Origin of the sequence: Paenibacillus sp. GYB003 (assembly GCF_036577625.1) — a bacterium.
Lineage (GTDB): Bacteria > Bacillota > Bacilli > Paenibacillales > NBRC-103111 > Paenibacillus_AB.
This window is the reverse complement of the sequence record NZ_JARBDC010000066.1, coordinates 115,344-171,835: the sequence shown is the minus strand read 5'-3', so window position 1 is coordinate 171,835 and position 56,492 is coordinate 115,344. Positions and strand designations below refer to the sequence as shown.

The 56,492-nt window shown below is 49.8% G+C and carries 61 protein-coding genes and 5 pseudogenes (2 of these 66 cut by a window edge); 53 read left to right on the top strand and 13 right to left on the bottom strand.

What is annotated here, in order from left to right; all coding sequences use genetic code 11:
* The 9 genes from opp1B to PV407_RS21460 form a co-directional block, all read left to right on the top strand.
* Nucleotides 1-539, top strand: partial view of a nickel/cobalt ABC transporter permease gene (opp1B, locus tag PV407_RS21500; RefSeq protein ID WP_332092041.1) — the 3' portion only. Its footprint begins 394 nt before the window's first position; the window shows 539 of its 933 coding nt (coding positions 395-933); its start codon lies off the left edge, out of view; the stop codon is at nucleotides 537-539.
* Nucleotides 540-1,433 carry a staphylopine uptake ABC transporter permease subunit CntC gene (gene cntC, locus PV407_RS21495; RefSeq protein WP_332092040.1) on the top strand — a complete coding sequence of 298 codons (894 nt, stop codon included), beginning with the start codon at nucleotides 540-542 and terminating at the stop codon, nucleotides 1,431-1,433.
* A 7-nt stretch (nucleotides 1,434-1,440) separates the two neighbouring features.
* Complete coding sequence (gene cntD / locus PV407_RS21490) at nucleotides 1,441-2,262, top strand: staphylopine uptake ABC transporter ATP-binding protein CntD (protein WP_332092039.1); 822 nt, start codon at nucleotides 1,441-1,443, stop codon at nucleotides 2,260-2,262.
* Nucleotides 2,249-2,992, top strand: coding sequence for an ABC transporter ATP-binding protein (locus PV407_RS21485; RefSeq protein ID WP_332092038.1), 744 nt, complete (start codon nucleotides 2,249-2,251; stop codon nucleotides 2,990-2,992). Before cntD ends, PV407_RS21485 begins: the two co-directional genes overlap by 14 nt.
* 32 nt (nucleotides 2,993-3,024) lie before the next feature.
* A complete protein-coding gene (gene cntE, locus PV407_RS21480) occupies nucleotides 3,025-4,209 on the top strand; it encodes a staphylopine family metallophore export MFS transporter CntE (RefSeq protein WP_332092037.1) in 1,185 nt (394 codons plus the stop codon).
* A 168-nt stretch (nucleotides 4,210-4,377) separates the two neighbouring features.
* Complete coding sequence (locus PV407_RS21475; RefSeq protein ID WP_332092036.1) at nucleotides 4,378-5,169, top strand: class I SAM-dependent methyltransferase; 792 nt, start codon at nucleotides 4,378-4,380, stop codon at nucleotides 5,167-5,169.
* Between the two features lie 305 nt (nucleotides 5,170-5,474).
* A complete protein-coding gene (locus tag PV407_RS21470; RefSeq protein ID WP_332092035.1) occupies nucleotides 5,475-6,008 on the top strand; it encodes a sigma-70 family RNA polymerase sigma factor in 534 nt (177 codons plus the stop codon).
* Nucleotides 5,998-7,500, top strand: coding sequence for a DUF4179 domain-containing protein (locus PV407_RS21465; protein ID WP_332092034.1), 1,503 nt, complete (start codon nucleotides 5,998-6,000; stop codon nucleotides 7,498-7,500). Before PV407_RS21470 ends, PV407_RS21465 begins: the two co-directional genes overlap by 11 nt.
* 182 nt (nucleotides 7,501-7,682) lie before the next feature.
* Nucleotides 7,683-8,102, top strand: coding sequence for a hypothetical protein (locus PV407_RS21460; protein ID WP_332092033.1), 420 nt, complete (start codon nucleotides 7,683-7,685; stop codon nucleotides 8,100-8,102).
* A 112-nt stretch (nucleotides 8,103-8,214) separates the two neighbouring features.
* Here the strand turns inward: PV407_RS21460 and PV407_RS21455 are convergent, their stop codons facing one another.
* Nucleotides 8,215-9,660, bottom strand: a complete 1,446-nt coding sequence (locus PV407_RS21455) for a DUF4179 domain-containing protein (protein WP_332092032.1) — start codon at nucleotides 9,658-9,660, stop codon at nucleotides 8,215-8,217.
* Nucleotides 9,660-10,172 carry a sigma-70 family RNA polymerase sigma factor gene (locus tag PV407_RS21450; RefSeq protein WP_332092031.1) on the bottom strand — a complete coding sequence of 171 codons (513 nt, stop codon included), beginning with the start codon at nucleotides 10,170-10,172 and terminating at the stop codon, nucleotides 9,660-9,662. The genes PV407_RS21455 and PV407_RS21450 overlap by 1 nt, the downstream gene beginning before the upstream one ends.
* Before the next feature lie 264 nt (nucleotides 10,173-10,436).
* Between PV407_RS21450 and PV407_RS21445 the strand changes: the two genes are divergently transcribed.
* Nucleotides 10,437-11,906 carry a hypothetical protein gene (locus PV407_RS21445; protein ID WP_332092030.1) on the top strand — a complete coding sequence of 490 codons (1,470 nt, stop codon included), beginning with the start codon at nucleotides 10,437-10,439 and terminating at the stop codon, nucleotides 11,904-11,906.
* Here the strand turns inward: PV407_RS21445 and PV407_RS21440 are convergent.
* Nucleotides 11,901-12,602, bottom strand: a complete 702-nt coding sequence (locus tag PV407_RS21440) for a sulfite exporter TauE/SafE family protein (RefSeq protein WP_332092029.1) — start codon at nucleotides 12,600-12,602, stop codon at nucleotides 11,901-11,903. The two genes, PV407_RS21445 and PV407_RS21440, sit on opposite strands and share 6 nt — an antisense overlap.
* Before the next feature lie 370 nt (nucleotides 12,603-12,972).
* On the opposite strand from PV407_RS21440, the gene PV407_RS21435 reads away from it, so the two are divergent.
* Nucleotides 12,973-13,317, top strand: coding sequence for a GNAT family N-acetyltransferase (locus PV407_RS21435; protein WP_442951695.1), 345 nt, complete (start codon nucleotides 12,973-12,975; stop codon nucleotides 13,315-13,317).
* A gap of 80 nt (nucleotides 13,318-13,397) precedes the next feature.
* Here PV407_RS21435 and PV407_RS21430 read toward each other — a convergent pair whose 3' ends face one another.
* A complete protein-coding gene (locus tag PV407_RS21430; RefSeq protein WP_332092027.1) occupies nucleotides 13,398-13,847 on the bottom strand; it encodes a hypothetical protein in 450 nt (149 codons plus the stop codon).
* Between the two features lie 130 nt (nucleotides 13,848-13,977).
* On the opposite strand from PV407_RS21430, the gene PV407_RS21425 reads away from it, so the two are divergent.
* The 4 genes and pseudogenes from PV407_RS21425 (at nucleotide 13,978) to PV407_RS21410 (ending at nucleotide 17,495) form a co-directional block, all read left to right on the top strand.
* Complete coding sequence (locus PV407_RS21425; protein ID WP_332092026.1) at nucleotides 13,978-15,174, top strand: sensor histidine kinase; 1,197 nt, start codon at nucleotides 13,978-13,980, stop codon at nucleotides 15,172-15,174.
* An 11-nt stretch (nucleotides 15,175-15,185) separates the two neighbouring features.
* Nucleotides 15,186-15,857 (top strand): response regulator transcription factor, encoded by a 672-nt coding sequence (locus PV407_RS21420; RefSeq protein WP_332092025.1) that lies wholly within the window; start codon nucleotides 15,186-15,188, stop codon nucleotides 15,855-15,857.
* Between the two features lie 408 nt (nucleotides 15,858-16,265).
* Nucleotides 16,266-16,590, top strand: a pseudogene (locus tag PV407_RS21415) (hypothetical protein).
* A 38-nt stretch (nucleotides 16,591-16,628) separates the two neighbouring features.
* The gene (locus PV407_RS21410; RefSeq protein ID WP_332092024.1) at nucleotides 16,629-17,495 is read left to right on the top strand and encodes a hypothetical protein; all 867 of its coding nucleotides are present in this window, start codon (nucleotides 16,629-16,631) and stop codon (nucleotides 17,493-17,495) included.
* Between the two features lie 641 nt (nucleotides 17,496-18,136).
* Here the strand turns inward: PV407_RS21410 and PV407_RS21405 are convergent.
* Nucleotides 18,137-18,806 (bottom strand): annotated as a pseudogene (locus PV407_RS21405) (helix-turn-helix transcriptional regulator); the annotation flags it as partial.
* A gap of 700 nt (nucleotides 18,807-19,506) precedes the next feature.
* Here PV407_RS21405 and PV407_RS21400 point away from each other — a divergent pair.
* Genes PV407_RS21400 through PV407_RS21380 form a run of 5 tightly spaced genes read left to right on the top strand, consistent with a single transcriptional unit; the run spans nucleotide 19,507 to nucleotide 22,056 of the window.
* Nucleotides 19,507-19,815 (top strand): PadR family transcriptional regulator, encoded by a 309-nt coding sequence (locus PV407_RS21400; RefSeq protein ID WP_332092062.1) that lies wholly within the window; start codon nucleotides 19,507-19,509, stop codon nucleotides 19,813-19,815.
* A complete protein-coding gene (locus tag PV407_RS21395; protein WP_332092023.1) occupies nucleotides 19,812-20,159 on the top strand; it encodes a DUF1048 domain-containing protein in 348 nt (115 codons plus the stop codon). Before PV407_RS21400 ends, PV407_RS21395 begins: the two co-directional genes overlap by 4 nt.
* 10 nt (nucleotides 20,160-20,169) lie before the next feature.
* Complete coding sequence (locus PV407_RS21390) at nucleotides 20,170-20,550, top strand: DUF1048 domain-containing protein (protein WP_332092022.1); 381 nt, start codon at nucleotides 20,170-20,172, stop codon at nucleotides 20,548-20,550.
* The gene (locus tag PV407_RS21385; protein WP_332092021.1) at nucleotides 20,534-21,295 is read left to right on the top strand and encodes an ABC transporter ATP-binding protein; all 762 of its coding nucleotides are present in this window, start codon (nucleotides 20,534-20,536) and stop codon (nucleotides 21,293-21,295) included. The genes PV407_RS21390 and PV407_RS21385 overlap by 17 nt, the downstream gene beginning before the upstream one ends.
* Nucleotides 21,295-22,056, top strand: coding sequence for an ABC transporter permease (locus PV407_RS21380; RefSeq protein WP_332092020.1), 762 nt, complete (start codon nucleotides 21,295-21,297; stop codon nucleotides 22,054-22,056). The genes PV407_RS21385 and PV407_RS21380 overlap by 1 nt, the downstream gene beginning before the upstream one ends.
* A gap of 170 nt (nucleotides 22,057-22,226) precedes the next feature.
* Here the strand turns inward: PV407_RS21380 and PV407_RS21375 are convergent, their stop codons facing one another.
* Nucleotides 22,227-23,645 carry a DUF5050 domain-containing protein gene (locus PV407_RS21375; protein ID WP_332092019.1) on the bottom strand — a complete coding sequence of 473 codons (1,419 nt, stop codon included), beginning with the start codon at nucleotides 23,643-23,645 and terminating at the stop codon, nucleotides 22,227-22,229.
* 57 nt (nucleotides 23,646-23,702) lie between these two features.
* Nucleotides 23,703-24,128, bottom strand: a complete 426-nt coding sequence (locus PV407_RS21370; RefSeq protein ID WP_332092018.1) for a hypothetical protein — start codon at nucleotides 24,126-24,128, stop codon at nucleotides 23,703-23,705.
* Nucleotides 24,129-24,680: 552 nt separating this feature from the next.
* On the opposite strand from PV407_RS21370, the gene PV407_RS21365 reads away from it, so the two are divergent.
* The 9 genes and pseudogenes from PV407_RS21365 to PV407_RS21325 all read left to right on the top strand — a co-directional run.
* Complete coding sequence (locus PV407_RS21365; RefSeq protein WP_332092017.1) at nucleotides 24,681-25,094, top strand: YciI family protein; 414 nt, start codon at nucleotides 24,681-24,683, stop codon at nucleotides 25,092-25,094.
* The gene (locus PV407_RS21360; protein ID WP_332092016.1) at nucleotides 25,091-26,350 is read left to right on the top strand and encodes an RNA polymerase sigma factor; all 1,260 of its coding nucleotides are present in this window, start codon (nucleotides 25,091-25,093) and stop codon (nucleotides 26,348-26,350) included. Before PV407_RS21365 ends, PV407_RS21360 begins: the two co-directional genes overlap by 4 nt.
* Nucleotides 26,351-26,456: 106 nt before the next feature.
* Nucleotides 26,457-26,873, top strand: coding sequence for a YciI family protein (locus PV407_RS21355; RefSeq protein ID WP_332092015.1), 417 nt, complete (start codon nucleotides 26,457-26,459; stop codon nucleotides 26,871-26,873).
* A gap of 91 nt (nucleotides 26,874-26,964) precedes the next feature.
* Nucleotides 26,965-27,414, top strand: coding sequence for a VOC family protein (locus tag PV407_RS21350; RefSeq protein WP_332092014.1), 450 nt, complete (start codon nucleotides 26,965-26,967; stop codon nucleotides 27,412-27,414).
* Between the two features lie 102 nt (nucleotides 27,415-27,516).
* Nucleotides 27,517-27,975: a GyrI-like domain-containing protein gene (locus PV407_RS29630; protein ID WP_442951692.1), complete on the top strand. Its 459-nt coding sequence runs from the start codon at nucleotides 27,517-27,519 to the stop codon at nucleotides 27,973-27,975.
* 517 nt (nucleotides 27,976-28,492) lie between these two features.
* Nucleotides 28,493-29,821, top strand: a complete 1,329-nt coding sequence (locus PV407_RS21340) for an Ig-like domain-containing protein (protein ID WP_332092013.1) — start codon at nucleotides 28,493-28,495, stop codon at nucleotides 29,819-29,821.
* A gap of 131 nt (nucleotides 29,822-29,952) precedes the next feature.
* Complete coding sequence (locus PV407_RS21335) at nucleotides 29,953-30,228, top strand: MerR family transcriptional regulator (protein WP_332092012.1); 276 nt, start codon at nucleotides 29,953-29,955, stop codon at nucleotides 30,226-30,228.
* 24 nt (nucleotides 30,229-30,252) lie between these two features.
* A complete protein-coding gene (locus PV407_RS21330) occupies nucleotides 30,253-30,777 on the top strand; it encodes a hypothetical protein (protein WP_332092011.1) in 525 nt (174 codons plus the stop codon).
* Between the two features lie 34 nt (nucleotides 30,778-30,811).
* Nucleotides 30,812-31,213 (top strand): annotated as a pseudogene (locus tag PV407_RS21325) (SDR family oxidoreductase); the annotation flags it as partial.
* A 177-nt stretch (nucleotides 31,214-31,390) separates the two neighbouring features.
* Here the strand turns inward: PV407_RS21325 and PV407_RS21320 are convergent.
* Nucleotides 31,391-31,768, bottom strand: coding sequence for an immunity 22 family protein (locus PV407_RS21320; RefSeq protein ID WP_332092010.1), 378 nt, complete (start codon nucleotides 31,766-31,768; stop codon nucleotides 31,391-31,393).
* A gap of 60 nt (nucleotides 31,769-31,828) precedes the next feature.
* Between PV407_RS21320 and PV407_RS21315 the strand changes: the two genes are divergently transcribed.
* The 7 genes from PV407_RS21315 (at nucleotide 31,829) to PV407_RS21285 (ending at nucleotide 36,576) form a co-directional block, all read left to right on the top strand.
* Nucleotides 31,829-32,254 carry an IS1634 family transposase gene (locus PV407_RS21315; RefSeq protein WP_442951691.1) on the top strand — a complete coding sequence of 142 codons (426 nt, stop codon included), beginning with the start codon at nucleotides 31,829-31,831 and terminating at the stop codon, nucleotides 32,252-32,254.
* Nucleotide 32,255: 1 nt separating this feature from the next.
* Nucleotides 32,256-32,948 (top strand): DUF2268 domain-containing putative Zn-dependent protease, encoded by a 693-nt coding sequence (locus PV407_RS21310; RefSeq protein WP_332092009.1) that lies wholly within the window; start codon nucleotides 32,256-32,258, stop codon nucleotides 32,946-32,948.
* A gap of 119 nt (nucleotides 32,949-33,067) precedes the next feature.
* Nucleotides 33,068-33,439, top strand: a complete 372-nt coding sequence (locus tag PV407_RS21305; protein ID WP_332092008.1) for an NUDIX domain-containing protein — start codon at nucleotides 33,068-33,070, stop codon at nucleotides 33,437-33,439.
* Between the two features lie 215 nt (nucleotides 33,440-33,654).
* A complete protein-coding gene (locus tag PV407_RS21300) occupies nucleotides 33,655-34,161 on the top strand; it encodes a GNAT family N-acetyltransferase (protein ID WP_332092007.1) in 507 nt (168 codons plus the stop codon).
* A gap of 31 nt (nucleotides 34,162-34,192) precedes the next feature.
* Nucleotides 34,193-35,128, top strand: coding sequence for a DUF4850 domain-containing protein (locus tag PV407_RS21295; RefSeq protein WP_332092006.1), 936 nt, complete (start codon nucleotides 34,193-34,195; stop codon nucleotides 35,126-35,128).
* Between the two features lie 365 nt (nucleotides 35,129-35,493).
* On the top strand, nucleotides 35,494-35,664 hold the full coding sequence (locus tag PV407_RS21290; RefSeq protein ID WP_332092005.1) for a hypothetical protein: 171 nt from the start codon (nucleotides 35,494-35,496) through the stop codon (nucleotides 35,662-35,664).
* A 78-nt stretch (nucleotides 35,665-35,742) separates the two neighbouring features.
* The gene (locus PV407_RS21285; RefSeq protein WP_332092004.1) at nucleotides 35,743-36,576 is read left to right on the top strand and encodes a Cof-type HAD-IIB family hydrolase; all 834 of its coding nucleotides are present in this window, start codon (nucleotides 35,743-35,745) and stop codon (nucleotides 36,574-36,576) included.
* A 122-nt stretch (nucleotides 36,577-36,698) separates the two neighbouring features.
* Here the strand turns inward: PV407_RS21285 and PV407_RS21280 are convergent, their stop codons facing one another.
* A complete protein-coding gene (locus tag PV407_RS21280) occupies nucleotides 36,699-37,931 on the bottom strand; it encodes an ABC transporter substrate-binding protein (protein ID WP_332092003.1) in 1,233 nt (410 codons plus the stop codon).
* Between the two features lie 467 nt (nucleotides 37,932-38,398).
* Between PV407_RS21280 and PV407_RS21275 the strand changes: the two genes are divergently transcribed.
* The 11 genes and pseudogenes from PV407_RS21275 to PV407_RS21225 form a co-directional block, all read left to right on the top strand.
* Nucleotides 38,399-39,322 (top strand): ABC transporter ATP-binding protein, encoded by a 924-nt coding sequence (locus PV407_RS21275; RefSeq protein ID WP_332092002.1) that lies wholly within the window; start codon nucleotides 38,399-38,401, stop codon nucleotides 39,320-39,322.
* The gene (locus PV407_RS21270) at nucleotides 39,319-40,092 is read left to right on the top strand and encodes an ABC transporter permease (RefSeq protein WP_332092001.1); all 774 of its coding nucleotides are present in this window, start codon (nucleotides 39,319-39,321) and stop codon (nucleotides 40,090-40,092) included. Before PV407_RS21275 ends, PV407_RS21270 begins: the two co-directional genes overlap by 4 nt.
* Before the next feature lie 13 nt (nucleotides 40,093-40,105).
* A complete protein-coding gene (locus tag PV407_RS21265; protein WP_332092000.1) occupies nucleotides 40,106-40,879 on the top strand; it encodes an ABC transporter permease in 774 nt (257 codons plus the stop codon).
* Between the two features lie 37 nt (nucleotides 40,880-40,916).
* Complete coding sequence (locus tag PV407_RS21260; protein ID WP_332091999.1) at nucleotides 40,917-41,594, top strand: response regulator transcription factor; 678 nt, start codon at nucleotides 40,917-40,919, stop codon at nucleotides 41,592-41,594.
* Nucleotides 41,591-42,661, top strand: coding sequence for a sensor histidine kinase (locus tag PV407_RS21255; RefSeq protein WP_332091998.1), 1,071 nt, complete (start codon nucleotides 41,591-41,593; stop codon nucleotides 42,659-42,661). The genes PV407_RS21260 and PV407_RS21255 overlap by 4 nt, the downstream gene beginning before the upstream one ends.
* 97 nt (nucleotides 42,662-42,758) lie before the next feature.
* Nucleotides 42,759-43,160 carry a signal peptidase II gene (gene lspA / locus PV407_RS21250; RefSeq protein WP_332091997.1) on the top strand — a complete coding sequence of 134 codons (402 nt, stop codon included), beginning with the start codon at nucleotides 42,759-42,761 and terminating at the stop codon, nucleotides 43,158-43,160.
* Nucleotides 43,161-43,479: 319 nt separating this feature from the next.
* Nucleotides 43,480-44,496, top strand: coding sequence for an aminoglycoside phosphotransferase family protein (locus PV407_RS21245; protein WP_332091996.1), 1,017 nt, complete (start codon nucleotides 43,480-43,482; stop codon nucleotides 44,494-44,496).
* 417 nt (nucleotides 44,497-44,913) lie between these two features.
* Complete coding sequence (locus PV407_RS21240) at nucleotides 44,914-46,302, top strand: hypothetical protein (protein WP_332091995.1); 1,389 nt, start codon at nucleotides 44,914-44,916, stop codon at nucleotides 46,300-46,302.
* Nucleotides 46,303-46,816: 514 nt separating this feature from the next.
* Nucleotides 46,817-47,791 (top strand): phosphotransferase, encoded by a 975-nt coding sequence (locus tag PV407_RS21235; RefSeq protein WP_332091994.1) that lies wholly within the window; start codon nucleotides 46,817-46,819, stop codon nucleotides 47,789-47,791.
* A 481-nt stretch (nucleotides 47,792-48,272) separates the two neighbouring features.
* Nucleotides 48,273-48,830 carry a class I SAM-dependent methyltransferase gene (locus tag PV407_RS21230; RefSeq protein WP_332091993.1) on the top strand — a complete coding sequence of 186 codons (558 nt, stop codon included), beginning with the start codon at nucleotides 48,273-48,275 and terminating at the stop codon, nucleotides 48,828-48,830.
* A 135-nt stretch (nucleotides 48,831-48,965) separates the two neighbouring features.
* A pseudogene (locus PV407_RS21225) lies at nucleotides 48,966-49,142 on the top strand (helix-turn-helix transcriptional regulator); the annotation flags it as partial.
* 165 nt (nucleotides 49,143-49,307) lie between these two features.
* Here the strand turns inward: PV407_RS21225 and PV407_RS21220 are convergent.
* Nucleotides 49,308-49,604: pseudogene (locus PV407_RS21220) on the bottom strand (GntR family transcriptional regulator); the annotation flags it as partial.
* Between the two features lie 107 nt (nucleotides 49,605-49,711).
* Between PV407_RS21220 and azlC the strand changes: the two are divergent.
* The 3 genes from azlC to PV407_RS21205 all read left to right on the top strand — a co-directional run bounded on the left by azlC (nucleotide 49,712) and on the right by PV407_RS21205 (nucleotide 51,326).
* A complete protein-coding gene (azlC, locus tag PV407_RS21215; RefSeq protein WP_332091992.1) occupies nucleotides 49,712-50,428 on the top strand; it encodes an azaleucine resistance protein AzlC in 717 nt (238 codons plus the stop codon).
* A complete protein-coding gene (locus tag PV407_RS21210) occupies nucleotides 50,419-50,751 on the top strand; it encodes a branched-chain amino acid transporter permease (protein ID WP_332091991.1) in 333 nt (110 codons plus the stop codon). The genes azlC and PV407_RS21210 overlap by 10 nt, the downstream gene beginning before the upstream one ends.
* Nucleotides 50,752-50,840: 89 nt before the next feature.
* Nucleotides 50,841-51,326: a DinB family protein gene (locus PV407_RS21205; protein ID WP_442951690.1), complete on the top strand. Its 486-nt coding sequence runs from the start codon at nucleotides 50,841-50,843 to the stop codon at nucleotides 51,324-51,326.
* A gap of 159 nt (nucleotides 51,327-51,485) precedes the next feature.
* Here PV407_RS21205 and PV407_RS21200 read toward each other — a convergent pair whose 3' ends face one another.
* On the bottom strand, nucleotides 51,486-51,995 hold the full coding sequence (locus tag PV407_RS21200) for a dihydrofolate reductase family protein (RefSeq protein ID WP_332091989.1): 510 nt from the start codon (nucleotides 51,993-51,995) through the stop codon (nucleotides 51,486-51,488).
* 223 nt (nucleotides 51,996-52,218) lie between these two features.
* On the opposite strand from PV407_RS21200, the gene PV407_RS21195 reads away from it, so the two are divergent.
* Nucleotides 52,219-52,566 (top strand): winged helix-turn-helix transcriptional regulator, encoded by a 348-nt coding sequence (locus tag PV407_RS21195; RefSeq protein WP_332091988.1) that lies wholly within the window; start codon nucleotides 52,219-52,221, stop codon nucleotides 52,564-52,566.
* A 509-nt stretch (nucleotides 52,567-53,075) separates the two neighbouring features.
* Nucleotides 53,076-53,663, top strand: a complete 588-nt coding sequence (locus PV407_RS21190) for a VOC family protein (RefSeq protein ID WP_332091987.1) — start codon at nucleotides 53,076-53,078, stop codon at nucleotides 53,661-53,663.
* Between the two features lie 193 nt (nucleotides 53,664-53,856).
* On the opposite strand, the gene PV407_RS21185 is transcribed toward PV407_RS21190, so the two are convergent.
* Complete coding sequence (locus PV407_RS21185) at nucleotides 53,857-54,408, bottom strand: dihydrofolate reductase family protein (RefSeq protein ID WP_332091986.1); 552 nt, start codon at nucleotides 54,406-54,408, stop codon at nucleotides 53,857-53,859.
* A gap of 502 nt (nucleotides 54,409-54,910) precedes the next feature.
* A complete protein-coding gene (locus PV407_RS21180) occupies nucleotides 54,911-55,789 on the bottom strand; it encodes an AraC family transcriptional regulator (protein ID WP_332091985.1) in 879 nt (292 codons plus the stop codon).
* Nucleotides 55,790-56,153: 364 nt separating this feature from the next.
* Between PV407_RS21180 and PV407_RS21175 the strand changes: the two genes are divergently transcribed.
* Nucleotides 56,154-56,492 carry the 5' portion of a hypothetical protein gene (locus PV407_RS21175; RefSeq protein ID WP_332091984.1) on the top strand. The gene runs 147 nt beyond the window's last position, so 339 of the gene's 486 nt are visible here — the first part of the coding sequence; its start codon is at nucleotides 56,154-56,156; its stop codon lies beyond the right edge, outside the window.

Here is a 56,492-nt window from a genome sequence, read left to right as displayed (position 1 = left end):
TGGATCTTACGGTCCGCGGCGTCTCTTTCTTGCTGACTTCCATGCCGCCTTACTGGCTCGCGGCGCTGATGGTCTGGTTTTTTGCCGTCAAGCTGGACTGGTTGCCTACCAGCGGAATGGACTCCACCGGCAGCTATGTGCTTCCGGTAACGGTCATTGTCATCGGCTACGCGGGCATCTACTTCCGGATCATCCGCAGCTCGATGCTGAGCAATCTTCATGAAGACTATGTGCTGTACGGCAGGGCGTGCGGCTTGCCGGAGAGAAGCATCACGCTGCATATTTTGCGCAATTCCTTGCAGGTCGCCGTGTCGGTGTTCGGCCTTGCGATTCCCATCCTATTGGGGAGCACGGTTGTGGTGGAAAACATATTCGCATGGCCGGGGCTGGGGACGTTGACGGTCAGATCCGTTTTGAGCAGGGATTTTCCGATCATCCAGGCGTATGTTCTGGTGCTTTCGGCAGCCTTCGTGCTGTTCAATACGGCTTCCGACATCATCAACGGGGCGCTCAATCCCAAGCTAAGGAAGGAGCTCTAGATGAAGCTGCTTATGCATGCGATCAACAATAAGCTGGGCGCCGCTTCGCTGGCCGTCGTCGCGTCCACTCTTTTTATCGGCATTTGCGCGCCGTTCTTTGCGCCGCACGACCCGAACGAGGTGCAGATGGAGCTTCGTTTTGCAGGGGCGTCCTGGGAATATTGGCTTGGCAACGACCATCTGGGCCGCTGCGTCCTGTCCCGGCTCATTTACGGTATTCGCCCCAGCGTGTTGTGGGTGCTCGTCGCGCTGACCGCGTCGGCATGGATCGGGGCCGTGCTCGGCTTTGCGGCGGGCTACTTCAAAGGCAAAACGGACGCGATGCTCATGAGGCTGTGCGATTGTATGCTGTCCTTCCCGGGATACGTGATGACGCTCGCCATCGTCGGCATGCTGGGTGCGGGTCTGGAACCTATTTTGATCGCCTTCGTGCTGATGAAATGGGCATGGTTTGCCCGCACCATTCGTACCGCCGTGATGCAATATGCGGACGCCGATTATGTGAAGTTCGCCAAAACGCTCGGCGCCGGCCATATCCGCATCATGGCAAAGCATATCGTACCGGTTGCGCTTCCGGACATTGCCGTTATTACCAGCAGCTCCTTCGGATCGATGATTCTGCAAATTTCCGGCTTGTCCTTTCTCGGCCTGGGTGTTCAGGCGCCGCATGCCGAGTGGGGGATGATGCTGAACGAAGCGAGATCGGTCATGTTTTCCCGGCCGGAACTGATGCTGGCTCCCGGCTTGGCGATCGTCGTTGTCGTATCGGCGGTCCATTTTTTGTCCGATTCTCTCCAAACGGCTCTGGATCCGAAGTTGACGACTGCTCGTCGGGGGGCGCAATCGCGCTCGGGCGCAGTTGTGCCGAAACGGCAGGGGAAGGAGGTCGCCTGATCCGCTTATGAATGCGCTCGAAGTCCATCATTTAAAAATATGGGACGGCCTGACCGGCCGCGTGCTTGTTCGGGACAGCTCCTTCAACGTAAAGTACGGAGAATGCCTGGCCATCGTCGGAGAAAGCGGCAGCGGGAAGTCGTTGACCTGCCGGGCGATAATGCGGCTGATTCGGGCGGGGCTTCGCCAGTCCGGCAGCATCCTTGTGAACGGGGTCAATCTGTCCGAGCTTCCCGAGAAGGAGATGCGCCGGATGAGGGGAAGGCGGCTCTGCATGATCATGCAGAACGGCATGCGCGCATTCGATCCGTCCCGTCCCGTCGGCGCCCATCTGCGTGAGACGTTGGCCGTGCATGGGAAGCGGAGCCGCGAAGAGATGGCCGTCACCTTAAAAAAAGCAATGGAGAGCGTCGGCCTCGAGGACCCGGCCGCGGTAATGAGCCGCTATCCGCACGAACTGTCCGGCGGCATGCTGCAGCGGATCATGATCGCGCTCGCCATTGTGCTGGAGCCCGACGTTATTATTGCCGACGAGCCGACGACAGCGCTGGATGCCGTTACGCAATATGAGGTGGTGGAACAGTTCGTGCGATTGCGGAGCCGCACGGGCAGCTCGATGATTTTTGTTTCGCACGATCTGGGCGTTGTCAAACGTATTGCCGATGAGGTACTGGTCATGAAGGACGGAGAAATTGTTGAACGCGGCGAGACCGGCGACATATTCTCGGGGGCCCGGCATCCGTATACCCGTTATCTGGTGTCGTCCAAGCTGACGCTGACTCGTCACTTCATGCAGGTAATGGGGGGCCATGGCGGTGTTGAAAGTTGAAGGTGTGTGCAAATCGTACAAACAAGGCGGCTGGTTCGGCAAAGCGCGGCGGCAAGTGCTGTACGATATCGACTTTGAATGGAAGCGGGGCGAATGCCTCGGCATTATAGGCGAAAGCGGGTGCGGCAAATCGACGTTGGGGCGCCTGCTGCTCGGAATTGAAAAGCCGGATCGGGGCGCGATCACGTTCGCAGGCAAGCCGGTTTTGGATCGCGGTTCAAGAAGGGGAGGCATCAGCGCCGTCTTCCAGGACTATACGTCATCCATCAATCCGTTCTATACCGTAGAGCAGGCACTACTCGAGCCCTTGAAGCTTGCGAAAGAGACGCGCCGGTCGCGCAGAAGCAAAATCGAGCGCCTGCTGCGGCAAGTCGGCCTGGATGAATCCTATCTCCCGAAGTATCCCCACGAGCTGTCCGGAGGAGAAGCGCAGCGGGTATGCATCGCCAGAGCGGTTTCGACCGAGCCGGCATGCATCGTGCTGGACGAAGCGATCAGCTCGCTCGACGGCTCGGTTCAAATGCAGGTGCTTGAATTGTTGAAACGCTTGAGAGAAACGTACGGCATGGGCTATATCTTCATCACCCACGATATTCAGGCGGCGGCCTATCTGTGCGACAGGGTTATGATCGTCAAAAGCGGCCGGATCGAGGAGCTTGTCGAGGTCAATCGCTTGAGCGAAGTCGAGTCCCCCTACGCAAGGGAACTGCTGCGGAAGATCATGGTATGACGTACCGAAACAATGGGGAAGGAGCGCAAGCGGTGAAAGGAGCGTTATCCTGGGCGTTTCTGCGGCTGTATCTATTGACGCTATTGTATTTTAGCGCCAATTCGATTTTGAATGTGATGATCCCCTTGAAGGGGGAAGCGCTGGGCGCCTCCAATTCGACGATCGGAGTCATTATGGGGGCGTATCTGTTGACGACCATGATTTTCCGGCCATGGGCCGGCCAACTGATTCAGCGTCACGGGCCGATCAAGGTGCTGCGCGTCATTTTGGCCGTCAACGGGGTTGCGCTTGCGATGTATGCTTTTACCGGTCTTGGCGGCTATATCGTCGCCCGCATCCTGCAGGGGGTGTGTACGGCCTTTTTCTCGATGGCGCTGCAGCTGGGCATCATTGACGCCCTCCCCGACAAAGACCGTTCGCAGGGCATATCGATGTACTCCTTGTGCTCCTACTTGCCGGGCGTGATCGGTCCCTTGATCGCCGTCGGCATGTGGCAGACGGGGGAGATGAACGTGTTTGCGGCAGCCATGATCGCCATCGCGGTACTGACAAACGCGGCGGGCTACACGGCGAAAATCGTTCATAAGCCGGTCGAGGCGGCAGCGGAACGGCGGAACCAGGGCGCGGAGATGGTGAAATCGTTCGGCCAGCTGGTGCAAAACCCTCATTTGTTCAAAAGCAGCGTGCTGATGCTGAGCGCGTCATTGGTCTTCGGGGCGGTGACCGCCTTTATTCCGCTGTACGCCGCGCAGATCGAAAGCGGGAGCGCGGCCGTCTATTTGATGCTGCAGGCGGCGATTGTCGTTGCGGCACGCTTTGCGCTGAGGAAAAGAATTCCGTCCGACGGCAAGTGGCATTCCTTTTTTATGATGGGCACCATGCTTCTGCTCGCGGCGGCATCGCTCAGTATCAGCTTGGCGGCTGTGGGCGGAGCGCTCCTGTTATATATCGGCGCGCTATTGATGGGTGTCGCCCAAGCGCTGATTTACCCGACTTTGACGACTTACTTAAGCTTTGTATTGCCTAAGGAAAACCGCAATGTGCTGATCGGCTTGTTTATCGCGATGGCCGATCTGGGGGTATCTCTCGGCAGTATCGCGATGGGGCCGGTGGCGGATCTGTCGTCCTATTCCATGATGTATCTGCTTTGTTTCGCGCTTGGCATGGCGATGATGCTGGTTGCCTTCAACCGGCGTACAATGGGGGAAGTCGGATAGGGGAAAAGGGAAGCCCCCGCGCTCCTCCCGACAAACGGCGATTCGTATAAATTATTTATAATGAATGAATAGGGTGAATACGGCTTTGGAAAAAGAGTACCATTAGCTTGAGTCGGAGGGATGCCCGATGCGCCTCCTTCTCAAATACATGAAAATCGGAGCTGTATCATGGATCAAAAGAATCGTGTACGAGATGCTTGGAACGAATGGTCCGATACGGATTTTGCAAAATATCGCACGGACGAGAGGATTTCAAAGCTAATAGCACGCCCGGAATCGGCGTTTCACCCTACCACGTATTCAATGATTAAAGAGGTCTTCCCCAGCTTGCGGGGCAAACGAATTTGCGTACCTTCCAGCGGCGACAACCATGCCGTTTTTGCTTTTCATTTGATGGGAGCGACCGTTACTTCGGTTGATATTTCCGAACGTCAGCTGGAAAACGGTGCTGCAATTGCGAACAAACACGGTTGGGATATCCGCTTCGTTTGCGATGATACGATGGAGCTAAGGCATATAAAAAGCGATGAGTACGACTTTGTTTACACCTCGAATGGCGTTCATGTGTGGATGAACGATTTAAACGCCATGTACCGGCATATTTGCAGAATCCTTAAAAGCAAGGGTGCCTATATCATGTACGAGGTTCACCCGTTTACCCGTCCATTCGAAAATAATACGACGAAATTAGCGATAAAAAAGCCTTATGATGCGATCGGTCCTTTTGGAGAAATACCGGCTTATACATGGCGAATGCAAGATATCGTCAATGCGATCGTATCGTCGGGTCTCGGCATCAAGCATATGGAAGAGATGTACGCGGAGTACAATACTTATTGGTTTGAAGTTAGCGGCGAAAGAGAAACCATGTCGAAGGAAGAAGTCGATCGACTGTATCAATGGGAACACAATCCTTTGGCTGCGATTCCCCAATGGTTATCCGTTTATGCTGTTAAATGATTTTGACTATGATTGCATTTGCAGCGAAGAGCGAGACTTTCCATAGATTTATTATCAAGCTGCCGCTGAAGATAAACGGCAGCTTCGCTTCTATTTTGAACAGGGAAGAGCCGTGTTTACAGCACGGCTCCTTTTTTCGAATCCGTTGACTCGAGCCACATTAAGATTGTGATGTCGAAGCTGTCGGACTGACGCCCGCCTAAAACCATTTATGAAAAAATCGGAAATAAAACGAACCGAACGGCTCGCTGCCCCATCTAATGACTAGTTGCAAGAAAAGGGCAGTGAAAAGGAGGCTTCGGAATGTGCGGCTGGAAGACGATGTAATCCTGGCCCGGAAAGGCGACAGGGAAGCTTTTATCCGCTTGATCAAACGGTTGGAAACGAATTTGTATCGCGTAGCCCGGGCGATTGTGAAGCGGGATGAGGATTGTGCCGATGCGATCCAGGAAACGATATTGAAGGCTTATCAGTCCGTTAGCGCCGTTCGGGAACCGGCTTATTTCAAATCGTGGCTGCTGCGAATATTAATCAACGAGTGCAATCAGATCCTTAGAAGGCAAAAAAGAATGGTGCTGGCCGAACCCGATTTAACTCAGCCTGCTAGCCCATGCGAATATGACAAAATCGATGTAAAAGAAGCGGTCGATCGTCTGGAGGACACGCTTCGGATGGTGGTCACCCTGTACTATTACGAGGATTTGCCCCTTAAGCAAATCGCCGAGTTGTTGGAGACGACGGAAGGTACCGTCAAATCCCGGCTGCATCGCGCCCGATTGACTTTGGCGGAATGGCTCCGCATTCCCGCCGTCGAAAGGAAGGTCGGCTATGAAGGATAAGATGGATCAGGAGCTGAAGTCACGGATGGAGGGGCACGTCGTTGAGCTTCCGGACATAGTCAGGCTGCGAATCGACCAGACGCTGTCGTCCCTGCCCGCTGCAGGCGCGCAGACGGCTCGGTCCGGAGCGGCTTTTTCCCGAACAAGCCGAAGGACGTGGCGCCTCGCAATTGGAGCGGCAGCGCTTCTGCTTCTTATCGGCATCGTGTCCGTATTCGCCGTTCCTTCGCTGGCCGATCGTATACGCTCTCTGTTTACCCGCGACAATGTCGATATCGGATTGCTGCGGGCTCAAGAGTTCGGACTGGTACATCGCCCGAACATCAAGGTAAAGGACAAGGGGTACACCGTCAAGGTGGATGAAGTCGTGGCCGATCCGACGCGTATCGTGATGGCGCTCCAGCTTTTCGGACCGGACGGCCGGCATGACCGCAGAAGCCTCTTTTTTTCACGGGAAAACCAGGTGACGATTAAGGATGCTGAGGGGCGAATCGTCGGGACTATGTACGATATGGGACTTACCAACGATTTCTACTATATGGTCGCCTTTTTCCCCGAACCTCTGCAGACGGATTCGATTACACTGGAGGGCCAGCTTACGCAGCTTGGGAACGAAAATCGGAACATACCGGTTACCCGCGGGGATTGGAGCTTCCAATTTTCGGTCGACATGAAGGAAGCGAGGAAGCAAACGAAGGAAACGCCGTTCGAAGGCGGCTACACGTCGCCGGACGGAATGACGATCCGCTTGAAACGATTGACCCAAATGGTTCAGGGCGTTCGTCTGGAGCTGGAGACGGAGTTGAGTGAAGAAGCAATGATTCGTTCTCCGGGCGACCTGTGGAAAAAACAGATGCTGAAATTTCATTTCGAGGATGCCGAGGGGAACGAAATCCATAGCGTCAATACGCGGAAATCGCCTCATATGGACAGCTTAATGAGTCATTCGAAAATGCCGGGGAATAAACCGGGTCTGATGTACTGGAGCTTCATATTTCAGTATTTGCCTCACGATCAACCGTACCGGTTCGTGTTTGACGGTTACTCGATCGCGGAAACGGACGGAACTTCGGTTGAATTCGAGCCGGCCAAGCTGATCGATCAACCGGTTACGTTCCAATCGCACGGGGACGAGATCATTTTGAGGAAATTTACGGTCGAGTCTCCCCCCGACACGAACGGAAACGTTCCCGAAGGCGCTTTGCATATAAGCGGCAACCTTCGCAACGAAGATAGTTATAACGAGTATATCGTGCTGAGTGTTGACGGCAAGGAGTACGCGATTACCAAACGCGGCGTTTCGGGCGGAAGCGGAGCGGGGTGGAAAGATCAAAAGATTACGTTGTCCGGCGGCAGACCGGAGCTGTTCTATCAACTCCGCATGGCGCAGCTGCAAACGATACCGGATAAGCTCATCTTCAAGCGTACCGTCGTGGACAGGCTTTATAGCAATGTGGATTGGACGTTGCCTGCCCCGGATCTACGGAAATAGCGATCCCGGTGAATGTAATTCTAATGGGTATATGGAGGGAGACCGCGTGTTGGGGCTGCCGGGAAGATCAACGGCAGCCTCGTTATGTTAGCTGAGCTCTAACGGACAGTATTATGCAACTTTCCAAGCTTCGGGAACGTAAAATAAATGGAATGAATAACATTTTCAGGTGGGTAAAACTGGTGAAGTATATAGTTGTATTAATGGTCTTATGTTTCGCGGCATCGGGTTGTTCAAAGGAAGCCGAAGATCGAAGCGTGGAAATATCCCGCAGTTCGGTTTCGGTCGGCGCTGTATTTACCGGAGAAGAAGGCATGGACAACCAGAAGTTGGCTTACAGTATCGTGATGAATAATCCAAATAACATTAGTATCGTTGGCTCCGCAGATGTCATTTTCACAAAAAATATTAAAGAAAGAATAACCCGAATCCAATACGAGAGCGTTCATTACGACGACCGGGGAACGATAACTATAGCCGGCGAAATTATTTATGATGCAAGGGGCTTAACCAAGGATGAAGTTTCACAGTATGACTTTCTGAAAGGCGTGCAGTTCATTGGCGATGATAATGTAGAATATTTCCTTCCTATCATTCACTAACGGAGTACGAGTTCAAATCGATTGATGAGACGATACAATCAATTTGAATTTTCCCCTATCGCATTGCTGTGAAAAAAACAGGCCGGAAGTTCCCGGCCTGCTATATACTCGTTTACTGCTCACCGTCTCCCTTGGTCGGGATGAGGACCTCGAAGGGAGCGACGATTTTGTCATAGCCGTAGTCCACGATCGTGAACGTCAGCGGACTGACCAGATTCGTATCCGCGGTTTTCATCACATACCGGCTGCCCCCGTCGCTCGTTCCGCTTTGTCCGGAGCTCCCCAGTATACGTCTGCCTGCCGCATCGGAATCCGGCCTCATGATGATCGGACGCACGTCGGTATTCGCGTGATCCGGTTTGTCCATCGTGAATACCAGTTCATAAGCATCCGGCCAAAAGCGGCTTGTTACCAGGTTGATATCCTCCAATTTTAGCCGGTCGGTCGGGCTTTGTAGCAGCGATTTGTTATGGAGGTCGACCGATACTTGAAGCCGGTCTTTCTCCAATGCGCGTATACGAGAGGCGGATAAGGTCAACGACTGCGGTGTTTGAAAATACATGCTTTCAAAGTAAACCGTCCGGACATCGGACACGTACTCGGGGGAGTATATGCCCATCTCGATCGGCGCCCATTCGCGGCCAGTATTATCCAAAAGCCGCAAATCGTCGATACCGAAAATTTGCTTCTCGTTCTGTGCATCGTATTCGAAATCCAGCTGAACGACGGTAGGGTACAAGGTAGCCTGCCGGAAATGAATCCGCTGCCCGCCGACTGTGACCGTCTGCTGAATCGGCAGCGTTTTCCGCTTGCCGTAAAATTTCTCATGATCCACCGGCAATTCGACGACCCATTCCTCCATCAAAGGAATGCTTCTGCCGAGCTGCACCGGCTCGGCGCTCATTCCGGCTTTGATCTTAATACGGGTCGGGAGCTGCTGCGGGGTATTAAAGCGGTACTCGCTCTTGCCCTGAATGGTGTTGCCTTCCCGCATCAGATCCGCTTCCGGCGGCCACACCGAACCCGAAGCGTATCGTCCGATAACAGGTAACCGGTTATCCAAACCCAATCGTTCTTCCAGCGCATCGTAGAAATCGATCCCCCCCAGCCTTACATCGACGTATTTCTTCTCGTCGAAGCGCAGCGTGTAGAACAACACGACCCTCCACTCGTCAGCGATAATGCTGTCAATCGTCAGTTCGATGCCATCGCGCTCCGTCGAGGCCTTCACATGCTGTACGTAGTCATGCTGGGCGGCCAGCTGGATGCTGCGGTCAGCCCGCACCTTTTCTACTAATTGTTGGAGCAGCGGAATGTGGCTTAAGCCGGAAGCTACGACCGGGGATAAGCGGATCATCCCGATTAGGCCGAACAGCAATACAAGAACCGCCGCAGCTCCGTAGCAAACCGAACGTCTGACCGCTCGGATAAATCTGTATCGCCTCCGATATTTTCGGCCTTCGCTTATGCCGGCACGGATATAGCTCAACGCCTGATCCGGCACGCGAACATCCCCGGGCGGGGAAAGCATCGCCTCTACCTTCCGCATATCGTCCATCAGAGCCCGCTCTCCTTTCCCACTGTCGTTCGCAGCGCCGACAGCGCCTTATGCAGCCACGATTTTACTGTCCCGACCGGGCAGTCCAAAATATCGGAAATTTCCGTCAGAGTGTGCCCCTCGTAATATTTTAAAATGATGACCTGCTTCCAACGCGGATCCAATCGCTCCAGCTCTTGCTCCAATATATATTTGATTTCGTGATTATCTTCCATATACGCAAGCTCGGGCACATCCTGCGGGGCGAACCTTTTTTTTCGTTTCAACTCGTCCATGCAGACATTCAGCATAATACGGACGATCCAAGTGGAGAAAAATTCCGGTTTCTTGAGCGTACCGAGTTTGGCAAAAGCTCTGCAGCTTGTTTCCTGCAGCGCCTCCAGCGCATCCGGCTCGTTTCGCAAATAAAACCAGGCAATGCGGTACAGCTTGTTGACATGATGCTGCAGCAAATGGAAGATCGCTTGCTCGTCGCCCTCCTGGGCAAGTTTTACCAACCGGGGCAAATCCAAAGCTTCCCCTCCTTCCGGCTCGGATCGCTTTTGTGTTTCTTATGTTAGACTGCGCAGCGGTGAAAACGGTTTTTGTAGGATGGAAAGGGTTTTAACTTCTCTTGCTGTGTTTGGCGATGTATGCTCAAGGAGCATCCAAAGTCGAGTAGCGATCACACTGCGGTATCGGGCAGGAGAACGCAACTAAGAGGTAATATTTTGCGTCTTACCAACTATACGGATCTCGGCCGGACAGCGCCTTGGCATGGAAAGGGGGATAACGCTTTGAAATGGAAGGTCTCGTTCGGTATCGTATTGGTCGTCATCCTGATCGTCGCAAACTGGCTCTACCAGAACCGCAGCGAAGCGGTATACGAACGAATCACTAACCAAGACGGGTATACGTTGTCGCTTGTGAAGGAAGGCGTCGCAGCAGAGTTCTTCTTAAAGCCGGAATGGATTCCGAATCGGGACGGCGAAGAGAAGCGGTTGAATCTTGTCATCGAAGAGAAGTTCGACACGAAAATTGTATTGGAAAAGGTCGCGAAGCGAGAAAAGGACTTTTACATTCAACTAAATACGATCCCGCACCCGAACCGAGCCTCCGGGCAACTGCTGTCTACATCTCTCATTGCGGGCGGTTCTTTTACGAGCACAGGAAGTTTTACGAAATGGCAGGTTACCGACGCTGCGGGACGCGACCTGCTCGGGGGCAGCTTCGGCACGGGGGATGGGCCGGGAAATGTATCTTCGCTTTTCATTAACGATGCGGACCGCGGGAAGTTTGAGCAGGGGGCCAACGTACGTTTCTCGGGTTATTATTTATACGGATACCGACAACTGCCGGGGGAGTATGCAGCGTACTGGTTGCCGATCCTGTTTACGGCGATGTTGGTTGTCGTGCCGGCGGTGTTATATCGCAAGCGCTCGGAACCGGAGAACGGATTGGCGTGGAAGCTTATCGGCTATTTGCTGCTTGGAGGGTTTACGCTTTCGCTGAACGATACCCGGCTGCCGCTGGGCTTTGCCGTATACTGGTTGTTGTTCCGAAAGGCGAAGCCGAATCGCGGCATTAAGCATAAGGCGGCGTTGTTGGGTTTGCTGTTGTACGTTTCGCAGCTGATGATGCCCGGGATCGCCGGCGTTCTGGAGTCGCGACCCAGGGATACGGTCATTCGCAACGTATCGATGGAGCAGCTCGGGCTCGATGGGGTATGGAAGATGGTTGCGGCCCGAGTGGCGGTAAGCAGTCAGGCTAGACTTCTGAGCTACGAGACGGTGGTTGCGAGCGACGTCGGAGTGAAGGAGCTTTCGTTTCATTTGGTGGATCGGGACGATCGCGGGCGCTACATCCACACGGAAGCCAGTTACGATGTGTCGGGACAGTCGGTTGCGTTGAAGCGCAGCTGGACGGACGAGTGGCTGCAGTTCCCGCGGCAAATCATGGCGAAACATTTCTTCGAGAGGGCGCAGAGCCTGCATTTGATGGACTTGAAGCCTTCCGGCGGCGATCATCGGCTTGTGAAGCTGGAGCTCTTGGAAGACGGAACGCAGGTGAATTATGGAATGAAGGATGCACATACCCTCGGCGTGGATGAGCAGGGCGTCTTCAAGATCCGTGAGGAGCAACTGCCGGTTCAAGCCTATGTAATGATTGCATGCGGGGTGCCGCAATCCGTCCATCCGGTCTACGGCTGCGAGGATCCGGCGTATTATTTGTTTGATATCGCGGGAACGACGCTGCGATTGTCATAGGCTGGTAACGACCAGATACGCCCCGGAAAACAACAATAAGACGTAGGACAATATCCGAAACCCCCTCGGGCTGAACCGCGTAAACATCAGCTGTCCGCAAACGATGCCGAGGAGCAAAGCCGGAACGGCTGCGGCAGACGATACCCAGACCTGTTTTTCCGTCCCGCCGAAGCCGATTTGCAAACCGAGACTTACCGAGTACACGAGCAAATAGTAAGCAAGCGTTGTGCTCCGAAGCGTCGTTTTTTCGGTACCCGCGCCAGAAAAATAGAGCAGCAACGGTGGACCGGGAACGCCGATGCTCGTCGTCAGCAAACCGGAAATACCGCCCGTCAAATAGTCTCTGCCCGCAGTTTGCCGAATCGTGAATCGCATAATCAGCAGCACGGTCAGCAGGAGGATCAAGCCTCCGACGATCAGTTTCATCGCGCGGATGTCCATAAACAAATAAAGCAGCAAACCCGGAACAAGCATGATCAGGCTTCCTTTGATCAGCCTTGCCATCAGCGGTTTGACCACTTCTTTACCGACTTTAACCAACATAAACACGGAAATGCAGAGCGACAAGATAATGTTGATCTGAATCGCCGTATGCGCCGGATAAATCATCAGCAAGAAGGGTGTGCCGATTATTGAAAAGCCGAAGCCGGTGCCGGCCTGCAGCAAAGAAGCGGCAAATACGACGATCGCAAGCATGATCCAATCTTCGATACCAAACACCGCCTTCTACGGTTAAATTGTCTTTGCATTATAGGCATAGGTAGCCGGAAAAGGCAACCTCCGAATTGAACCGATTTCAATCGTTATCCCGGTTTACCTATTCCGGCCGGTGTTATCGCTCCGCTGTCATCGAATCTATAGTGCCGATCCCTTATCCTATGCCATTAAGATAAGGGATTCGAGGATCGCAAACCGCGATATCTAAGGATGAAATAAAAATGCTGAGGTGACAAAATTGGAGATACGAACGAGACTGGCGGCCGCGGAGGACGCGGAGCAGCTCGCAGCTCTGAATCAACGGTTTAACGGAGGGGACCGAAGACCGGTTGCGGAAATCGTAAAGAGTATGCGTACGTGCAGCGAATTGATTGTCGTGGCAGAATTGGACGGCAAAGTCGTCGGTTTTGGCTGCGCCCAAAGCTTCATGTCATTCTGTTATCGGGAGCTTCTGGGAGAAATAACGGAGATGTATGTGGAAGACTCCGTTCGCAGAAAAGGAATCGCGACGTCATTGATCGCTTGCCTGGAAAATCATTTGAAAGCTCGCGGAGTAACAGAGATTAAGGTGTTAACAGGAAGACGGAACGATGCGGCAATACGAACGTATGAGAACTGCAGCTACGTTAGGGACGATGAAGTGCTGCTAAAGAAAACGTTGACAATCGATCCGACAAATCCAATAACATCATAAGCGTCGCAACAAGGCGGGCGAAAACCGATCGCTTCGGTTCAGATTCCAAAGAACAAGCGGAAAGGCGGCTTCCCCGCCCGTTACAGGATTACCGGAGCGAGCAGAACGGCTGCAATAAGCAAATCCAAAACCGCGCAAAATTCCGCATACCCCCGCCGGACGACCTTACCGGTCCGAAAATGGGCCGCGTCCCAAATCGTATGGCCGATATAACCTGCCGCTAGAAGGATCAGCCCCGCTTCTCTGTCGACATACACGGACACTAACGCGATCACGCCGAATAAAGCCAATGCGACCGCTTGTATCAAGATGGTGCGAACCCCGCGGAGATGACCGCGAATTGCGCCTGAAATCGGATAGACAAGCGCTGCGAGAAACAGGATCAACGACATGGGATCCGTTGAAGCGGGGAGTCCCGTTGCGGCTATGGCCAACGCCGCGAAAGAGGGCCATCGTTTCTTCAGCAACTCCATCCCAAAAAACTCCGTTCTTTTCTTCTCTTCGATTGTTTCCTTTCCGGCCCGTTCCATTGCAATCACTCCTCGTTTTTGTTCTGCACACCAAAAGTATCACAATGCGATTCCTTTGACGTCCATCCGAGGTTGATTTTTATTTGGCGACTACATCGATCGATTGATGAGCAAGACGAATTCATCTGTTATGATGAAGGAAATCGCTCAATCGAAGGAAAGAACAATGAACAAAAACCTATTTCGGCACTTTGACGCGCGCGCCGCGCATATTACGTTTATCGTCGCCTTTTTCGTATTGATCTGGCCCGAGAATCCGGTTCCGCCTATTGCTGTTCTTATCGTTTACGTTTCCTTCGCGGCTTGCTGCTTATGGATGGCGGCGGCGCCAAAAGGATGGTGGAACGCTAAAAGGTACGTCATTGCGGTTTGCGTTCTTATAGCGATAGCCGTCATCGTTCGCTCCGTTCATTCCGATTCCCCCGATCACCGCATTTTCTGGCCGCTGCTGTACTTGCTGGGCGCAGCGGATCCGAAATGGAACCGTTCAACCGTTACTCTCGCCGTCGTCACGGTTTGCCTCATTTTTGGAATCATGCTGGTCGACGGGGTTTCCTACGGCGCCTTAATAGCGGCTGTCCTGATGTATATGGCGGTCCGAAACCAAAGCCTGCTTCGCGAAGCGCATCGAACGAACCGAAAGCAGCTTGACCAATTGCAAGCGGCGTATGCCGAGCTGCAGCGAACATCTGTCCAGGCAATGGGCTATGCTGCGCTGACGGAGCGTGCGAAGTTGGCGCGGGACATACATGACGGACTCGGACATCAGATGACCTCGCTTATCGTTCAGCTTCAAGCGCTGAAGCTGATGCTTCCAAAAGATCCGGTCGCGGCGGCAAACAGCGTGGACGAAATGTTGAAGGTAGCCAGGAAAGGGATGGATGAGGTCAGGCTGGCGGTAAAGGAATGGTCCGACGATGAGAAGGGTCTGGGACCGATTGCGCTGAAAGGCCTCGTCTCCCAAGTCGAAGCCAATTCGATGGTGCGGATCCGATATAAAGAAAACGGGCCTATCGGCGAGTGGCCGGTTGAATGCAGTACGATTCTTTACAGGATCTTGCAAGAAGCGTTGACCAATATTCTCAAGCACGCTGATGCGAATCAGGTCGAGGTTGCGGTAGAAGAAGCGAATGGCTATGTAAAGCTTCTCATTACGGACGACGGTCATTTCAGCGGGGAAAAGCCTCTGCATTTCGGATTCGGCCTGAGCGGTATGATCGAACGATGCCAAGCAGCCGGAGGAAGCATCGTTTTTTCCGCCAATTCGCCGAATGGTTTAAAGATACAAGCGATGATTCCGCTCGATCTTTCATCGAGTACGGTATAAGGAGACATGTTATGCAAACCGGAAAAACGATACGAATCGTGCTTGCGGATGACCAGCCTTTCATCCGAAAAGGGTTGCGTTACATATTGGATATTCAAAAAGATATGCTGGTGGTCGGCGAGGCTTCGACCGGCGAAGAAGCGATTGACGTTGCTTTACGGAACGTTCCGGACATCGTCCTGATGGATATCCGGATGCCGAGCGGAACGGGGATTATGGCGACAAGGGCGATTGTCGAAGCTTTGCCCGATACAAAAGTCGTCCTCTTAACGACATTCGACGTGGAGCAATACGTGTTCGACGGAATTCGGGCCGGGGCCTCCGGGTATTTGTTGAAGGATACGGATACCGATGAATTGCTGAGCGGCATACGCGCCATGCACCAGGGGGCAACTCTTTTCAACAGCAGCACGGCCAAACGGGCTCTAGACAAAATAGTGACCTCAGGGATGGAAGAGCCGACTTCCTCCGCGAGAGACCGGCTGCTTGGCGTCTTGACGGAGCGTGAAACGGAGGTTTTGCAGCTGCTCGCTTACGGGAAGAGAAATCATGAAATATGTGCGATTTTATGCATATCGGAAGGCACGACAAAAACGCACATCCACCATATCATGCAAAAACTTGGGGCGCAGGACCGCACACAGGCAGTAGTCACCGCAATTCGAATGAAGCTTGTGAAATAAGAGCAAGGGATACATGTCGGAAAACCGGCTTCCGCCCGGGTACCGCATCTTCCGCTCGCTTACACCGCCGTTTGCCGCTTGGACTTGCAGATTTTCCCGCGCCGTTGACAAGGCTGCCGGGCATTGATCGTCGGCCTTAGCTACCGCACAGAGTTCCATTTATGGTAAAATGAGGTTTAATCATGGGCGTCAGAGGAGTGTTCGAACAATGGAATTTATCATCGTGATATTAATTATAGGTTTCGCTTACATAATAAGTTACCTTAGAGCGATACATATTTCGCTTCAAAAAATATTAGATAAAAAATCTGGTGGAAACGAGTAGGCGTTGCAATGATTGATTAGGCTGCCTCGCTGCGATAACGGGCGGTTCTGTATAGCAAATTGTGTAAAGCGAGGTAATTAACAGTGGGAAGCTATGTATTTCCAGAGTTTATTTTTTTAAGACCAGTCTTTCTTACATTTATATTAGCATTACTTCTTGTGATGGTGATTGTTGTTTTCCAAAGGAAGAAATTATTTAACTTATTTTCAGTGTCATTCATATCAATCCTCTGCAGTTGTGTATCTGCATTAGCCATTTATGCAAGCGGCTACATTGTAGATGAATACAAGCGGAGATGAAATCTCATTTTTTATGTTCTTGGCCACCGTAGCTTTGTCCATCCTCAACGTATTGATTTATTTGTATAAACATATTCGTAAGGATGAAAATGGAGCTAGAACCTACTAAATATTTTGCACGCGTTAAGAAAGGTGGTTTGAATGGTAATGAGTGATATTCTGGTAAAAGCACGGTCGTTTATGCTTACACATGCCCGTTTGTTGGAACGCAGATTGTTTGAGGTTCGCTTTGAAGGCCAATCTCCCGTTGTCGTAGGTAATGTTGTGCGTGCCTACCAAAATGATGATGGCGGGCTAGGGCATGCGTTAGAACCTGATATTCGTTGCCCAGAAAGCCAACCGCTTTTAACTTCTTTTGGTCTTGGGGCTTTGGAAGAAGCAGGGTATCGTGACGTAGGATTTGCGGCTTCTATTTGTAATTATCTTAAGTCAGTCTCTGGCGAGAATGGTCTTGTCTCATTTTTCACAGAATCTGCATATCAGTCGCCTGTGGCAAGTCATTGGATAAACTACACTATATCTCCCGGTCTTAATCCTACAGCAGATATTTGTGGACTTCTACACTATCAGGGAGTTGAAGACGAATGGTTGACGTTGGCAACAGGGACCTGCTCAAAAATACTTGTCGAGGATCCTCCGTTTGAGGCTCACGCTCTTTTATGTGCTGCCAGATTGGCAGAATATATACCCGATAAGGTAATGGCAGAAAATCTGCTGGATGCAATCGCGACAGCTCTCCCACGAGCTAGATTTTTTAAGATAGATGTTTCTTCAGAAGCTTACGGCCTGACGCCTCTTCATTTCGCACGTAAACCCGACTCAATATGTCGACCATTATTCACACAAAGCCAGATCGACAGTCACCTTGAAGTACTTACAAAACATCAATTGCCGGATGGCGGGTGGCCCATTAATTGGAAGGCTCCAGGTCCATCTTCCGAGATGGAGTGGCGTGGTCGGCTAACCCTAGAGGCCATATCCAGATTATCTGATTATGGCGTAATAAAAGTTTGAAACTCCATAAATGCTTCGACTAACAGGTACGCTAGTTGAATGTTTTTAAACAACTTTATGCGTTGGAGTAACTTATAGGTATTATCTATTGAGCAAATTATTTTAATATATTTCACAAATATCGATGTCAGAGTTATCCTATTTAATAAAGGGAAACATTCAACCGGAGGGGATACAATGGTTATCTCAACAAGCGGAAGCGAAGCTTATATTAACGAGCTTTTTAACGGTACTTCGAAAATTTATTCCGATGTTGCCGAGGATAAGGGGGGAAGCGGCAACTATTTTGACCGCATGATCTAATAGAATCCGGTTTTGCTTCTTGTTTAACTATTACAACGCGAATGGTGTTGGATTCTATGAATTTATCTTAAGACGGGATTACTGTTAAAGTTGAATTAGATAGAAGAAATGAAGAAAAGACTATATTTAAGTATCAAATCGATATTTCCGGATCAATCGCTAAAGAAACCAGGGAGGAAGTATTGAAAAGGGTTGCGAACCGCCCCGTAAAAAAAACATTATCGAAACAGCTGGAATTTATTAATGTATGCAATATGATTTGATTTCTCCGGTTGCTTTACGCTTTTTGATTTTATTCAAGGAATGTTGGGTCACGAGAAGGCATCAACAACGCAGATCTACGCTAAGTTACGCGGGGAGATATGGTTTATGCAGTGCTTTCGAATTTTTCGGAATTCCTTAGGCGTAATGTCGCGATGCTTTTTAAAGGTCTGGATAAAATGATTGACGTGATTGAAACCTACTCTTCCGGCTATTTCGGTTATTGTATACTCCGTCGATTCTAACAACTCGCAGCTCTTTTTAATCCGATATGTAACCAAGTAATCGTAAGGAGTCATTTGGATGCTTTTTTTGAAGCTGCGAGCACACGCCGAGACACTCAAATGGGCCGCATCAGCGATTTTATTCAAAGTAATAGGGTTCGTATAGTTTTGATGGATAAAGCTAAGCATCAATTGCAATCTCTCTTGTTGGAGTCTGTTGCTTTTAGAGGATTCCTCCGATGATAACGAAATATTGGAGATTAGAATTAGCCATAGCTGAACCGTATAAATGGAAATCTCATACTGCCATCCCCATGATTCTTTTCCTATCAAATTTCTTCTTCATCTCCCATAAAATTTGCAGGATTTGCTTTTGCCACTCCCCGTCTCCTTTGATTACCATTGATACTAAGTGTGAATTCGTGTAAGGAAGAACATGGTTCCTTTCCATCGCGCTATCCGAATAAAAGGCGAGCAGCTTCTCCGGAAAATTAAAGCTCACATATTCACCGTCATGACTAAGGAATCTATAATTTGTTGAACAATTACTCTTTAACGGAATACGACGCCTCCGATTGGACTTATTTTTTGTTCTCTTTGGGCAATCTATTTTTAATGTATTGATGAAGTCGATTGGGGCGACTACCGTCTCGGTTGGCATTATCGGAGAACCTGGAAACTATTTCGTTGTTTCAGTTCATCGGAGGCCTGGGGACGCTATTCGGCATGGGAATGTATTTTTGGTCAAAATCTTTGATTGGGAGGAAGAAAGTTGGCAACCATGGATCATTTTTTGAAACCCGATATTCGTGTCGGAACTAAGGGAAGCGAAGTTTTTCGCCGAAGCTAAAGTGCCTGCCATAAACTTCATGTTGATTTTGTACCCGATGATCTCGGCGTGAAAACATCACATCGGTCAATACGCGAACGTATTAGCCGCTTTAACCGGTGTGGGCGATGAAGAATTTACTACGATAGCTCAAGGTCAAATACTTCCAATTGATTAAAGCTGACGGGTACGATATTGATGACGGCAGCCGGCCGGAATGGTCGGCTGCCTTTGTTCACCTAACGGACAGGATAGTTGAAAAAGTAAATCCGTGTCAGGGCAAACGCCATTGACAAATCATCTACTACGTGTTACTTTATAGCTGTAGTCAGTATCACTTCATACCTGTGATACAGAATAGCAAGGGGTGATTGTGCTGGAAAACCTAACGGAAATGCTCAAAGGGGTGCTTGAGGGCTGTGTCCTTGAAATTATAAGCCGCAACGAAACCTACGGCTACGAAATCACGCGGCGGCTGAACGCCCTCGGCTTCACAGATGTTGTGGAGGGAACGGTATACACCATCCTGGTCCGGCTTGAAAAAAACAAGTTGGTGGAGATCACCAAGAAGCCCTCCGACATGGGACCGCCGCGCAAGTTTTTCGTGCTCAACGACGCGGGGCGCAAGGAACTACAGCTGTTCTGGGAAAAATGGGAATTCGTATCATCAAAAATTAACGAGTTAAAGGAGAAGATAGAATGAATTTTTGGGAAAAAATCACCGGAAGCGACATGACTAAGGAAATGAAAAATTTTGAATCGCGAGCCAAAAAGCTGCCGGCCGATTATCAAGCCGCATGGGAAAAAATGAATGCCAATCTTTGGCCGCACTCCGATTTCACCGGTCGCAACCTCATGCCAATTCTTGACGGTGTGCTTGGCCTGCTCGAAGAAACGGCGGCGGACGGTCGGAGTGTCCAGGAGGTTTTGGGTGACGATATCAAAGGCTTCTGTTCAGCGCTGGTCGGCGAAGAAGGGGCGAAGTCTTTTCGCGACAAGTGGCGCGAGCAGCTCAACAATAATATCGCTAAAAAATTAGGTAAATAGGAGGATAATAATGAGAATAAAAGATATCATCGAAGGCAAAAAAGAGTGGCGGGCGCACGTGGCGCGTGTCAAAGCGCTCCCGCAAGATTATCAGATTGTTTATAAAGAGATACAAAAATATCTCTTTAAGGTCGGCCCTGTTGAGCTAACCGAGGGGACGGGTTTGCTCTCGGGGATTATCGATCTTTTTGAAGAGGGCGCGGCCTTGGGGAAAGGCGTGCTCGAAGTGACGGGCAATGACGTAGCGGCTTTCTGCGACGATCTGATCAAAGATTCAAAAACTTACGCTGACCTCTATCAAGAATCCGTTGGCCAAGAAGGTAACAAGGCCATGAAAAAGGTTACGGATCAAACAAAGAAAGAGGGAGATCGGGATGGAAAAAGCCATTGAAGTGAAAGGTCTGCGAAAGTCTTTCAAGGACACAGAAGTCCTGAAAGGCGTCGATTTCGAAGTGAAGCGAGGCGAGATTTTCGCCCTGCTTGGCTCCAACGGCGCAGGCAAGACGACGATTGTCAAAATCCTCTCCACGCTGCTCAAACAGGACGGAGGTACCGCCACCGTAAACGGATTTGACGTCGCGTCAAAACCCGAGAATGTGCGGCATGCGATCAGTCTGACCGGGCAATTTGCCGCCGTGGACGAGATATTGACCGGTCGGGAAAATCTTATCCTGATCGCCAAACTGCGACACCTTGCGAATCCGCGTCAAGTGGCTGACGATCTGCTGAAACGCTTCCGCTTGACCGAGGCCGCCGACCGCAAGGTGTCCGCCTATTCGGGCGGTATGCGCCGCAGGCTCGACATTGCCATGAGCCTGATCGGAAAGCCGCAGCTCATTTTCCTCGACGAGCCGACCACAGGCCTTGACCCCGAGGCACGCATCGAGGCTTGGAAAATGGTCAAGGAGCTTGCCGACGACGGCACAACGGTTTTCCTGACCACTCAGTATTTGGAGGAGGCTGAACAACTTGCCGATAAAATTGCCATTTTGCATAAGGGGAGGATTATTGCCAATGGCACGCTTGAGGAACTGAAAAAGCTGTTCCCGCCCGTAAAGACGGAGTACGTGGAGAAACAACCCTCATTGGAGGAGATATTCCTCGCAATCATTGGTAAAAAGGAGGGGAATTACTGATGAATGAGCATTTGTTCAGCGACATGAGCGTGATGCTTGGACGTTCCATGCGCCATATTTTGCGAAGCATGGACACTATCTTCACCGTTTGCATCACTCCGATTGCAATGATGCTACTGTTCGTCTATGTGTTTGGCGGCGCAATCCAAAGCGGTATGGATAACTATGTGAACTACCTGTTGCCCGGTATCCTGCTGATTGCGATTGCAAGCGGCATATCCTATACGGCTTACCGCCTGTTTTTGGATAAGCAACGGGGTATCATCGAGCGGTTTCACTCCATGCCGATTGCGCGTTCCTCCGTGCTGTGGGGGCATGTGCTGACCTCGGTGGTATCCAACGCCATTTCTCTTGTCGTAATCATTCTCGTAGCGCTTCTTATGGGCTTTCGCTCGTCGGCGGGGGTACTGTCTTGGCTTGCCGTAGCCGGCATCCTCGTGCTGTTTACGCTGGCTTTGACTTGGGTCGCGGCGATTGCCGGACTGTCCGCGAAATCGGTGGAGGGTGCCAGCGTGTTTTCCTATCCGCTTATCTTCCTGCCGTTTATCAGTTCGGCCTTTGTGCCGACCGAAACGATGCCATCCGTCGTACGCGTCTTTGCGGAAAACCAGCCGGTGACCTCTATCATAGAAACGATCCGTGCTCTATTGTCAAGTCAACCGGTAGGCAATGATATCTGGGTCGCTCTTGCGTGGTGCTTAGGGATCCTGATCGTCGCATATCTATTTGCGGTGCGCGCATACAAACGGAAAGCAGCTTAATGTTTGCAGGCATTCGTGGCCGACAAAAACATCAGGCCCCTCCGCCGGCGACGCTCTTTTATTGAAGTAGGCGTCATATCGTTGATGCCGTTAAGCTAACAGGTACGATAGCTCAATACCCAATTAAGTTGAGGCTGCCGAAACGATTCGGCGGCCTCAGTCTTGCTGTATTATTTCGGATCCAAGCGGTCGAGCCGGCTGTTCCCTTCCCACGCGTGGTTGTAATACAGTGCATCGCCTGCGAAGTAAAGTGAGTTCGCACGAGCGGTCGTCAGGCCGGTTTTCCCCGTACCGTCCATGCGGAGCTTGTCGATATAGCCGGTCCCCAGAATGCCGAAGCGGCCGCCCGCCATGTAAATCCAGCCCTTGCGGTATTGAAGCGTCAAAATACCGCGCTCCGAGGTGTACAGCGGAATATCGACCAGTCCGTCCCCGCTCATTTTGTTCAATTGCGTACCGTTATCGCAAACATAATAGATCCATCCGTCGATGACGATCGCACGGGTCACATCTTCACGAAGCTTCCGATTGTCGGAGCCGTCCAGGTTCATTCGAAACAGACTGTTTTGTCTTACATAATAGATCGTATCCCCGTCGAGAAAAAATCCGGAAAAGGACGAATTTTGGTCTTTGGCCAGGAGTACTTGATCCTCCGTACCGTCGATCTTGATCCTACGAATGCTGTCGGTCCAGTAATAGCCGCCGCCGTTTGTATTATGCATGTAATAGATCCAGCCGTTCTTCACCCAAAGCTTCTCGGCATGGCCGGCGAAAATCTGCGTGCGCCCTGTTCCGTCGGTTTTGATCTTGTAGATGCCGCCGGGGTCGTTTTGGGAGGGAATCGTGTAATACAGCCAGTCCCCTTCGATGTTGAGATACGCTGCATTGTCGTTCGACAGCTTCACTTCCTCGCTCCCGTCCATTTTCCGTTTCACCAGATGACTCGGTTCGAAATACTTATTCTCCGGGTTCATATAGATCCAATCGCCTTGAACGGCAAGCTGCCCGTTATTCGCCACATTGAGCGCATCGGCCTGCTTCGCTTGCGCATGCGTCCCGCCTCCGCAGGACTCAATCCCGAGTCCCTGTTCCGCATCCCAGCTCGTCGTCCATCCGAAAACGTCATGCGCAAACCGCCACGTCATCGGAACATACGTGATATTGCGGTAAAGCAGCAGCGGATACGGCTCGGCCGCATTGTCGATCACTTGACCATTCGCTATAACCGGAAACGGCGCAAGCTCGGCCGTTTGCGAACCGTCGTTCGAGTTGATGGTGGAAGTCAAATCCTGTTGGAGCGGTATGCAGGCGTTCGTGTTATGCAGCGACATCCCCAGCCCCGGGTCCCACTGAGCCGTAAGCCCCAGTGCGGACGTATTGTTCCAGGTCATCGGGAAATACGTGATGTCCTTGTACACGAGCAACGGATATTCGCTGTGCCGCACATCCAGCGCGGTACCGTTCACAGTCACGGGAAATTCGGGGAAGCTTACCTCGACGCGATCGGCCGCCGCATTGGAAACGGACGGCAGCAGGGCAAGCGATCCGCTCAATAACAATGCGCAGAGGCAAAGGCGGGCTTTGTTCATATCCGGTTCATCTCCTTATCATTTATGGTTAGGCGCGGTACCCCAAACGACATGATCTCAGAACCGTTTCCGTCCCGATTGGGCCAGTCGTTTTTCGGCATACCAGGAGCCACAGGAAAATACGATTGCGGTCGCGGCGTAGCAGCAATAAAATAGAGATGCTTCCTTAGAGAGCGGATTCATCAGCAAAGCCAGACCAAACGGGAAGGCGGCGGCCCCCATCGCCACAAAGCCGGGAATTAGAAAAGCGATGGTTTGCACAATAAAAGACGAGCGGCGAATCGCCCGCAAAACGAACAGGATAGCGGCATACACGGGGACGAGAAAGAAAAAGAAAGGAATGCCGATCCAAATCCAAAGCAACTTCATATCGCTGCCCATTCCTTGATCATAAAACAGCCGGAGCGCTCCCAAATAGCAGCCGACCCCCGTAAAATAACTAATTACGCTGACCAAACCGTACATCAGCAGTCGTTTAGCCATACTGTTTCGCTCCCCGCACCTAATACTTTTTTTAACGAAGCTCCTGGATAGACGTTTTTTTCATGATATCCTGGCCGGAGAGCGCCTACCAGCACTAAATTTTATAGTACTCCGGTTAAACCGAAAAAAACAAGCGTTCATCCTTCCGGATTACGCCTTTTGTGTGTTCGGATTCGCAAGGAGCGGGGATCATCTCTCACCCTTTGACATTAGAACAGAAGCGTGTTTGCGCCCGATGCGGCCGCCAGAGCCTGCTCCCCTGAATGCTGCCCGACCCATATTCGAATTCACAGGCCCGTTAAGCGATTAATTACATTTCAAGCACATCCGGAATGCAGTAAAATAGTAGAAACAATCGTCAATGGGTGATTTTATGCTTGGAAATTTTGTTTTTGTTGCTGAAAGAACAGCGCGCGGGTTCCTGACTTTGAACGAATTTCCGTTAGATGTGTCGATTTGTCTCGTATTCATTCGTTGTTGAAATAGAGGCCTGCCAAAGCGGTTTGAATACAACGTAAATTAGGTCCGCTAAAAATAAGGAGGAGCTTAAACATGAGATTTATGATGATCGTGAAAGCGACAACGGATTCGGAAGCGGGCGTAAAGCCGAGTCAGGAACTGCTCGACGCCATGCTGCGGTATAACGAGGAGTTGGCGAGGGCGGGGGTGCTGCTTGCCGCGGACGGTCTGCAGCCAAGCTCCGGCGGCTTTCGGATTTCGTACCCGGAGCCGGGCGGAAAGCCGAAAGTGGTGGACGGCCCGTTTACGGAGGCCAAGGAAATCATTGCGGGATTTACGCTGATCGAAGTAAAGTCGCGAGAAGAAGCAATCGAGTGGGCGATGCGCATGCCCGATCCGCATGGGGGCGGGCAAGGCGAGATTGAACTGAGGCAAATTTTTGATCCGGAAGAATTGTCTTCGGACGAAGCCACACAAGAAAAAATAAAGGGGCAGTTTAGGTTGTGAGCATTTCCGACACAGGACGGACAATCGATGCCATTTGGCGGATCGAGTCCCCGAAAGTAATCGCCGGATTAACGCGAATGGTTCGAGACGTGGGGCTGGCGGAAGATCTGGCTCAAGACGCCTTGGTAATCGCGCTTGAGCGCTGGCCGGAGTCGGGAATCCCCGACAATCCGGGAGCATGGCTCATGACGACGGCGAAGCGCCGCGCCATCGATCTGCTGCGAAGAAACAAGCTTCGCGACCGAAAATACGAAGAACTGACCCGAAGCGCCGAATTGTATACGGAAGAAGATATGGATCGCCACATGGACGGGGAGATCGGTGACGATCTCCTGCGTCTCATCTTCATGACCTGTCATCCGGTATTGTCGCAGGAGGCAAGGGTGGCGCTCACACTAAGGTTGTTATGCGGGCTTACAACGGAAGAGATCGCCCGTGCGTTTCTGGCGGCCGAAGCGACGATTGCGCAGCGGATTGTTCGGGCAAAGCGTACCCTTAGCGGCAAGAAGGTCCCCTTCGAGGTTCCCGCAGGCGAGGAGCTGAAGGAGCGTTTGGCCGCGGTTCTGGAAGTCATCTATTTCATGTTCAATGAAGGGTATGCGGCAACCGCGGGCGAACATTGGGTCCGGCCGCTTCTTTGCCGGGAAGCGCTGAGGCTCGGCCGCATGCTGGCGGAGATTGCGCCTGCCGAGCCCGAAGTGCATGGGCTCGCGGCTTTGATGGAAATTCAATCTTCGCGGCTGAAGACACGGGTCGGGGCGGACGGAGAGCCGATCCTGCTCATGGACCAAAACCGGGCCAGGTGGGACCAACTGCTGATCCGACGCGGGTTGGCATCCCTTCATCGCTGCCGGCAGTTTGGGAAGCCGTACGGCCCTTATGCGCTTCAGGCAGCCATCGCCGCTTGCCACGCGGAAGCGGTGACGCCTGCGGATACAGATTGGGTCCGAATCGCCGCCCTGTACGAAGCTTTGTCGCGCGTCATGCCTTCGCCGGTCGTAGAATTGAACCGTGCGGTTGCGATATCCATGGCCTTCGGCCCGGTTTACGGTCTTCAAATCGTCGACGAATTGAATCGAGAAGCGTCGCTGTCCGCCTATCATCTGTTGCCCAGCATTCGCGGCGATCTTTTGTACAAATTGAATCGGTTCGAAGAAGCGCGCCTTGAGTTTGAACGGGCGGCTTCCTTGACGAGAAACAGCCGCGAGCGGGATCTTCTGCTCGCACGCGCATCCGAATGCATGAAAGCCAAGTAAATGTTTTCCGGTTGTCGATCCGGCGGTCTCGTATTCGTCGTTCGGGTAGAGGCAGGTTAAAGGCAGGATGCTGCCAATCCGATCCCTGCCCGAGGGAGCGTGCTATATGAGATTTTTGCTGATGTTCAAATCGACGGCGTTTTCGGAAGCGGGCGTGAACTATGATCAAGATTTCGCGGCCCGTCGGGCGGCGTATGCCAAGTCCCTTGCCAATGCAGGGATACTGCTCGCCGACGAGTCGCTGCTTCCAAGCTCGAGCGGGCTAAGGATCACATTTCCGCCGAACGGAGGCGGGGCCAACGTGGCAGCCGGACCGTTTGCCGCGGAGAGCGGCCTGATGGAAGGCTTTCTTATCCTGGATGCTCGTTCCATGGACGAAGCGACGGAGTGGGCGCTGAAGCTTCCCGTTCCCAAGGGGCGCGGCGAAGTCGCCATCGAGCTGCGCCAGCTGGCAGATCCGGCAGCAACTTATCATGATCCTATCCTTATGGCCATGGAGACGAATTTACGGGAACATTTTTAACTATCCGAAAAAAAATTCGAAAATTTTTTGGAAGGTTGTCGATTCTTTCGTTTGGTATTCGTCGTTAAGGTGAAAACGGATTTCAAGCATTATGAATTTGAACGAATGCCTGATCCCCAAAAAACTTGAAAGGTTGTTGATGAACATGGCGGCAAAATTGGTTCCTTATTTGATGTCGGAGGATGCAAGAACGCAAGCGGAGTTTTACAAGAATGCGCTGAACGGCGAAATTCATTTTGTCAAAACGCTGGGCGAAGTTCCGGGGACTCCCGAAGCGGCCAAAGATAAAGTCATGCATTTGGTCCTCACGGTGGCCGGAGAAAATACGTTATTTCTGTCCGACTCGTTCCAACCTGCGGAAGGCAGCCGGAATATGAGCCTTTCCCTAGCCTTCGACGACGAAGCGGAAGCTCGTAATGCCTATGCGAAGCTCGGCGAGGAAGGAACGATCCAGTTCCCGTTCGAACGGCAGCCATGGGGCGCCTACTACGGAGAAGTCGTGGACCGCTATGGCGTCACGTGGCAAATTGTAAAACAGTAAAGCTTTGCTGTCCCGAGAGAAACCATATGAACCGCCGGGTGAACGACCCCGCGATGCAGATAGAACCGGCCGCCTGGCCGGTTTTTTGCTGGGTTCGGTTTTTTGAAGCCTTTTATCAAGCCCGTCAAAGCGGCCTTCTCGTTGATGGAAACTCCGGACAGTTTTACAAAACTTTCCGTCCCGGCATTAACATGGGCTATTTTCCCGGATCCGCAATGTGATTTGCAAAAACTATGGGTACGAATTTATTCCGAGTGGTTTCCGACATCTGAGTACGAACAGGCCGAAGCCCCTAGCTTCGAAATGTATTACAGAATGGCAGGGCATCGGCAGGGGGAAATTTGGATTCCGGTTAAAAAAATAACCTTTCCGCTCCATGCGGCACGCATGTGTAACGCCGGTATCGAAGGAGAACGCCCGCAACGTTGCGGGCGTCCTTTTTCTTTTTTCATGCGCGTTTGCTCGAACGGACATGCAGGTGTTGCGCGACATAAACAAGGCAGCGGTCGAAGCGATTGCCTCGCTCAGAGAAATGTCACAACGGGTAACGTTTGGGTATAGAAAAAATCTCGCTGTTAAATGTGACCGGGAGCATCTAGTATTTGGTTGTTATTATCATTTGTTACAAAAGGAGGCGATGTCTATGTTAAAAATAACAGTACCGGGGCGCATCGTATTCGAGGGGATAGCGTTAATTGCCCTATAAACACGTGATTCCCCTTCAATCTGAGAGAGGTAATAAATTGAACGATGAATTAAAACCGGCAAATCCATTTTTAGAAATCGAAAATCCAAGACCTTTGGGACCAGGTTCGGGTAACTCGCCCCGGCTCATTATATTGGAATTGCGGAACCTATGTGCCTTACTGAAAATATGCCCTCTGATCTTGCATAATTGGAAAAAGGCAAGGAGTACCCAAAATATTTCCGTACCCTCAGCTGGAATGTAAACTTATTCGCATCTCTTGGTCTTGATGTTACTAAACGGTTGCTTACCATGTTCGTTTACGATTATTATTGAACAAAACAGTTGGATATGGATTCTAGATCGATTTCAGACTTTATTGGAGGATTGACAATGAAAACCACTCAACAAAGTAACTTGGATAAGCTTATTCCGACAGGAGATGCAATCTTGTCCAGAACGGACGATGGCTTCGTAACCCTAACATCTTCGGAACATCTTGAAGCAATCGCGACCTATCCGGAACAGATGCGAATTCCTCTGAAAATGGATTTGATTGCGAGAACAGACTCTACGAATATTCGCCTGAAGTGCGGAAAAGGCCAAATCATATTGAACTGGGAATGCAATCCGGAGGAGCTGCACGTACATGATCCTCTTACAGGCAACCCATACGGGGCAATCGAACAAGGTCTTATCCCGACCAATCAGTTCATCCATATTCGCTGGATCATGGCCGAAACGTATATGCTGCTTCAGGTCGATGGGGAGGTGAGGTTGTTTAGCGAAAACGAACCTTATATGAAGGAACTGAAGAAAAATGATCCCGGCAGCAGTCCAGCATGCACCGTCGGCGTAGCTTCCGCATTTGGATCTGTCGTGACGGTAAAAGAATTTCACGTTACAGAGTGGGGTCGCGATAATCAAAGCGACAAACCGCTTGCTTTACTAATCCATGATCCCGTCGTCAAAGAGGGCCGTGTGTCCGGCATTGGTCCAAGCGCACCGATCGTTAAATTGAATCCAGGCCAAACTTGTACGCTCCAATACTCCATATTCCCGAAGTCGGCGAAAGATTGCAAAATCACATGGACCGCAAATAATGACCTGGTAAAGATTACGGATTGTGCGGAGGGGAACTTGACTATAACAGCCATTGATCAAGGAAATACGACCATTCGAGGCGAGATTGAGAATGGTACTTATTCCGCCCTTTATCACGTCAAAAGCTTTATTCCCGAGTTCCGAACCAATCTCGAACAGCTTCAGGCCGTAAGCGGAAAATGGGAGGTAGAGAACGGGCTTGTTGGAGACGGCTGGGACAATTGTTATATGTTATCCTCCGCAGAGGCGGATCATGTTATTTATGAGTGTGACATGAGTATCGAATCTGCTGTCGCCGCAGGCCTTGTTTTCAGAGCCTCTTCCGATGCGGAGCACTTTTATTGCGTATCCATATCTCCCGGCGGCTCGATAAAGCTCTGGACTCCGCATCGCGTGATTACCGAAAAACCTATTGATATTCAAAAACGCACTGAGTATCGCTTAAAGGTTGTCGCTGACGGAGACCATATTAGCGTCTACCTTGACGGAATGGCATTCATCGATGTTATCGACAGTTCCTATTCAAGCGGATCTTTAGGGTTACATGTATGTTTTGGAACTTGTTTTTTTCAAGACGTAAAGTATTGGAAGACTCGCGACAATGAAAAAATTGTATAGGCTCTAAAACGGTTGGCTGAATTTCTTCTCCAATCGCGGTTTTTCTTTTCAACTATTGGCAAAGTCGCGGCTGATTGATAGGATACCGACTAAATAGGGGAACCGTGCAGATCGAAAAGGAGACGATCTCGATGTTCAAGATTGGGGCATTCGCTAAACTGAGCGGTGTCACGGTGAAGACGCTGCGCCATTATGATGAACTGGGCTTGTTAAAGCCTGCGCGAGTGGACGAAGAATCGGGATATCGTTTTTATACAGCGGAGCAGCTGCTAACCATCCGGCGCATCGCGGGGTTCAAGGAACAAGGCTTGACACTGGAGATGATGCGGCCGCTGCTGACCGGACCGGCCTCTTTGACGCTAGCGGAGCGTACGTTGCTTGAGAAGCGGGAGGAACTGGAGCGTTAAATCCAAGAGGCTCAGCGGCAACTTGTGGAGGTCGATAAGCGGCTCGCGCGGATCGAACGGCATGCGGCGGCTGCAGAGGAAGGGAAGATCTCGGTGCGATGCGTGGAGCCTGTTCTTGTCGCTTCCGTCCGCGAGATTTTGCCGACAGGCCAACTTTGTCTACTGCTCGACGAACTGAAGCAGTATGTCCGCTCGCAGGGCGAAGAGTCGGATCGCGAGCTGACAATCGTATGGCACAGCAGAGCAGATTGCGACGAAGAGCCTTCGGACATTGAGGTCGCTATACCTGTATCGAAAGCGATCCCTCACAGCCGCAGGGTGAAGATTCATCAATTGCCCGGCGTGAAGGAAGCTGCCTGTTATACTCATCGATGCGACCCGTATAAAAACAATTGCAAGGCGAGCGAAGCGCTGCGGGCATGGATGGCTGACGAGGGCTACCGGCCGCTCGAAACGATCCCGGTCCGGGAAGTGTACCTAACGTCGGACAATGATATGTACGGCCGGATGCGATTGGCGGAGGCGATCGTGCCGATCGAACGGGCTTGAAACAGGTTTCGAGATCCACTTGACCCTCCCCTATGTCAAGGCGCCGTTTTTTCTCGTTCAGCAATCGCTCGGACGCCTGCGGGACGGCGGTCGCATTATCAATATCTCGTCCGGAGTGACACGTATTGCCTATCCGCATATCATGACCTACAACCTGACAAAAGGCGCCCTCAATACATTCACCTTGCACCTGGCTCAGCTTCTGGGTCCGCGGGGTATCACCGTGAATGCAGTCATGCCTGGCATCGTCGATACTGACGTTAACGCGTCGTGGCTGCCCACGCCCGAAGGTCGTAAATTTGCCGAAGGGATGTCCGCGCTTGGACGTATCGGAGAACCTTCAGATATCGCGGACATCGTTGCCTTCGTCGCGTCACCGGACGGCCGTTGGGTAACGGGACAAATGTTGGATGCGACCGGCGGATCGCATCTGTAAGCTGGGTTCGGAACAGGTACCTGCACATAGTGGACGTAAAAACTTGCCGTTACAGATAGCTTCGATTTCTAATTATATTGCAACGATACGGCGGCCTCGCTCATTTAACGGGCAGGCTTGTATGATGAATGTAGATCGCCCAGACATATTAAGATAACCTAAAGTTTTAAAATCTGGCTATTTATACTTAACATTTCCTATGTATTTAACGTGGCTCAAATGATTATGTATCTTTTCACTGTATCGAAAATTGTAAAGTAAAATAATGCTATTAACGCTATAATTTAAAGTTTCTCCTTGTGTTTTCACAAAATTTGGAATAACGATATCATCGTATGAACAGCCTTCTAATAGCATTGGAAAATGGTTTAATTCTCCATCAAAATATTCAGCTTCCCTGAAATCCTCGTCATAATAATCGATGCTAAAGTCCTGTTCAAATCTTGATGGTATAGCATCTCCATCTTCAGTGTAAGCAATTGAAAGATAATCTTGAAGGTCTTTATTCGATTTAAATTTACCTACCCATAAAGATACATATCCTTCTTGTTCCATAAAGCGATACCTCCCAAAATCTAGCTATTTAAATTTTGTTCTTAGTAATACTTCTTTTATTTGTTCAACTATCCTCCCGTTAGTTTGGTAAGTAAAAACAGAGAGGACTATAACATAAGTTCCACAATAATCATATACAAGCAACTGCTAAAGGTGGAAGCCGCCTTCCGGACGCTTAAGCAATCGTTGGAGCTTCGTCCCGTCTACCATCGCAAGGAAGACCGCATCCGCGCTCATGTGATGTTATGCTGGCTGGCGCTCATGCTGATCCGTGTCGTCGAGAACCAAACCGGCCGCACATGGCGCGAGGTGCGAGAACAGCTCCAGCGACTCCATCTCGTGGAGTACAAGTCGGCGGATGGGAACGTGCAGCAATGCACGGAACTGACCGAAGAACAGTTGGCCATTGTTTCGGTTATTTTCCACAAAGAAGGTGGTGGTTTCAACGTCTATAAATATTCAAAACTACATTCCGAAATTCATTAATATGGATGAGGCGACTTTATCGAAATACTTGGATGAATTATCCGAGGAACTTTCCGCTAACGAACCATTCCGATGGATGATACAAGGCAGTATTAAAAACGCGATCAAGCCTTTTGTTAAAGATCCTAATCGCGATCAGTCGTTTCAAAAACTTATTGATATAGACATAACCCAAATGGCGTACGATACCGTTAATCACGTAATCCGACTATTGCCATCCCCCGTTGAAGACATTACTGTTCATATTTTCCCTGCGATCGAATCAAAAGGAGGAGGAGCTTGTTTCGCCCCTGGTAAAATCCTCCTTTGTATACGATGCGATGAACTGGCCCCTTGGCGGCTAAAACGAAACATTGCACATGAATACAGTCATACCGTGCGTATGGTTCAAAAACCTCAGGCAACAGCACACGGCTTTGGCGAGGCGATACCGTATAGCATGCGGGATTATTTAGTGTTTGAAGGATTGGCTATAGTATTGAGTGAGTCATTATATGCGCATCCGGCATTTCCTCCTCATGAAGTTTCCGAAGAAAGTGAAGCACAATTTTGGGCGACAACGGACTTTGATGCTGTAGGGATGGACGCCTACATGAAGTATATGACCAAGCAGGCATATGAAATTGCGGCAAAAATTGTAAGAAACTATGTTGCTGCGCACAATATTTCTATTATTGAGGCACTCGATGTCTAATGAAGAACTCTTTTGGAATAGCGGGTATCCATTTATACGATAAACGATGTTCAAGTTCAGGATGCCGCCAATACAAAAAAGAACGTAACTATTTTCTTGTCGAAACGGGGGGGATTACTTTGAATCGACCCTTACTAAGAGCCGAGGGAATTATCGTTCGTAAGGACGGTTCAGCTGTATTGGTCCAATGTGACAGCGAAGAGTCGTTTTATCGCTTTCCCGGCGGTGGCGTTGAATTTGGAGAAACTGCCGCTGAGGCCATTAAAAGAGAGTTGGTTGAAGAATTCAACTTGCAATCGGAAATTGGTACGCTTGCATGCCTGAACGAAAGCATTGTTGAATTTGACGGGAGAAAGAGGCATGATTGCACGATTTTGCACTGGGGTTCCATTGATGACACGCACGTCTCGGATTCAATAAGTCACAGCGAACATGAAGGCATTAAATTAACTTGGCGTACTGTGGGTCAATTGAAACAGAGACCTTTATAACCCGAGGGAATACTGGATTATATCAGTGAAAGAGTTGAGTCTGTGTCGCATATCGTAGTAAGAAAAAATTACGATGAAGAGTAAATTGCTTACTGCCCGCGGCTGCACTACGGGCACGGGGCAGCATGCGAATCGATCGGCTACCTCGCTCACCAAACGGGCAGGAATGTGTGGTAATATTAGGTAATGGTTGAGTGCTTGAAGGGAGTAAAACGATGGATGTCGTGAACGCAACAAAGGAAGACATACAGGGATGGTTAGAACTAGCCGCAGAAGTAGAGTACCTATTTGGTCCCATGTTGGATAACCCCCATTTTATTGACGCATTAGAGAAAAATATAAATAGAGGTTCTGCTTATTGTGTACGAGAGAATAACGGTTCACCAGGTTCAAACTTACTTGGCGGCGTGTTGTTTTCCTCTTCAAATGCACCGTTCTACAAAATAGGGTGGCTGTCGGTTTCATCCCAATCGAGGGGGAGGGGCGTGGCAACGGTATTGCTTAATCACGTACTAAGTCTAGTTCGGCCTTCTTCAGAAGTGTCAGTTATAACCTTTGGGGACGATATCCCTGACGGTAAAGCCGCAAGAAGCCTGTATCAAAAGTTCGGGTTTATCCCCTCGAACGAGTTAGTCCCAAATGGTCCCGAGGGAGGTTCTCGGCAAAAATTCATCTTAACGATTCCCGATAGGGGAACGAAAGCTATTCGGCGGCTTCGCTGACAGATTCTAATAAACAGGAGATTAACATGAAATGAAGTCTCAACTTAAAATCATCATAATGTTCTTCGGACTTCTGATCTTGGCCGTGATTACCGCGTGCAGCGATGAGACTGGCCCGGCAGCAACGACAACAGCACCCAGGACTTCGGATACGACGGAAAAAGGCGGGTCGCTTGCATCGCAGCTGACCCTACCAGTCGATGTGTCAATTACCGCACCTCAAACACCGCCGTCCGATGAGCCGGTGGCCGAACCTTCGCCGTCCGTGTCGGACCGTTCGACGTCTGATCTTGAACCGCAACCGAATCGATTGGAGCTCTGCGGAACTTCCGAATTTGGCAAGGGGGCTCAGACGGTCCGGCTACCTCTGCGCTGCATCCGGGCAAATTATGGACTCGATGGCCCCAATGGCCCGCCCACGCTTGCCCCGCAAAAGCCGATCAAGGTCGAATCCTACGTGATTCCTTCAGGGCTTCGCAAGTCGTTGGCCGCTTACTGGATGAATTTGGGGGATAACGAGCATGGCGTACTGCTATTGGCACCCAAGGATTGGAACTTGTTATCGGCTGATGTCGGTGCCAATGGGTCTCATGGCATTCGTCTGGTTCATCCGGACGACCCCGAGCAATTCATCGATTACTTTGATCAGGGAGGCTGCCAGGGCTGCCTTATTCCGAATATCGGCGCTTATTTTCCGAAACTGAAAGCATGGGCGGAGGAACAGGGATATGAAGTGAGCCCGCGGCCCGAGATCATCGAACGGACCATGCTCACACCGAATCTAGCGGCTTACCGCAAGCAGACGGAGAAGCGCAGATACGCTCTTCACGGTGTTGCTTATCAGGAGCATGGCGGCGGGAGCGGTGTATTCCGTTCCGAGGAAATTCAACTGCCGGCCTCGGCCAAGGCGACGGCAACCGCAATATTGAATCTGTTTGTGGCGCTGCACCCCGATTCCTTGAAATAAGCCGGGTTCCCCCTCTTCAAGCTGCTGATGAAAGATCATTAACGTAACGGTTACAAGAGCTCAATCATGAGGCTGCCGTCGGATCGATCGGCGGCCTGGAAGCAAGCGTTGAAATAAGGTCATGAGTTAAGGGGCAGGAAATGTCAATTGGTTCACAATACATTCTAGATGAAGAGTTTGAGATAGTAAAAGCTAACCATAGAGAATTCGCTATACACTACACAACATATCGAGAAAACATTTTTTTCAGACAAAGCTGGGAAAAAAAAGTTCCGATCGAAGCAAGCCAATTTACGTATATGGAATTTTACCATGCAGAAACAGGTAGATGATTCGACTACCGGTTAATACAAGGGGTGGATTATTTGGTAATTTTAATAGGCGGCAACAGTCAAACCGGTAAAACATTTATGGCTCAAAATTTACTTGAAAAATATAAAGTTCCCTATCTTTCCGTTGATCATCTGAAGATGGGGATATTTAATTTTGCCGTGCGGCAAGCTCCTTTTCGTTTATTGACGCAACAGACAGAATGATACGACTTTACTGTTGACGACACCTTCATGAAGCAGTATGATTTTGCCAATTTAGCTTTTTTTGTGGGGAGGATCTGGATGTCTGATATTCAGGCAATTGTACTGGACTTGGACGGAACCTTGCTCGGTAGCGATAAATCGATATCTCCCAGGAATTATCGGGCGGTTAAAAGATGTTTTGATTCTGGTATTCATATTATTATTGCCACGGCGCGGCCGCCTAGAGCGGCTAATCAATTTTTGAAGAAGTTCCCTTTTGTAGACTACATGGTTTATTACAACGGTGCTTTAATTGCATGCAAATCTAAGCAAAATGAGCGGCACATTAGTATCCCTATGGAAATTAGCCAACAGATTACCAAATTCATCGAGTTACGAGTACCTCAATCGATAATCTCATACGAGGTTAATGATTCATGGTATACGTCTAGACCGGTTCCTGACTCCCAATGTGCCCGATTAGGTATTCGCTCGAATGACCCGAAGCCCCAGGTTGTTGATAAAGATTTTATTAGTTCACTGTCCCCGACCAAAATATTGGTTCTAGGTTGCAGCACATGGAAGGATATATTCGAGCAATTCGGTGACCATGTGAACGTGCTCGCAACCGATGAAGGAGTATTGGTTCAAATCATGCATAAATCAGCCTCAAAGGAAAAAGCCGTGCAATGGTTGTTAAGCGATATCGGAGTGAAATCGGAAAATGTAATGGTATTCGGGGATGATTTTAACGATTTAGGCTTATTCCATATGTGCGGATTTCCGGTCGCAATGGGAAACGCGATAATTGAGCTGAAACATTGTGCAAAGCACGTAACCTTATCCAATGATAAGGATGGTGTTGCTGTTGCACTTGAGAAATTTACGGTGTCCTTACTTGCCGATAATGATTTACCTAAGATAGTTGAATAACGGGAGATGGTCCCGCTGGAGCGTTAGCGGCGCTACCTCACGGATCGGATCAGGAGGTCGCGCGATCTTTCGGAATCGACCTCCGCTTTTTATTTTGCCGGAAGTATGGGCTTTATTATCGATCATTTTCCCGCGAGCCCAGATTTCTTAAATTCGTCATCCATGAATTGCGCCAGATCGCTCAAGCTTTTCTGGTAATCGGAGCTGTTCATCACAATCCATTCCAGATTTTTTCGAAGCGCAGTCTGCACATTGAGGATGTCGGCGTTTGCTTGATGCGCGTCTTTACGGAGATAAGGAATGGAGGAAAGCAAAACGCTGTAGAAAGGGTCCCGCTCTATGGACGGCGTTACCTTTTTGGAGACGCCAAAACCAAATTTGTGCAAAAACTCCTCGCTAATTTCGTTGTCATCCATCATGACGTATTTCATAAAGTCCCAGGCCAGTTCAGGGTTCCTCGACTTCTGCAAAATTCCGATGCCCGCGAAATTGCCCAAAACGGCACGATCTTTTTTGGAAAAAGAAGAGGCAACTGCGACCCCTACCCGCTCCCTGTTCGCGGGCGACAGTAAAAAGGTTTGGCTGTAATGAGTCACAAAGAGCCCTACTTCCCCATTTTCCAGCTGCTTCAGCGTGTTCTTATCCTGGACCGTATCGAACAGCCCTTGCTTCACTTGTTTGGCGTACCATTCAATCGCTTCGACCGTCGGTTTGCCGTCCAAGTAACCAGTAAACACAGTTCCGTCAGGTGAAACCACGCTTCCGCCATTGCCCAGAAAGAGTGTCGACATGGTTCCTAATTGAACCGGGAAAACCGTTTTACTTTGCTGTCCTCCGTCCAAATGGCCGATCCGTTCGGCGGCTTCCGCCAGTTCTTCCCACGTCCAATCTAGTTTCGGTTCGGCAAGCCCGGCCTTCTGGAAAACAGACTTGTTATACATGACAATCATCGGGCTGACGGCAGTTGGCAGGGCAAGCAGCTTGCTTCCTTGGCTAAAACTGTTCAACAATGATCGATCGAAATAATCGGTTAAGGAAACGCCGCTCCCCTTGGCAATGAAACCAAGATCTGAAAAGAAGCCCTGCCGTTGACTTTCGGTACCGGTAAAAAAAGCAGGATTCCCGGCAACCAGATCGGGCGGCTCCCCTTTTTGGATCAAATCTTCGATTCCTTTCCGATAAGCGGCACTCGAGAATGCATTGCCGCCGGAGTTAAAATAAGTATAAGCTATCGTAACGCCCGGTTGTTTGGCCTCGAACAGCCGTTTGGCTTTGTCCCATAATAATTTCTGCTCATCGCTGGCTCCATCGGAGAACAGCGTTACGGTTTTAACAGCAGGCTCCAGCTTTTTCATTGCAAGGTCGCATCCCGCTATGGGCAAAAGAAGAGCGGCGGACCCGATCCAAGCAAGAATCGACTTCAACGCATGTCCCCTCATTCCGCACCTGTATAATAGTTAAGAATATTTGATTGTAACAAATATATCACTTATACCCATATAGTGGAACCGACTGTTAAAAGTAAATAAACCATTAGACTGAAAAATAAACCAACGAAAGCAACCAGTTTCTTTAGGCGAGCAGAGTGAAGATCCCCGAAGACACCTTGTATTCAGGAAAAACCTGATCCAAAACGGCTTGGCGGATTAACCACAACTTACGATAAGACCAAGTTTGAACTTAAATTAAAAATCTGAAATACACTTTATCGAATTTTAATCATTTCAGTATCAAACTTTTATTTTTATAGAGGTAGCTTTTCATTTTCAGTGGTTAAGATGAAAGGCAAGGTTATCATCGAAGATATTCGGGGGGAAAGCTTATGGGAAACCAGCTGCTTCTGGACGTACGGGGATTGACGAAAACTTTCGGTTCTAGGACCGTCGTGGATCGTCTGAATCTTCGAATTGAGGAAGGGGATATATACGGGTTCCTCGGCACGAACGGTTCAGGAAAAACAACGACGATCCGCATGATAATGGGCCTCGTCCATCCCGATGCCGGCGAGGTTAGGATTGGCGGGTTTCATCTGAAATCGCAGTTTAAGGCTGCTATCTCTCTTGTAGGCGCCATTGTTGAGAATCCGGCTTTTTACACGTATCTTTCCGCCTATGATAATCTCAAGTTGACGGCGAACCTTTTGCCGGGGGTAACGCGGAAGCGGATCGATGAAGTACTTGAAATCGCCGGACTGTCCGATCGGGCTAAAGAAAAAGTCGGTACTTACTCGCTTGGCATGAAGCAGCGGCTTGGCATTGCGGGCGCGCTTCTGAATCGGCCGAAGCTGATTATTCTGGACGAACCTACGAACGGACTGGATCCGCAAGGAATGAAGGGAATCAGAGAGTTGATCGCGCAGCTCGCGGCGGAGCAAGGCATCTCTTTTCTGATTTCAAGCCATCTACTTCATGAAGTCGAACAAATATGCACCAAGGCAGGCATTATCCGGAAAGGGAAGCTGATTGCGGAGGGTGAGGTCAGGCAGCTGCTTGCTTCGGGAGAGGAAACCGTAGAGATCGTCACTTCGGAACCGGACAGGGCGGTGCAGCTTCTAAGATCAGCATCCGAGGTCATTTCCGTTTCGCGCTCCAAAGACCAACTCATCGTCCGAACGAACGGCGATTGCTCATTCAAGCTGAATCAATTGCTCATGGCGAGCGGCGTTCACATTCGAACCATTAGCCGAAGGCCTCGGACGCTTGAGCAATTCTTTTTCGACATAACGGAAGGAGATGGCGGGCCGTGATCAGGCTGCTCCAAAACGAGTTTTACAAAACTTTCAGATTAAAGAAGCTTTATATTTTCATGGCTATCCTGGCCGTTCATGCCTGGTTAACCGTTCATTTCTATAACGCAGGCGGGGAATGGAAGTCGGTGATTCTGATGCCTAACGGTCAGTCTCTCCCGCTGACGCTCCTGAACAGCATGGCTCAATTTATGACCGTATTTATTCCCATCTATGTTGCCGACCTGATAACAGGTGAAGTGAAAACCGGCACGTTAAAAATGTCGTTACTGCGACCAGTCCGGCGAATCGAATGGCTCAACGCCAAAATCGTCTCCTTATTCGTATTCATGACGGTACTGCTTGTTTTCTCCATCGCAGCGGAATACGCGATCGGAACGCTTGCATTCGGTTGGGGCGAACAAACACTCTATGCCGGATCGCTGTATACGCAAACAGAAGGCGTGTGGCTGACGCTTCGCCTGACCTTCTCCATGCTATTGCCGTATATGGCTTGCGGAATGATTGTGATGTTCATTGCCGTATCCACGACGAACATAAGCACAACGATCGGGTTATCCATCGGCGTGTTGACCGCCGCGCAATACTTGAATGCTTTCGAGCAGCTCAAACCTTATTCCATTGTGAACCAAATGTATTTTTTTCATGAATATGTTTATCGGATAAACGGGGATGCCGCGGCTCAAAACATCGCGCTGATTGCCGGATATATCGCCGTCTTCTATCTCGTTAACGCAATTATCATAAAGAGAAAAGATTTCATCCTGTAAGGGGGTACGCTCCTTGAGCAAGCTCATCCAATGCGAACTCTTCAAAGTGTTCAGGCAGAAAAAGCTGTATTTGTTCATGCTTATTCTGACCGCTGTGGAAATATCGGCCGTTTTTCAAATATATCGGAAAGCAGCCGGTTTCACTGGCTTCGGGCCCAATGGTCAGTCGTTTCCATTGACCGTACTCCAAAACAGCACATTTTTTATTCCTATTTTGATCGCGATCCTGGCGGCCGATTCCATTGCGGAGGAATATCGGAGCGGCAACCTGAAAAAGGCGCTTCTTTGCCCGGTAAGCAGGATGGATCTGCTTCATGCCAAAATCGTGTCTATGTTCACCGTTGTGGCGGTTCTGCTTGTTTTTCTGGTTCTTTCCTCTTATGTTATCGGAACTCTGTCTTTTGGGTGGGGGGAACGAACAGTGGTCGACGAAATTGTTTATACGTTTAGCGAAGGGGGCCGGCTTGTGGCCCAAATCGTCCTGCTATCTGTGCCGCCTAATCTGGCGTTCGGCATGATCGTTATTATTGCAGCCTTGCTGACGACAAATCCAGGCGGTTCCATCGGAGCAGCTCTCGTGCTTTTAGCTGTTTCTCCGCTTGTCGAGGGAATCCCGCAGGTTAGAGATTTTTTTATCGGTTATCAAATGCGGGTCATTCCCTTTCTTCCTCTACACGATATGGCTGCGATGGACTTGTGGGGCGGTTTGGCCGTCATCATCGTCTATTTTGGTGTTCTATACGCGGGCAGTGTTATGATGATAAGGAAAAAAGATATTTTGATTTAAATGGGGTGAACCTGTGCCGTTTGACAGAATCTTGATCGTGGAAGATGAGAAGGAAATCGCCGAATTGTTAAAAGACTACCTGGTGGAAGAACATTTTGAGGTCATCATCGCCAGCGACGGACGAGAGGCGATACACCTATACAGAGAATACCTGCCGCAATTGATGATTTTGGATATCATGCTGCCCAAGCTTGACGGAATGGAAGTATGTCGCACGATCCGATCGGAATCGTCGATACCGATCATCATGCTTAGCGCCAAGAAAAGCGATGTGGATAAAATTATCGGACTAGGGATCGGTGCAGACGATTATATCGTTAAGCCTTTTAGTCCAGGCGAGATTATCGCAAGGGTCAAGGCGCAGCTCCGAAGGGCCAATCAGCTTTCGTCTCCTGCAGGAACGTCGGAAATCATCCGATATCAAAATCTGGAGCTCGATGTCAAGGCATATGAAGTGAGGGTTCAAAATCAACCTGTTCCCTTCTCGGCTAAGGAGTTCGAGGTGCTTCGTTTTTTTGCCCTTCATCCGAATCAGGTATTGACTCGCGAACAAATTTTCCGGCATGTATGGGGCTTCGACGAACGTGGGGATCTGAACACCGTAACTGTTCATATTAAGAAAATCCGGGAGAAAATCGAAGTCGACCCCGCCAATCCGACGATGCTCAAAACGGTGTGGGGAGTCGGCTACAAGCTCGACGGTGGTCCGCGATGAAGCTCGGAATTCGCTTCAAGCTGATCGCAACGCTGACCGTGATCGTCATCGTTCCTGCTGTTTTGACGAGCATTTCCGGAGTCCGAGAAAAGCATACGGATCCAATCGAAGGCACTCTTGGAATAAACTTCATGTTCCTGATCGGTATTCTGACGATGGCGTTTGTTATTTGCGCTTATCTATTAGCGCGGGTCATCACAAGACGTATTCTTCTGCCGCTTAAGGAATTGAATGCTGCCGCGGAACAGATTATGAACGGCAATTTGGATGTTGAAATTCGGAATCGATACCATGACGAGATGGGCCGTTTCTGTTCCGCTTTCGATATCATGCGAGCCAGGTTAAAGGAATCCCTGGATCGGCAGGCTGCTTACGAACGGTCCCGCAATGAGCTGATCGCGAATATCTCCCACGATTTACGGACACCGATTACATCCATTCGCGGATACGTCGAAGGTTTGCAGGACGGCATAGCCCGGGATGAGCAGAAGGTCGCCCGGTATCTTGCGGTTATCAAAAACAAAACCGACCTGCTTGACCGCTTGATTGAAGATCTGTTTCAATTCTCGCAATTAGAGTCAGGACAACTGGTGATGGACCTTCGGGAACTAGACAGCCGAGAGTTCCTCGAAGCGATGATGGCACCATTCGAAATGGAGTTTCATGATACCGCGGTTGTATTGACTGTCGAACGGCCCTTCCCCTCCAGACCTATTCAAGTCGATCGAGATCGCATGGCGCAGGTGTTTGAAAATATCATCGAAAATGCAAAAAAATATGCCGGCAATCCCGCTGAAGTGACAGTTTCGACTCGGGACGAAGCGGACCGGATTCGGATTGTAATCAGAGACAATGGGGTTGGAATCTCCGAAGAGGATATTCCATACTTGTTCGAACGCTTTTATCGAGGAGAAAAATCGCGCTCCCGTGCGTTCGGGGGAACCGGATTGGGTCTTGCTATATGCAAACGAATCGTAGAAGGTCATGGCGGTCATATTGGGGTGCAGAGCAAACCGGGGGCAGGCGCCGAGTTTTACTTGACATTGCCGGTTGTCAAAGAGGATTGAAGAACGGGAGAGGAGTTCACATCGTGTTTCGTTACTATTTTATGGCCTTGTGCGTGATTATTGCGGACCATGCGGCAAATGGCTTGTGTCGACTTATATGAAAATCGGACAAGAAATCCCCTTGATACCTGGAGTTCTTGGGCTTGCATCGATCCGAAACAAAGGGGCTGCTTTTGGCATTTTGCAAGGACAAATCACATTTTTGATTATCGCGACGACCGTTGTCCTTATCGGAATTATGCTCTATTTACCCAAAGCGCACCGTGAAAAGACGATCTTGCCTTATGGCTTAGCCCTTATATTAGGCGGAGCGCTGGGCAATTTTATTGACCGTGTTTTTAAAGGGGAGGTTGTGGACATGATTCAAGTTCGTTTTTTCCACTTCCCCGTTTTTAATGTAGCTGATTCCTTCTTATGCATCGGTGTCCTTATTGTATTGATTCATTCTTTGACAGAGTCACGTCATAAGGATGAAGAGTTGAAGGAAGTGGTTAAATAAAAGAAAACGCGGGCAGGTCCATCTTCGTGTTTTTCGGCTTGAACCATGACGCTAACGGGTACGATAGTTGAATAAATGCAACAACGACGGCAGCCGGCCAGAAGGGTCGGCTGCCTTTGTTCACCTAACTGGCAGTAGAGATCAACTAAAACCAATAAATCCCTGAATGCTGCCCCAATGCGATATATGATTAAGGAAACGAATTCTTGGCGCCAGAGTATGGGGAGCGTTACCTTGTACAGAAGCGGGAAAACAAGTTTGTCCATGATCAATCGGGGCATCTCATGCGACATAAGGATAAAAACGGAGGATACAAGAAATGAACAACCATGATGAAAGGTTTGTAAAGCCCGAAATACTGGCACTTGTTTTGAGTAAAATGCTCGACAGGACGGTAACCCGCGCAGATTATCAACTCAAAGGGTTGCAAGGCGGGACAGTAGGAGATGTTCGGCTTGTAACAGGCATGGTTGAAACTTCCGATGGTGAAAATCTGCCGTTTAAGGTGATTTGGAAAACACAGAAAAAATTTGAGCGTTATGGAGATCCGGATTCGTGGCGAAGAGAATACGACCTCTATACGTCGGATCTCAAAAAGGTTTTCTTCGATTCGTTCCGCTGTCCGGAGTGTTACCACGCCGAAATAAATGGCGATGAGATTCAACTGTGGATGGAATATATTGATGGTGTGTCAGGCTTAAATCTGACCCCGGAAATGTATGAACGTATAGCCGAGGAATTGGGGCGATTTCAAGGCAAGCTGTACGCTGAACGACCAAACGTATTGCAGCATCTGTCCAATTTAAGCAAGGTCGAGTTTGCGAAAAACTACTATCTGCGGTACCGGTCATGGAATGTTTTGTATGATTACATACGCTCCGATGACTGCGAAATTCCGAAGCACCTATGTAACATGCTCATAGACATAGATAACAATGCGGACGAAATATTCCGTCGCATTGAAAAGCTGCCAATAGTGCTTTGCCACCGAGATTTTTGGGTGGCCAACATAATCTATTCGGACAGTAACATCGTACTTATCGATTGGGATACCGCCGGATGGGGGTATATGGGCGAGGATATCGCGAGTTTAATAACGGATGAAGCGGACGTCCGCCATATGATTGAATACTACCAAAGATGCATTCCGGCGTATTACAGGGGTTTTTCGGAATATGCGGATGTGTCCCATATCTCCGATCATTGTATCTATGAACGAATCCTTATTATGTTCGGATACAGGCTTGTGGAGTGGTATAAATTCGCCGAGTCGCCGGAAGATAAATCAATGCACCTTAATACCTTGCAAAAAATCCATGAGATGAGAAATATGTAGATGAGTATAACGAGCACTCCGAGATCGAAGCAACTCTGGATACACATGCAGCGGGTGCGTTTCCGTCTGATCCGGCTCAAGGAAAAAGGGCCGTTTGCTTATACTGAATTTCATAAAAAGGCGGTCGATCTGATACTGGACAAAGAGACCCGAGGCGCAGTAAACTGTCGGTAGATCGAAGGCTACTCCTACAAAGACACGCTTCTTTTTAAAGCGCGAAGCGGAAAGTTTCAAGCTCATCGGCGTTGCTTTTTTGCAAGAGAATCCGGCCAGGAGAACTCCTGAGATCGCAGCAACACTAAATGACCTTAAAAAGAATAGGCGGATACCTTTATCTCGATTCACCGGCCTATTCGTTTTAAAGGAATAAAGCTGCAGCTCCAAAGCGGGAGAGGGCCGAAATGGAGGCGAATGGTCGTGGGCAACATCAAAGTGCTGCTATGGTTCGACGTGGAGGATTATATAACGCCGGAGGCGCAGGACGCTTGGGCGGGGATTTTACGCGTGCTGCGGGAAAAGCGGATTCCCGGCATTTTCAAAATCGTCGGGGAGAAAGCGCGCCTAACCGAGGAAGGCCGACGCAACGATATATTGGACGGCTTATCGGGCCACGAGATCGGGTATCATAGCGACCTGCACAGCCATCATCCGGTCAGCACCGAATATTTGGAGCATCTCGGCTTTCGCGAAGGAGCGGCCGCATTCGAAGAGCGCGAGCGCGGCGGCTTCGCCGACGTCCGGCGCATAACCGGCTCTCCGGTCGCCTGCTACGGTCAGGCGGGCTATGCGTGGGCGCCACAAACGTTCGCTGCGCTAAGAAAATGGGGCGTTCCGGTCTACTTGGACGATCACGATCAAATCGCGCTGAACGACCGGCCGTTCTGGTACGGCGGCTTGTTGAATTTTACGCGTCTCGGGGCGACGTTCCATTTGTCGCTCGGGGAGGGCGGTCTGGAGCGGACGCTGGCCGAGTTCGAGCGTCATTGCGAGTCGTTGGCCGACGAGCCGGTCGGATTTATTAGCATTTACTGCCACGAATGCGATTTCGTCTGCGACGGTTTTTGGGATGCGGTCAATTTCGCGAACGGCCGGAATACGCCGCGCGAGCTGTGGCGTCCCGCTCCGCTCAAGCCCGCGGGCGAGATGGAGCAATGGCTGCAGCGGTTTGGCGAGTTCATCGATCGTACGCATTCGCCCGGACGAGTCGACTATATCACGACGCAGCAGGCGCTGGAGCTCGAATGCTCGCGGCCCGGAACGGCGACGGAAGACGACGTGCGGCGGCTCGCTTCGTCGGTGGACCGCGAGCTCGGCTTCCGGGAGCTGGACGGCAAATGGTACTCCGCGTCGGAGCTGCATTCGCTGTTCGTCTCCCTGTTGCTCGGTCGCGAGCTGACGCCGAGGCTCGATTATGGCCCGGAACAGGAAGCCGCCAGCGAGAAGACGGGCGATGGGGACAGGCTGCGCGTAGCGGATATTAAAACGGCGCTGGCGGAAACGGCGGAGCCCCGCGTCCTCGGCTTCGGCCAGCTTCCCAACAGCTACAGCGTGGCCGGACGCAAGGTCAGCGTGCTCGACCTTACTTGCACACTGGCCCGTGTCATCCGGCTCGGTTTACGGGATGACGAGACGGTGCCGCTTGTCGAAGGCGTATTGGAGACGAAGCGGTACGCCCGTGACACGGAGCTGTGGGGGCCGCGCTGGTGCATATTCCCCGATCAGTTCCGCGCGCCGAATACGGTGCGGATGTCCGCCTTGCAAACCTGGACGTTGAAGCCCGCGTCTTTTGCGCTTGCGGGTTCGTGAGACGATTGGCGATCGCGCGGCCATGTATTCGATATTAATCAAATTCAGGTCTGGCTGAAATTACAGCCAGGCCACTTTGATTTGCATTCTCGGACCAAGGAACCTCACCGCGCAGCTGCACTTGCCGGCGTTGGCTGCGCAACTCGGTCTTAGCCTCCAAGTTTATTGCCATTCAGCGAAAATAATAGAAAATCGAAGATTGAATGATTTCCCGTTTTCAGAAATCGAATGAATAGGGCATGCCGATAGGCTTCTGCATGTGAGGAAGAAAAGGCGAACGTACGTTTTTGAAAGTTGATGAAGAATGAACTTGTGCTTTACTATGAAGCAGAGTTCTTCCAAATTATTGAATTAAGGAGAGGTTAAAATACGGGGCTGCCGGTTCAAAAAATCGATATGCAATTAAACATACTGAAACGTGATTGTTTTGCAGCCGGACACCCCGCGAGCCGATAGAAGTAAAACTTAACGAGAAGTGTAAGCGATTTCGGATTTAGGAGGGAGAAGGAGGCACATGGAAGCGGCCAGAACAATAGAATCTATTGAGGAAGAGATCATTAATGACATGAAAGACAAGTTCGGATGGCGCATTCAATCGGTTACACCCATTCACTTGGGTCACGGAAATTTGAAGTGGATAATGAATACCGACAGCGAATCCTACTTTGTGAAAAAATATTGTAAAGTTCGGTATCGAAGAGGGCTTGAGGAGGTTCATGAAGCGCTGCTGCATCAAGATTTGATGTATCGTGACGGCCTGCCTTGCCAGCCGGTATATTCGTACATTAATCGGTATATTCATCGTCTGCAATCCGAAGAAGATTATATGGTTACGGGCGTCAGCAAAGGGGAGCTGATCCGGGCGGGGACTGCCAATCTGCAACAAATGTACAGTCTCGGGGAAGCCACCGGAAAAATGCACAAATGGATGAATCTCCATATGCCCCGACGAACGGTTCTGCATTGGGAGTTATGGAGTAAGCAAAAAATGATGGACAGATTAGAAACAAATTTGCATGAGACGTATGAAGCAAATCACAACAAATACGTTTCAGCCATTCAAAAGCAAATGGAGATCCTTAACAGCCTGGACATGAATATATTCGAACCGTGCGCCAAGGGGTGGGCCCATTGGGATATGCATGTGGACAATCTTTTGTTTTACAAAGACGGACTTGCGGATATAGTCGATTTCGATCGATTGCAGTTTGTTTATCCTGATTTTGATATCTCCCGAGCATTGTTATCATGTGCCCTCCAAGATGGCCAAATGAGGCTGGATGCTGTAAACGCTTATGTTGAAGGTTACAGGGTTCATATGAGCTTATCCGACGAGCAGCTTGTTCGTTCCTTTAAGCTTACTTGGAATAAGGAGTGCAAGTGGGTTCATGCCAAGTACAGCAATCAAAAGACAATGGGACGATTTATCGATGAGATGATTTGGATCGGAGACAACTGGAACGAACTGGATGAAATTTTCAAGCTATGAATTGAAAAACGATGACCTAACATCGCTTGTGCCTATAAGGATGATCAGGTTACGCATATGTTTTTTCACGAGAATACGCTTGGAGAACGAATGTATGGCTACGTTCTTTATGATCGCCCAAGTGGAGTGGCAAGAGCTCGAATGGATCGATCCCAAGACGGTTCCGTAGGAGTCAAATGATCTGACAGCAACGGACAAGAGCGTATTCGTTTAGTGATCGATGCCAACGATGTTCCGATACTCGAATTCCTCAACGAAACAGGAGAAGTGGTTTACAGTCTTCCGCCTAAAACAACAAAATTAAATTTTGCAGCCGGCCAGAATGGCCGGCTGCTCTTGGTTTGAGTGTAGCGATCGCCTCAAAACTTATTGAAAAACCGCATTTGCGCTGCACGGGTATTCAAAATAAAGGAAATCCTGCACATCCGGAGAATACTTATTCAGTTTTCGTTCGACCGAACAAGACTGGACGGTGGTATAGATGAAAGTCATTATTGGTGCGGGACTTACCAAGTATGAGGGTTGGCTTAGTACGCAAGAAGACGAATTAAATTTGCTTTCTCCGGAAAGCTGGAACAAATTATTCGAGCCGGGGAGCATTGATGCACTGTTGGCCGAACACGTATGGGAACACTTGACTTATGAGGAAGGGCTCATTGCCGCGAGCCGTTGTTACGAGTTTTTGAAGCCCGGCGGGTATATTCGTTGCGCCGTTCCCGATAAAAATTTCCGTAACGAATGGTACCAGCAGATGGTTCAAGTCGGTGGTCCGGGGCCCGCGGATCATCCGGCGGCAACCCATAAAATCGTTTATGACGCCGAAACCTTCGTAGGAGTGTTCGAGAAGGCGGGTTTCGAAGTAACATTGTTGGAATATTGTGACGAATTGGGAGATTTTCATTATACATATTGGAACGAAGCAGATGGAAGGATAGGCAGGTCTTTTCGGTTCGATACGAGGAATTCGACAGAAGAACTTGGTATGGTTTCCATAATCATTGACGCCAAGAAACCGTTGATCGTGAAGAGCAAGTCCTGAGCATTGTCGCTCCATGCATATGATAAAAAAAGTTCGGATGCCTTTACAATCCTGACAGCCATGTTGTCAGGATTTTTGATGTATGATCCTATTCGGATGACATGCGCAAGTTCATCGACAGAGGGGGCGAAGGCCGTGAGACTGGACCGTTTGCTCGGGATTACGCTGGAGTTGATGGCCAAAAAGAGGGTAACCGCCGTGGAACTGGCCGCCAAATTCGAGTTGTCGGTGCGCACCGTCTACCGCGATGTCGAGCTGATTAACCAAGCCGGCATTCCGGTTGCGTCATTCACCGGCGCGGACGGCGGATTTTATATCCATGAAAATGAGGAAGAACCCGTAGAGCTTCTGATTCCAATTGAAAATTAGATCGTGTCGGTCCAAAAACGGACAGCTGCAGAACACTGCCGCTGTCCGTTTTTTTATGGCGAAACGATGACGTTCTTTTTCAAAATGTCCAAGTCGCGCTCCAATTCCTGTAAGGAAGGTAACGGAACGGGCGGCGTTGGAAGATACGTACGTGCCGCTGCCGGTAACCGCATAGATTAATCCTTAGTTTTCGCAAATGTTGTATGCGCGCGTAATAGTCGTGAAGTTCACATCCAAAAAATCGGCCAACTCCCGTTGAGGAGGCAGTTTGGTGCCGGAAGCCAGCAGCCCGTTTGCTATATCATGCTCCAGTAAGGAGGCTAGAGATTGATAGATCGGGCGGTTCAACGCCGTTTTGTCCGGTTTCCAGGACATCGGGTTGTCGGCGAAGGAATTGATCGGCATACGATACCTCGCAATATTGTAATCCATACAATTATTCCGTTGATTGTATGGATTTTCACGTTTAAGATAGCTGATAAGGAATTGGACTAGAGGAGAAACCGATCATCATGACAAAGAAAAAGGTAGTGTATTCCGCATTTCGTGCAGCCTTGCCCTCCACAATCCCCATCTTGGCCAGTTTTTTATTTCTGGGGATTGCGTACGGGATATTCATGAACGTATCCGGATTCCATGCGTTGTATGCAATTGCGATGAGCTTGTTGATATTCGCGGGCTCCATGGAATTTGTAGCCGTTAACCTGCTGCTCGGTGCTTTTAACCCGTTAGGCGCTTTGTTTCTGACGGTAATGGTCAATGCCCGTCATCTGTTTTATGGAATATCCATGCTTGAAAAGTACAAAGGTACGGGCCTGAAAAAATTTTACTTAATTTTCGGTCTCTGCGACGAAACGTTTTCCATCAACTATGCGGCCGATATCCCCCGAGGAGTGGACAAAGGATGGTATATGTTTTTCGTGACGCTGCTTAACCATGTGTATTGGGTGTTGGGGGCAGCTATTGGCGGGCTGTTCGGATCGCTGGTGCAATTCAATATGGAGGGTCTTGAATTTGTTATGACGGCGCTGTTCGTTGTGATCTTCATCGAGCAGTGGAAGAAAGAGTCCAGGCACCACAGTGCGTTATTGGGATTGGGAATGACTTTACTCTGCCTTCTTGTTTTTGGCAGCCGTAACTTTATTCTTCCCTCCATGATAGGCATACTCTGTATACTTACTTTGATGAGAAAGCAACTTGAAGCTACAGGTGAAGCTGGATGGAAATGACATTGCTTGAACAGCTCGTAACAATCGGCATGGTAGTCCTGGGTACGATGTTGACACGATTCGTCCCGTTTCTCTTATTCCCGCCTGGCCGGTCCACTCCATCCTATGTACGGTATCTCGGAAAAGTATTGCCGGCCGCGGCTCTGGGGCTATTGGTCATTTACAGTATGAAAGACGTCAGTATCTTATCCGGCAACCATGGCATACCGGAACTGATTTCGGTTGCAGTCGTTGCATTGCTCCATATTTGGCGGCGGAGCATGCTTTTATCCATTGCATGCGGTACGATTGTCTATATGGTATTCGTTCAAATGGTTTTTTAACAAATAAATCGATAACATAGCAATTTATAAGAAATCCCTTCCTTGGGCTTCCCCTATACTTGGGATAAGCTGACTTAGGAGGAGATACTTTGAGTTACGTGCAGGATTTATTGGAGGAGCTGCATAGGGAGGCGCTTTCTACTCGCCGCCTTATGGAGCGCATTCCGGAAGCTTATCTGGCATGGAAGCCGCATGCCAAATCGATGTCGCTTGGGCAATTGGCTTTGCATACGGCGGGATTGCCCGGAGAGTTGGCCGTGCTGCTGAATGCCCCGGTTCGCGAAGTGCCGACCGTGCCTCTTCCGGAAGCAGGATCCGTTTCGGAGATTTTTGCCGTGTTGGAGGAACAACTGGCCAAAGCGGAGGATATCCTTCGTTCATGGGGAGACGAGGGGCTTCGCGAGAGCTTTAAATGGACAGTTCAAGGCGCAGTCGTTTCCGAGACGTCCCGTTTCGAGCAGGTACGTTCGGTACTTCTCAATCACGGGTATCACCATCGAGGACAGTTGACGGTCTATCTTCGGCTGCTCGATGTGCCGGTTCCGGGCCTTTACGGCCCCAGTGCCGATGAGTGAACGTGTGCTTGGAAGCCGCCGGCAACCGAAAGTAACGCTCCAATCGTAATAACCGATTGGATTGAGGCTGCCGAAACGATTCGGCAGCCTCGCGACGTTAATGGGCAGGCTAGGTTGATTAATGGCAGAAAAATTATTTTCAGGATTGTTTCGATTAGTTTATGCGGTCAATCCATAGCGCAGTTGTACGACTCCCCCTCCAAGGGGCTTGCAGTCCAGCAACTGCACATGCTTATAGCGGTAGTTATCTCTGTCGATTAAAAGGTTTAACCCTTTGCCTTCCATCACAGGCGCTACATTGAAAATCACTTCGTCTACGAGTCCTTTGCCTAGAAACGAATTGTGGATATCCGCACCGCCGCTAATGAGAGCGGTTTGATGGCCTTTTCGCTGCAAATAGCTCAAGGCTTCCTCCGGCGAACTCACAACCGTTACTCCCGGAATTTCCGAGGCGCTTGTTGAAACTAAGACGATATCGATGTCGGCAAAGGGTCCTGGACCGCCGTTGCCGCGCATGCCTTCGAAAGTTCGACGCCCCACAATGAAATTCCCTGCAGCTTTAGCATGTATCGCGAAGTCGTCCAACGCTTCTTTTTTCGGTGGATTTTCAGGTCCGGATTGCGCGTAATTGCCGTTGGCGGTTAAAGTTGCCCATAAAATAGTTTTCATAGTAAGACTCCTCCTTATGTTCTATTCAGTCATTGTTGGATTGATATGGATCCTCCTCCGAATCTAATTCAAGCGGTCTTTTCCATTAGAGTCCCTCCTCTCTGCCGCTTTTTATGACTTATTTCCACCTCTTGATTTACATAGTAAGCGACCTATTGTACATTTGAAAAGTAGTTACATTAATGTGCAATAGTTTCAAAAAATGAACTAAGGAGCGATTATGATGATGGATCGATCCTGTCCTGGCGTCGTTGAACCTATCCTGGAGCTTTTAGATGGAAAATGGACGCTTCTTCTCTTGTTCGAATTGTTTAATGGAACCCGGCGTTTCGGGGAATTGCGCCGTAAGCTGCAGCCCATCAGTCCGAAAACTTTGACAGATCGCCTTCGTCTGTTAGAAGAGAAAGGGATCGTCACTCGTACTCTGTACCCGGGCGTACCGCTCCATGTCGAATATGAACTTACTGAGTGCGGGAAAGGTCTGCAGCCGATATTTGTGGCCATGTGGACGTGGACTCAGGAATATGGCGCCTATCTACGGAAAGAGACGGATGAGGCACAAAAGGTCTGATTGTCTTGAAAAATATTTGGTACTGTAAGCCTCAGGCCAAAAAGATTGTTATACTAACGATAGCTGAATAAATCCAATTACGACGGCAGCCGGCCAGAATGATCGGCTGCCCTTATTCATTTAACGGGCAATTACGCTAAAATGCTTCTACCCGCAGATAGAAGCTCCGCCTATATCCCGCAAAAACGTTTGCCAATGCTCATGATGAGCAATTGGAGACAGGATTATTTAATCGGCTTGCAGACGAATTGGAAAAATTGCAATGTATTGAGCTAACGGATTATGATTGCTTGAATAAATACAACACGAAGTAGGGGCTGCGAGGTATAAAAAAAAATTTACGAAACGCATGTTAGATTTCTCCTGCAATTGGCGTCAATCGAAATAGGGCCGATTCGAACGAATGTACGAGCTCGTCCAATAATCGCGCGTTTGCCCGTCCGAAGTTAATCCCGAAGCGGAAGACGCAGGCAAGGAATGCAGAACAATTAAAAAAGGAGAGGTAGAATATGCTGAGCAAAAAAACGAATCATGCGGATATTATCGGTTACTGCTGCATGAGATTTCCGGTCTCGGATTTGAAAAAGTCGGTTGATTTTTATTGTAATGTGTTGGGCTATGAATTGAATTCGGCAGATTATCAATTTGGAGAGGCACATGTTGCATTGAAAAATGGAAATGGTCCGGGTATTTTTTTGATGGAAACCAAACCGGAAGATGTCACCCATTTGAAGTTCGTATTTCCTCGTTCGTTCTGGATCACAGACAGTGCGAGGCAGGTGACGATGGTTGAAATGTTAACGAATGATTTGCTTGCTTTGCATGAACGGATTAAACAAGCCGGAGCCCATATTGATAAAGAACCTGTATTTACCGACGATTTCGGTTATTTCACCTTTTATGATCCGGACGGTCACTATATTCGGGCTGTCGAAGAAAGAGGCGTGTTTTTCGACTTGAAACAAAGAATGAGTTCAACACTCCAACGGGATCTGACCGAGCATGAAAATCAGTTGCTTTGGGGGTTGTGCGAAAAAGCAAGCGTTGAACAGCAAAAGTTTCTCGCCTCCATCATCTCGGAAATTCGAGGTTCTTGAGCGGAAGTCGCAAAACAGCATGAAATAGATTTACAATTATCGTGTATGGTTAAAGACGGAGCTAGGCTGCCGATCCATGTCGGCAGCCTAGCCTTAGTTGGAGATTGAACTATCGTTTCCGTTAGCTTAACAAACTGGTGTAGAGTCGTCTGTTTCCTTCGCTCATCGTATTGACCTCCTGCTCCACAAGCAGTCAACGAACGGGCGTGTAGCGGAGCAGCACGACGCCGGAACCGAAAGGTTTGGTCCCGGTCAGCTTCAGATTCAGTCGATCACGAATTCCCCCCAACAATTGGGGACCACGTCCGGCAACGATGGGCTGTACCAGGAAGTGATACTCATCCACCAATCCCAGTTGTGCCAGGGTGGAACCGAGGCCGGGACCGCCGTTAACGAGTAAGCTCTTCCCTTCTGCCATAAGCTGTGGCACCTCCTCGGAAACGGGCCCCTTCAATAAGAAAGAGTTCTGCCACGACACTTGATCCAGCGTCCGCGAGACCACGTACTTGGGTTTCCGATCGAGCTTGCGTGCGAAGTCGACCAGGAATTGAGGTCCGGAGCCGCTGCTGGCTATGGCTGGCCAGGCACTTTCCATCAACTGATAGATTTTGCGTCCAAAAAGCAGACCGTCGGACTGGTCCATCATGTCTACCGAATACCGGTGGAGCTCTTCATCCGCAATCACTTGCGTATGGTCACAGCAACCGTCCAGTGTCACATTCATCTGCAGGATTAAACGACCCATCTTCAACCTCCTCTCTGTCTATATGTTATCATCCAACAGCAGGCCCGGTTTCTCATGGATTGCTAATGTGTACAGTCCGGGTCCGACCGAATGTAACTTTAGTTTAACGGAGGAGCGGAAGGAATTGAGGTTGCCCAAGCAGACGGAGTAAAGTTCGGTCGTCCGAAGGTCGAGATCGATGCAGCATTCGTCCAAGTCTACGATGATTGGATGAATGGGGCAATAACGGCTATGGCTGCAATGTAGAAATTGAGTATGAAGCATAGAACATGCTATAGGCGGGTCTGAGAACCATTGTCCTCCTTGAACGAACGGGCAGGGTAACTCAAATAATCAATGATGAAGCCAAATTCCTCGCCGTAATCGGATGATCGTTGTTCTTCGATTCCGACCGAGTCGATCTGCACATTCGTCCCTTCTGTGTCTCTCAAGAGCCCATGATCTCGACACTAGTCAGCTATGGTCGAAACCTGTCCGAAGCGTGCTGGGGGGTGTTTGGGATTTATGCACCGTTACCGCGGCGATATGCTAGCGGGGATTTGCCGTAATACAGCCGGAACGCTTTCGTAAACGAATAGATTTCCGCATAGCCGACGCACTGAGCGATATCCGTTACGGAGAGCGACGTGCCGACAAGCAGCTCGGCGGCTTTATTCATTCGTAGCCGCTGCAAGTAATGGCGGGGCGTCATTCCCATCGCTTTGGTGAATATTTCCGAGAAATGCGATCGATGAACCCCGGCATATTGGGCCGCTTCGTCTACCGTAATGCCTCGCGTATAATGGCTGTTCATAAAATCGAGGGCATATTGCAGCCAATGGCGCGAAGAGGGAGCGGAGCCGGTTGAGTGCGCATTCGCCTGGAGCTCGCCGAACAGACGGTAGACGGTGCCGATCAGGTCGTAATAGTCGCTTTTGTTTGCGCTGGACGCGGTTCTGGGCTTGCGAAGCGACTGCAGGATCATTTGCATCAGATGCTCGACGGATCGCGTCACCAGTTGCCTGCGGTAAGGGCGTTCCTTGCTCAAGCCGATGCCCTCCATTACCGCGGCAGCCTGGGGGCCATTGAGGATCAGCCAATATTTTTGCGGCAGGGACTGCGGATCGCACACTTTGTACGTACACCGTTCATGCGGAAACATACAGAACACATCCTCTTTATGCAATTCCACAACCTCTTTGTTGTAAGCATACTGCATCGTGCCGCCGGTTAAAAAATGCAAACAATAGTTGCCATAAGCCTTCGGACCGGCAATATAGTTCGGTTTGGCCATCATTCGTCCGGCAATAAAAGGAACGAGTCCTGCGTTCAGCTCCATTCCGGAAGGAACATAGAATAATCTTTCAGCCAACTCCATCTCGCCATCCTTCATGCCGCTCATATAGCTTCCCTCCCTCTGAAAATCTCTCGGTAAAAACCCGACAAATGGATCAATGTAACTACATTGCGACATTCCCGAAAATACCGCTTCTCTGTATAATGATTCGTGGGAAAAGCCGTTAACCGATGCTTATCGCCGGACAAAATCACAAAAGTTTACCATCTATTATAAAGGGAGTAATGTTCATTGTGAAGAAAACTTCGCTTGTTATTGTAAGCGCTACGATCGCGGCCATGCTGTTCGGCGGCTGCGCCGGCAAAGGAGGGGCGGGTCAAGCCGGGCAATTTTTTCCATTCCAAACAACGGATACATCGACGGCGGTTCGAAATCATGGGAGCGGTTTTATAAAGAAAAGACGTTGGCGATGGAAGCGACGGTCAACCTGTTTCTGCGTCTGAAGGACGTTCCCGACCTGAATTGGGACGTCGTCCAGTTCCCGAGCTATAACGATAAGCCGAATACTTACGGGAAATACGATCTGCACCTGATCATTCCGATGAAAACAAGCAAGCATCCGGATGACCAGATGCGTGCGATGGAAGTGTTCTTCTCCGATGAAATTCAGACAAAAATGGTGCGCCAGACGGCCCGCGTGACTACATTGAAGGATCCGAAGTACGCCAAAGATTTCGGCCAGGACGTACCCCAGTTCAGAGACAAAAACATCGCCGGCATATTCAAGAGCAAACCGGCCCCGGCTCCG

Excerpts from the sequence above, each read along its gene's own strand:
- PV407_RS21245 (WP_332091996.1), top strand. The coding sequence starts at position 43,480 with ATGAACAACCATGATGAAAGGTTTGTAAAGCCCGAAATACTGGCACTT.
- PV407_RS21285 (WP_332092004.1), top strand. The coding sequence starts at position 35,743 with ATGTCTGATATTCAGGCAATTGTACTGGACTTGGACGGAACCTTGCTC.
- PV407_RS21340 (WP_332092013.1), top strand. The coding sequence starts at position 28,493 with ATGAAAACCACTCAACAAAGTAACTTGGATAAGCTTATTCCGACAGGA.
- PV407_RS21355 (WP_332092015.1), top strand. The coding sequence starts at position 26,457 with ATGAGATTTTTGCTGATGTTCAAATCGACGGCGTTTTCGGAAGCGGGC.
- PV407_RS21365 (WP_332092017.1), top strand. The coding sequence starts at position 24,681 with ATGAGATTTATGATGATCGTGAAAGCGACAACGGATTCGGAAGCGGGC.
- PV407_RS21375 (WP_332092019.1), bottom strand. The coding sequence starts at position 23,645 with ATGAACAAAGCCCGCCTTTGCCTCTGCGCATTGTTATTGAGCGGATCG.
- PV407_RS21465 (WP_332092034.1), top strand. The coding sequence starts at position 5,998 with ATGAAGGATAAGATGGATCAGGAGCTGAAGTCACGGATGGAGGGGCAC.
- PV407_RS21195 (WP_332091988.1), top strand. The coding sequence starts at position 52,219 with ATGATGGATCGATCCTGTCCTGGCGTCGTTGAACCTATCCTGGAGCTT.
- PV407_RS21395 (WP_332092023.1), top strand. The coding sequence starts at position 19,812 with ATGAATTTTTGGGAAAAAATCACCGGAAGCGACATGACTAAGGAAATG.
- PV407_RS21385 (WP_332092021.1), top strand. The coding sequence starts at position 20,534 with ATGGAAAAAGCCATTGAAGTGAAAGGTCTGCGAAAGTCTTTCAAGGAC.
- PV407_RS21435 (WP_442951695.1), top strand. The coding sequence starts at position 12,973 with ATGCGTACGTGCAGCGAATTGATTGTCGTGGCAGAATTGGACGGCAAA.
- PV407_RS21185 (WP_332091986.1), bottom strand. The coding sequence starts at position 54,408 with ATGGGTCGTTTAATCCTGCAGATGAATGTGACACTGGACGGTTGCTGT.
- PV407_RS21440 (WP_332092029.1), bottom strand. The coding sequence starts at position 12,602 with ATGCTTGCGATCGTCGTATTTGCCGCTTCTTTGCTGCAGGCCGGCACC.
- PV407_RS21310 (WP_332092009.1), top strand. The coding sequence starts at position 32,256 with ATGGATGAGGCGACTTTATCGAAATACTTGGATGAATTATCCGAGGAA.
- PV407_RS21475 (WP_332092036.1), top strand. The coding sequence starts at position 4,378 with ATGGATCAAAAGAATCGTGTACGAGATGCTTGGAACGAATGGTCCGAT.
- azlC (WP_332091992.1), top strand. The coding sequence starts at position 49,712 with ATGACAAAGAAAAAGGTAGTGTATTCCGCATTTCGTGCAGCCTTGCCC.
- PV407_RS21390 (WP_332092022.1), top strand. The coding sequence starts at position 20,170 with ATGAGAATAAAAGATATCATCGAAGGCAAAAAAGAGTGGCGGGCGCAC.
- PV407_RS21380 (WP_332092020.1), top strand. The coding sequence starts at position 21,295 with ATGAATGAGCATTTGTTCAGCGACATGAGCGTGATGCTTGGACGTTCC.
- PV407_RS21295 (WP_332092006.1), top strand. The coding sequence starts at position 34,193 with ATGAAGTCTCAACTTAAAATCATCATAATGTTCTTCGGACTTCTGATC.
- lspA (WP_332091997.1), top strand. The coding sequence starts at position 42,759 with ATGAAAATCGGACAAGAAATCCCCTTGATACCTGGAGTTCTTGGGCTT.
- PV407_RS21350 (WP_332092014.1), top strand. The coding sequence starts at position 26,965 with ATGAATTTGAACGAATGCCTGATCCCCAAAAAACTTGAAAGGTTGTTG.
- PV407_RS21320 (WP_332092010.1), bottom strand. The coding sequence starts at position 31,768 with ATGGAACAAGAAGGATATGTATCTTTATGGGTAGGTAAATTTAAATCG.
- PV407_RS21430 (WP_332092027.1), bottom strand. The coding sequence starts at position 13,847 with ATGGAACGGGCCGGAAAGGAAACAATCGAAGAGAAGAAAAGAACGGAG.
- cntD (WP_332092039.1), top strand. The coding sequence starts at position 1,441 with ATGAATGCGCTCGAAGTCCATCATTTAAAAATATGGGACGGCCTGACC.
- PV407_RS21230 (WP_332091993.1), top strand. The coding sequence starts at position 48,273 with ATGAAAGTCATTATTGGTGCGGGACTTACCAAGTATGAGGGTTGGCTT.
- PV407_RS21255 (WP_332091998.1), top strand. The coding sequence starts at position 41,591 with ATGAAGCTCGGAATTCGCTTCAAGCTGATCGCAACGCTGACCGTGATC.
- PV407_RS21425 (WP_332092026.1), top strand. The coding sequence starts at position 13,978 with ATGATGAAGGAAATCGCTCAATCGAAGGAAAGAACAATGAACAAAAAC.
- PV407_RS21300 (WP_332092007.1), top strand. The coding sequence starts at position 33,655 with ATGGATGTCGTGAACGCAACAAAGGAAGACATACAGGGATGGTTAGAA.
- PV407_RS21335 (WP_332092012.1), top strand. The coding sequence starts at position 29,953 with ATGTTCAAGATTGGGGCATTCGCTAAACTGAGCGGTGTCACGGTGAAG.
- PV407_RS21190 (WP_332091987.1), top strand. The coding sequence starts at position 53,076 with ATGCTGAGCAAAAAAACGAATCATGCGGATATTATCGGTTACTGCTGC.
- PV407_RS21400 (WP_332092062.1), top strand. The coding sequence starts at position 19,507 with ATGCTCAAAGGGGTGCTTGAGGGCTGTGTCCTTGAAATTATAAGCCGC.
- cntC (WP_332092040.1), top strand. The coding sequence starts at position 540 with ATGAAGCTGCTTATGCATGCGATCAACAATAAGCTGGGCGCCGCTTCG.
- PV407_RS21275 (WP_332092002.1), top strand. The coding sequence starts at position 38,399 with ATGGGAAACCAGCTGCTTCTGGACGTACGGGGATTGACGAAAACTTTC.
- PV407_RS21410 (WP_332092024.1), top strand. The coding sequence starts at position 16,629 with ATGAGTGATATTCTGGTAAAAGCACGGTCGTTTATGCTTACACATGCC.
- PV407_RS21210 (WP_332091991.1), top strand. The coding sequence starts at position 50,419 with ATGGAAATGACATTGCTTGAACAGCTCGTAACAATCGGCATGGTAGTC.
- PV407_RS21420 (WP_332092025.1), top strand. The coding sequence starts at position 15,186 with ATGCAAACCGGAAAAACGATACGAATCGTGCTTGCGGATGACCAGCCT.
- PV407_RS21455 (WP_332092032.1), bottom strand. The coding sequence starts at position 9,660 with ATGGACGATATGCGGAAGGTAGAGGCGATGCTTTCCCCGCCCGGGGAT.
- PV407_RS21180 (WP_332091985.1), bottom strand. The coding sequence starts at position 55,789 with ATGAGCGGCATGAAGGATGGCGAGATGGAGTTGGCTGAAAGATTATTC.
- PV407_RS21370 (WP_332092018.1), bottom strand. The coding sequence starts at position 24,128 with ATGGCTAAACGACTGCTGATGTACGGTTTGGTCAGCGTAATTAGTTAT.
- PV407_RS21280 (WP_332092003.1), bottom strand. The coding sequence starts at position 37,931 with ATGAAAAAGCTGGAGCCTGCTGTTAAAACCGTAACGCTGTTCTCCGAT.
- PV407_RS21200 (WP_332091989.1), bottom strand. The coding sequence starts at position 51,995 with ATGAAAACTATTTTATGGGCAACTTTAACCGCCAACGGCAATTACGCG.
- PV407_RS21235 (WP_332091994.1), top strand. The coding sequence starts at position 46,817 with ATGGAAGCGGCCAGAACAATAGAATCTATTGAGGAAGAGATCATTAAT.